Annotated in this window: 50 protein-coding genes (1 of these 50 running past the window's edge); 21 read left to right on the top strand and 29 right to left on the bottom strand. The window is 55.3% G+C overall.

The window, feature by feature from the left end:
- Positions 1-795: 795 nt before the first annotated feature.
- The 3 genes from IBT46_RS09805 to zipA form a co-directional block, all read right to left on the bottom strand.
- Entirely contained in the window at positions 796-1,011 is a 216-nt protein-coding gene (locus tag IBT46_RS09805; protein WP_105593313.1) for a DUF3820 family protein, read from the bottom strand.
- A 1-nt stretch (position 1,012) separates the two neighbouring features.
- Positions 1,013-3,025, bottom strand: coding sequence for an NAD-dependent DNA ligase LigA (gene ligA / locus IBT46_RS09810; protein ID WP_200545531.1), 2,013 nt, complete (start codon positions 3,023-3,025; stop codon positions 1,013-1,015).
- Positions 3,026-3,092: 67 nt separating this feature from the next.
- On the bottom strand, positions 3,093-4,064 hold the full coding sequence (gene zipA, locus IBT46_RS09815) for a cell division protein ZipA (protein ID WP_200545532.1): 972 nt from the start codon (positions 4,062-4,064) through the stop codon (positions 3,093-3,095).
- 221 nt (positions 4,065-4,285) lie between these two features.
- On the opposite strand from zipA, the gene cysZ reads away from it, so the two are divergent.
- The 5 genes from cysZ (at position 4,286) to crr (ending at position 9,409) form a co-directional block, all read left to right on the top strand.
- The gene (cysZ, locus tag IBT46_RS09820) at positions 4,286-5,047 is read left to right on the top strand and encodes a sulfate transporter CysZ (protein ID WP_200545533.1); all 762 of its coding nucleotides are present in this window, start codon (positions 4,286-4,288) and stop codon (positions 5,045-5,047) included.
- Between the two features lie 194 nt (positions 5,048-5,241).
- Positions 5,242-6,213, top strand: a complete 972-nt coding sequence (cysK, locus tag IBT46_RS09825; RefSeq protein ID WP_105593309.1) for a cysteine synthase A — start codon at positions 5,242-5,244, stop codon at positions 6,211-6,213.
- A 393-nt stretch (positions 6,214-6,606) separates the two neighbouring features.
- Entirely contained in the window at positions 6,607-6,864 is a 258-nt protein-coding gene (gene ptsH, locus IBT46_RS09830) for a phosphocarrier protein Hpr (RefSeq protein WP_048915267.1), read from the top strand.
- Positions 6,865-7,133: 269 nt separating this feature from the next.
- A complete protein-coding gene (gene ptsI, locus IBT46_RS09835) occupies positions 7,134-8,861 on the top strand; it encodes a phosphoenolpyruvate-protein phosphotransferase PtsI (RefSeq protein ID WP_200545534.1) in 1,728 nt (575 codons plus the stop codon).
- Positions 8,862-8,905: 44 nt separating this feature from the next.
- The gene (gene crr, locus IBT46_RS09840; protein ID WP_105593306.1) at positions 8,906-9,409 is read left to right on the top strand and encodes a PTS glucose transporter subunit IIA; all 504 of its coding nucleotides are present in this window, start codon (positions 8,906-8,908) and stop codon (positions 9,407-9,409) included.
- Between the two features lie 45 nt (positions 9,410-9,454).
- Here crr and IBT46_RS09845 read toward each other — a convergent pair whose 3' ends face one another.
- From IBT46_RS09845 to IBT46_RS09900, 12 genes are all read right to left on the bottom strand, one after another.
- Positions 9,455-10,153: a GntR family transcriptional regulator gene (locus IBT46_RS09845; protein ID WP_200545535.1), complete on the bottom strand. Its 699-nt coding sequence runs from the start codon at positions 10,151-10,153 to the stop codon at positions 9,455-9,457.
- Positions 10,154-10,209: 56 nt separating this feature from the next.
- Positions 10,210-11,559, bottom strand: coding sequence for an ATP-binding protein (locus IBT46_RS09850; protein ID WP_200545536.1), 1,350 nt, complete (start codon positions 11,557-11,559; stop codon positions 10,210-10,212).
- Positions 11,556-12,236: a response regulator transcription factor gene (locus IBT46_RS09855; protein ID WP_200545537.1), complete on the bottom strand. Its 681-nt coding sequence runs from the start codon at positions 12,234-12,236 to the stop codon at positions 11,556-11,558. The genes IBT46_RS09850 and IBT46_RS09855 overlap by 4 nt, the downstream gene beginning before the upstream one ends.
- A 166-nt stretch (positions 12,237-12,402) precedes the next feature.
- A complete protein-coding gene (cysM, locus tag IBT46_RS09860; RefSeq protein WP_200545538.1) occupies positions 12,403-13,281 on the bottom strand; it encodes a cysteine synthase CysM in 879 nt (292 codons plus the stop codon).
- A gap of 79 nt (positions 13,282-13,360) precedes the next feature.
- Positions 13,361-14,449: a sulfate/thiosulfate ABC transporter ATP-binding protein CysA gene (gene cysA / locus IBT46_RS09865; RefSeq protein WP_105593301.1), complete on the bottom strand. Its 1,089-nt coding sequence runs from the start codon at positions 14,447-14,449 to the stop codon at positions 13,361-13,363.
- Positions 14,439-15,314: a sulfate/thiosulfate ABC transporter permease CysW gene (gene cysW, locus IBT46_RS09870; protein WP_105593300.1), complete on the bottom strand. Its 876-nt coding sequence runs from the start codon at positions 15,312-15,314 to the stop codon at positions 14,439-14,441. Before cysW ends, cysA begins: the two co-directional genes overlap by 11 nt.
- On the bottom strand, positions 15,314-16,144 hold the full coding sequence (cysT, locus tag IBT46_RS09875) for a sulfate/thiosulfate ABC transporter permease CysT (RefSeq protein WP_200545539.1): 831 nt from the start codon (positions 16,142-16,144) through the stop codon (positions 15,314-15,316). The genes cysW and cysT overlap by 1 nt, the downstream gene beginning before the upstream one ends.
- Before the next feature lie 4 nt (positions 16,145-16,148).
- Entirely contained in the window at positions 16,149-17,162 is a 1,014-nt protein-coding gene (locus tag IBT46_RS09880) for a sulfate ABC transporter substrate-binding protein (protein WP_105593298.1), read from the bottom strand.
- A 347-nt stretch (positions 17,163-17,509) separates the two neighbouring features.
- Complete coding sequence (locus tag IBT46_RS09885; protein ID WP_200545540.1) at positions 17,510-18,406, bottom strand: Dyp-type peroxidase; 897 nt, start codon at positions 18,404-18,406, stop codon at positions 17,510-17,512.
- 104 nt (positions 18,407-18,510) lie between these two features.
- The gene (locus IBT46_RS09890; protein WP_200545541.1) at positions 18,511-19,143 is read right to left on the bottom strand and encodes an RpoE-regulated lipoprotein; all 633 of its coding nucleotides are present in this window, start codon (positions 19,141-19,143) and stop codon (positions 18,511-18,513) included.
- Between the two features lie 85 nt (positions 19,144-19,228).
- Positions 19,229-19,678, bottom strand: coding sequence for a DUF2919 domain-containing protein (locus tag IBT46_RS09895; protein WP_200545542.1), 450 nt, complete (start codon positions 19,676-19,678; stop codon positions 19,229-19,231).
- A gap of 70 nt (positions 19,679-19,748) precedes the next feature.
- The gene (locus IBT46_RS09900; RefSeq protein ID WP_105593360.1) at positions 19,749-20,174 is read right to left on the bottom strand and encodes a GNAT family acetyltransferase; all 426 of its coding nucleotides are present in this window, start codon (positions 20,172-20,174) and stop codon (positions 19,749-19,751) included.
- A 207-nt stretch (positions 20,175-20,381) separates the two neighbouring features.
- Between IBT46_RS09900 and amiA the strand changes: the two genes are divergently transcribed.
- A complete protein-coding gene (gene amiA / locus IBT46_RS09905) occupies positions 20,382-21,263 on the top strand; it encodes an N-acetylmuramoyl-L-alanine amidase AmiA (RefSeq protein WP_200545543.1) in 882 nt (293 codons plus the stop codon).
- Between the two features lie 39 nt (positions 21,264-21,302).
- Entirely contained in the window at positions 21,303-22,211 is a 909-nt protein-coding gene (hemF, locus tag IBT46_RS09910; RefSeq protein ID WP_200545544.1) for an oxygen-dependent coproporphyrinogen oxidase, read from the top strand.
- A 105-nt stretch (positions 22,212-22,316) separates the two neighbouring features.
- Here the strand turns inward: hemF and maeB are convergent, their stop codons facing one another.
- From maeB to IBT46_RS09945, 7 genes are all read right to left on the bottom strand, one after another.
- Positions 22,317-24,596 carry an NADP-dependent oxaloacetate-decarboxylating malate dehydrogenase gene (gene maeB, locus IBT46_RS09915; protein ID WP_200545545.1) on the bottom strand — a complete coding sequence of 760 codons (2,280 nt, stop codon included), beginning with the start codon at positions 24,594-24,596 and terminating at the stop codon, positions 22,317-22,319.
- 174 nt (positions 24,597-24,770) lie between these two features.
- On the bottom strand, positions 24,771-25,733 hold the full coding sequence (locus tag IBT46_RS09920; protein ID WP_200545546.1) for a sugar-binding transcriptional regulator: 963 nt from the start codon (positions 25,731-25,733) through the stop codon (positions 24,771-24,773).
- A gap of 174 nt (positions 25,734-25,907) precedes the next feature.
- Positions 25,908-26,555: a dihydroxyacetone kinase subunit DhaL gene (gene dhaL, locus IBT46_RS09925; RefSeq protein WP_200545547.1), complete on the bottom strand. Its 648-nt coding sequence runs from the start codon at positions 26,553-26,555 to the stop codon at positions 25,908-25,910.
- 1 nt (position 26,556) lies between these two features.
- Positions 26,557-27,558 (bottom strand): dihydroxyacetone kinase subunit DhaK, encoded by a 1,002-nt coding sequence (locus tag IBT46_RS09930; RefSeq protein ID WP_200545548.1) that lies wholly within the window; start codon positions 27,556-27,558, stop codon positions 26,557-26,559.
- 29 nt (positions 27,559-27,587) lie between these two features.
- Positions 27,588-28,331, bottom strand: a complete 744-nt coding sequence (locus IBT46_RS09935; RefSeq protein ID WP_200545549.1) for an SDR family oxidoreductase — start codon at positions 28,329-28,331, stop codon at positions 27,588-27,590.
- Complete coding sequence (locus IBT46_RS09940; protein ID WP_105593285.1) at positions 28,331-29,602, bottom strand: MFS transporter; 1,272 nt, start codon at positions 29,600-29,602, stop codon at positions 28,331-28,333. Before IBT46_RS09940 ends, IBT46_RS09935 begins: the two co-directional genes overlap by 1 nt.
- A gap of 73 nt (positions 29,603-29,675) precedes the next feature.
- Positions 29,676-30,788, bottom strand: a complete 1,113-nt coding sequence (locus IBT46_RS09945) for an alcohol dehydrogenase catalytic domain-containing protein (protein WP_200545550.1) — start codon at positions 30,786-30,788, stop codon at positions 29,676-29,678.
- Between the two features lie 314 nt (positions 30,789-31,102).
- Here IBT46_RS09945 and rpiB point away from each other — a divergent pair, with 314 nt between their 5' ends.
- From rpiB to tkt, 3 genes are all read left to right on the top strand, one after another.
- Positions 31,103-31,561 (top strand): ribose 5-phosphate isomerase B, encoded by a 459-nt coding sequence (gene rpiB / locus IBT46_RS09950; protein WP_200545551.1) that lies wholly within the window; start codon positions 31,103-31,105, stop codon positions 31,559-31,561.
- A gap of 231 nt (positions 31,562-31,792) precedes the next feature.
- A complete protein-coding gene (tal, locus tag IBT46_RS09955) occupies positions 31,793-32,743 on the top strand; it encodes a transaldolase (protein ID WP_200545552.1) in 951 nt (316 codons plus the stop codon).
- A 68-nt stretch (positions 32,744-32,811) separates the two neighbouring features.
- A complete protein-coding gene (tkt, locus tag IBT46_RS09960) occupies positions 32,812-34,812 on the top strand; it encodes a transketolase (RefSeq protein ID WP_200545553.1) in 2,001 nt (666 codons plus the stop codon).
- A 479-nt stretch (positions 34,813-35,291) separates the two neighbouring features.
- Here the strand turns inward: tkt and IBT46_RS09965 are convergent, their stop codons facing one another.
- The gene (locus IBT46_RS09965) at positions 35,292-36,380 is read right to left on the bottom strand and encodes a DUF1176 domain-containing protein (protein WP_200545554.1); all 1,089 of its coding nucleotides are present in this window, start codon (positions 36,378-36,380) and stop codon (positions 35,292-35,294) included.
- A 1,019-nt stretch (positions 36,381-37,399) separates the two neighbouring features.
- Here IBT46_RS09965 and IBT46_RS09970 point away from each other — a divergent pair.
- The 6 genes from IBT46_RS09970 to IBT46_RS09995 are packed head-to-tail and all read left to right on the top strand — an operon-like array spanning position 37,400 to position 43,095.
- Positions 37,400-37,846, top strand: coding sequence for a LuxR C-terminal-related transcriptional regulator (locus IBT46_RS09970; RefSeq protein ID WP_200545555.1), 447 nt, complete (start codon positions 37,400-37,402; stop codon positions 37,844-37,846).
- A 50-nt stretch (positions 37,847-37,896) separates the two neighbouring features.
- The gene (locus IBT46_RS09975; RefSeq protein WP_234480063.1) at positions 37,897-38,454 is read left to right on the top strand and encodes a spore coat U domain-containing protein; all 558 of its coding nucleotides are present in this window, start codon (positions 37,897-37,899) and stop codon (positions 38,452-38,454) included.
- A gap of 5 nt (positions 38,455-38,459) precedes the next feature.
- Complete coding sequence (locus IBT46_RS09980; protein ID WP_244913742.1) at positions 38,460-38,969, top strand: spore coat U domain-containing protein; 510 nt, start codon at positions 38,460-38,462, stop codon at positions 38,967-38,969.
- Between the two features lie 6 nt (positions 38,970-38,975).
- Positions 38,976-39,761: a molecular chaperone gene (locus tag IBT46_RS09985; RefSeq protein WP_105593276.1), complete on the top strand. Its 786-nt coding sequence runs from the start codon at positions 38,976-38,978 to the stop codon at positions 39,759-39,761.
- Positions 39,762-39,763: 2 nt separating this feature from the next.
- Complete coding sequence (locus IBT46_RS09990; RefSeq protein WP_200545557.1) at positions 39,764-42,148, top strand: fimbria/pilus outer membrane usher protein; 2,385 nt, start codon at positions 39,764-39,766, stop codon at positions 42,146-42,148.
- Entirely contained in the window at positions 42,145-43,095 is a 951-nt protein-coding gene (locus IBT46_RS09995; protein ID WP_234480064.1) for a spore coat protein U domain-containing protein, read from the top strand. The genes IBT46_RS09990 and IBT46_RS09995 overlap by 4 nt, the downstream gene beginning before the upstream one ends.
- Before the next feature lie 60 nt (positions 43,096-43,155).
- Here the strand turns inward: IBT46_RS09995 and nudK are convergent, their stop codons facing one another.
- From nudK to IBT46_RS10010, 3 genes are all read right to left on the bottom strand, one after another.
- Positions 43,156-43,734, bottom strand: coding sequence for a GDP-mannose pyrophosphatase NudK (gene nudK / locus IBT46_RS10000; RefSeq protein ID WP_105593274.1), 579 nt, complete (start codon positions 43,732-43,734; stop codon positions 43,156-43,158).
- A gap of 109 nt (positions 43,735-43,843) precedes the next feature.
- On the bottom strand, positions 43,844-45,310 hold the full coding sequence (gene ansP / locus IBT46_RS10005; RefSeq protein ID WP_200545558.1) for an L-asparagine permease: 1,467 nt from the start codon (positions 45,308-45,310) through the stop codon (positions 43,844-43,846).
- Positions 45,311-45,646: 336 nt separating this feature from the next.
- Entirely contained in the window at positions 45,647-45,922 is a 276-nt protein-coding gene (locus IBT46_RS10010) for a DUF1471 domain-containing protein (RefSeq protein ID WP_200545559.1), read from the bottom strand.
- Between the two features lie 245 nt (positions 45,923-46,167).
- Here IBT46_RS10010 and narQ point away from each other — a divergent pair, with 245 nt between their 5' ends.
- From narQ to acrD, 3 genes are all read left to right on the top strand, one after another.
- The gene (narQ, locus tag IBT46_RS10015; protein ID WP_200545560.1) at positions 46,168-47,919 is read left to right on the top strand and encodes a nitrate/nitrite two-component system sensor histidine kinase NarQ; all 1,752 of its coding nucleotides are present in this window, start codon (positions 46,168-46,170) and stop codon (positions 47,917-47,919) included.
- Positions 47,916-48,545: a response regulator gene (locus tag IBT46_RS10020; RefSeq protein WP_105593270.1), complete on the top strand. Its 630-nt coding sequence runs from the start codon at positions 47,916-47,918 to the stop codon at positions 48,543-48,545. Before narQ ends, IBT46_RS10020 begins: the two co-directional genes overlap by 4 nt.
- A 232-nt stretch (positions 48,546-48,777) precedes the next feature.
- The gene (gene acrD, locus IBT46_RS10025; protein ID WP_105593269.1) at positions 48,778-51,891 is read left to right on the top strand and encodes a multidrug efflux RND transporter permease AcrD; all 3,114 of its coding nucleotides are present in this window, start codon (positions 48,778-48,780) and stop codon (positions 51,889-51,891) included.
- Positions 51,892-51,984: 93 nt separating this feature from the next.
- Here acrD and ypfM read toward each other — a convergent pair whose 3' ends face one another.
- The 3 genes from ypfM to IBT46_RS10040 all read right to left on the bottom strand — a co-directional run bounded on the left by ypfM (position 51,985) and on the right by IBT46_RS10040 (position 54,291).
- A complete protein-coding gene (gene ypfM / locus IBT46_RS10030) occupies positions 51,985-52,044 on the bottom strand; it encodes a protein YpfM (RefSeq protein WP_101505280.1) in 60 nt (19 codons plus the stop codon).
- A gap of 178 nt (positions 52,045-52,222) precedes the next feature.
- On the bottom strand, positions 52,223-52,417 hold the full coding sequence (locus IBT46_RS10035) for a hypothetical protein (protein ID WP_105593268.1): 195 nt from the start codon (positions 52,415-52,417) through the stop codon (positions 52,223-52,225).
- A 254-nt stretch (positions 52,418-52,671) separates the two neighbouring features.
- Positions 52,672-54,291, bottom strand: coding sequence for a carbohydrate porin (locus tag IBT46_RS10040; protein WP_200545561.1), 1,620 nt, complete (start codon positions 54,289-54,291; stop codon positions 52,672-52,674).
- Between the two features lie 588 nt (positions 54,292-54,879).
- Between IBT46_RS10040 and licT the strand changes: the two genes are divergently transcribed.
- Both licT and IBT46_RS10050 read left to right on the top strand, forming a co-directional pair.
- Positions 54,880-55,725 carry a BglG family transcription antiterminator LicT gene (gene licT, locus IBT46_RS10045; protein WP_200545562.1) on the top strand — a complete coding sequence of 282 codons (846 nt, stop codon included), beginning with the start codon at positions 54,880-54,882 and terminating at the stop codon, positions 55,723-55,725.
- 105 nt (positions 55,726-55,830) lie between these two features.
- Positions 55,831-57,671, top strand: the 5' portion of a protein-coding gene (locus IBT46_RS10050) for a beta-glucoside-specific PTS transporter subunit IIABC (protein WP_200545563.1). Its footprint extends 67 nt past the window's final position; the window shows 1,841 of its 1,908 coding nt (coding positions 1-1,841); its start codon is at positions 55,831-55,833; the stop codon falls past the right edge of the window.

Here is a 57,671-nt window from a genome sequence, read left to right on the forward strand (position 1 = left end):
TGCCGGGCGGTCCTCGCGCCGCTTTGCGGTGCCTTCGGTTTCGGCATCGGGTCTTTCGGACCGGCGTGGAGCGGGCGTCCTGCCCACGCCACGCCTGATGTCAGCATCCCTGCTGCCATCTCCGGCCCCGCTGCCTGCACCTCAGCGCTGCGGATTGCCCGTCATCCGCAGAGGCTGTTCCCCTTGATACATTTTGCTCGCTGTTTCTTAAAGGCAGGTAAGCTGAAAGTTGCTCAACAGGCAAAAGGTTTCTTGTTCGGATAATCGGCAAAGGTGGTCGCAAAGAGGAATTCAGTCAAAACACAGGCTCACGCTCTAATCATCAATCATCGCGCTCACCTTCAACAATTCAGAACTGATGAATTATCCGTGCGGAATCATACATCTCAAAACAGGACGTTGAGCAGACGACACCGATATTTGTCAGCAGGCTGGCTGTTTCCCCGATCGAGTCATCCGCAGCGCTGAACGCAGAAAGGAAGCCAGGATTCACCCGCATGGACGCGGGGGAAAGCCAAAGCCGGGCCAGGATGGCCCGTCTGTGGCGCTCCGTCCGGCTAACGCACGAAGTGAAGGCACCGCAAAGCGGCGCGAGGACCAGACCGAACGGGGGAACGGTCAGTCAGCGCATTCTCCGAGCTCGCAGGCAACAGGCATCGCCCGTCTGTGGCGCTCCGCCCGGCTGACGCACGAAGTGAGGGCACCGCAAAGCGGCGCGAGGACCAGACCGAACGGGGAAACAGCCAGCCAGCGAACTCTCCGGACACGCAGGCAACGGGCATTCCCCACCAACCATTATCCTCGCTTCAGCGGCTTAACCAGCCCTTCCAGCCCCTCAATCTTGATCGCCAGCGTAATCTGCATCAGATCGCCGAGCTTGCCCTGCGGAAACTCATCCTTGCGGGCAAACCACAGCAAATACTCCTCGGGCAGATCGATCAACACCCGCCCTTTGTACTTGCCAAACGGCATCACCATGTTGGCAATCTCAACCAGCTGTTCCTTTTCCATATTACTCACCGAGTAAACGAATCATTTCCGCTTCATCGATCACCGCAATGCCCAGCTCCGTTGCCTTCGCCAGCTTGGAACCTGCGGCCTCACCGGCAATCACCAGATCGGTTTTCTTCGATACGCTGCCGCTCACCTTCGCGCCCAGCGCCGTTAAGCGATCTTTAGCCTCATCGCGCGACAGCACGCTTAATGAACCGGTCAGCACCACGGTTTTACCGGCAAACGGACTGTCGATCTCTTCCGCCTTCACCACCACCACTTCCGGCCAGTGAATGCCGGCTTTCTCAACAAGCAGGCGGATAACCTCGCGGTTGCTTTCTTCATCCATAAAATTACGCACGTGGCTGGCCACCACTTTACCGACGTCCGGTACGGCAATCAGCGCCTCGATATCGGCCGCCATCAGCGCCTCCAGCGTACCGAAATGCGCGGCGAGGTTAGCAGCGGTCGCCTCTCCCACTTCGCTGATCCCCAGCGAGTAGAGGAAGCGGGCAAAGGTGGTTTGCTTCGCTTTCGCCAGTGCATCGACCACGTTCTGCGCCGATTTCGGCCCCATGCGATCCAGACCGGTCAGTTTCCCGGCGGTCAGATCGAACAGATCGGCCGCGTTGAGTACGTACTCTTTATCCACCAGCTGATCGATAATCTTCTCGCCCATGCCGTCGATGTCCATCGCCCGACGGGAGACGAAATGCTTCAGCGCGCCTTTACGCTGTGCACCGCAGATCAGGCCACCGGTACAGCGGGCTACCACTTCGCCCTCTACGCGCTCAACGTCCGATCCGCAGACCGGACAGTGGGTCGGGAATGCTATTTCTCGCGCGTCTTCGGCGGATTCGACCACGCTAACGACCTGCGGGATAACGTCTCCGGCACGGCGGATCACCACGCGATCGCCAATCTTTAACCCCAGACGATCGATTTCATCAGCGTTGTGCAGCGTGGCATTACTCACCATCACGCCGGCAACCAGCACCGGCTCCAGACGTGCAACCGGGGTGATCGCACCGGTGCGTCCTACCTGGAACTCCACGTCACGTACGGTGGTGATCTGCTCCTGCGCGGGGAACTTAAACGCTACCGCCCAGCGCGGGGCGCGGGCGACAAAACCGAGCTGCTCTTGCAGATCCAGTGAATCAACCTTGATCACCACGCCGTCGATATCAAAACCCAGCTGCGGGCGATCGGCCTCAACCTGACGATAAAAGGCCAGCACCTCGTCGGCGCTGTGGCACAGGCGGACGCGATCGCTGACCGGCAGTCCCCAGGCTTTAAACTGTTTGAGGCGCTCAATGTGACTACGCGGCATCTCACCGCCTTCCAGCAGCCCCAGGCCGTAGCAGAAAAAGGTCAGCGGGCGTTTGGCGGTGATGCGCGGGTCCAGCTGGCGCAGCGAGCCTGCCGCCGCATTTCGCGGGTTAGCAAACACTTTGCCGCCGGTACGACGCGCTTCGTCATTCATTTTTTCGAAACCGGCCTGCGGCATAAAGACTTCACCACGCACTTCTACTCTGGCCGGAATATTGTCGCCCTTCAGACGCAGGGGAATGGCATGGATAGTGCGCACGTTGGACGTGATGTTCTCACCGGTGGTGCCATCACCTCGGGTTGCCGCGCGAACCAGCAGACCGTCTTCATACAGCAGGCTGACCGCCAGACCGTCCAGCTTCAGTTCGCAACAAAAGAGGATGTCATCGCTGCTTTTCAGGCGATCCTGCACGCGCTTGTTGAAGGCCAAATAGCTCTCTTCATCGAAGGCATTATCCAGGGACAGCATCGGGACTTCATGGCGGACCTGCTCAAACGCCGCCAGCGGTGCGGCGCCCACACGTTGGGTTGGCGAATCGGGAGTAATCAGCTCCGGGTGAGCCGTTTCCAGCTCGCGCAGTTCACGCATCAGACGATCGTATTCCGCATCCGGAATTTCCGGCGCATCCAGCACGTGATACTGGTATTCATGGTGGTGAAGCAGAGCTTTCAGATGGGTAAGTTTGTCTTGTACGGATTGCATATGCGGCACCATCAGAGATAAAAAACCCCCGAAGTCGGGGGTTAGTTAAGCGGGATTAGAAAAACGTTTAGTGACTGTTGGCTTCGACGACTTCGCGGATGCGCCCTTTGTACGATTCCAGCTTCTGCGGCGTCATCATACGACGTTCATCGTCCAGTACAACGCCACCCACATCATCAGCGATGCGCTGCGCGGATTGCAGCATCAGCTTGAAGTTCTGATTCGCATCACCGTAGGACGGCACCATCATAAAGATAGAGACGCCAGGGGTGGAAAAGTCCGACATGTTATCCGGATTAAATGAACCCGGCTTCACCATGTTCGCCAGGCTGAACAACACCGGGCCGCTGCCCGCCGGGTTCAGGTGGCGATGGAAAATATTCATTTCGCCAAACTGGAAGCCAGCCTGAAGCACACCCTGCAGCAGCGCTTCACCGCTGATACTGCCACCGGCGTGAGCCGAAACGTGCAGGACCAGAACAGTTTCCTTCGGTGCTGGTGCACGCGCAGCCTCGGTATGAGCAGGTGCCTGCTGTACAGCTGGCTGTGCGGGTTCATCCCGCTGCGGCTCGGCAACAGGGGTAGAGACCGGTTTTACCACCGGCTCTTCAGCACGGGCAACGGGTTCCGCGTTCAGCACGGGCTCGGCGCGACGCGGCGGAACCTCATCGTGATAAGGCTCAGGCTGTGCATTACCGCCGAACAACGGGTCCTGTTCAGGCTGTTCCTCAATAACCGGGGGCTGGTGGCGAACCGGCTCCGGGCGAGGTTTAGGCTGACGCGGCGGTTCATCCCCGGCATTGAATCCACCCAGGGAAGGGTCCGACGGTTCAGGAGGGCTGCGCGTGGCACGCACGTCATCCATACCTTCTTCGTCATCCTCGAAAGCTTCTTCTCTGTCCTGCTTTAAACGCTTGTGCGGACGGTCGCGAAAAACTGATGAACGCTCTTTACGGCTGGTCCACAGGCCGTGCAGTAAAAGCGCTATAATTGCGACCGCGCCAACAACGATTAATATCAGACGCAAATCCTGCATCATTGTATTCTCTGTTGTTCCAATACCTTGCCACCGCGGCAAACTTTATCCTCTAACTGTATTTGCCCAAGTACACAAGTGCAAGTCTGTGCAGTATTTTCTGACAAATATCCCGAGTCGAGGACGCTTTTTTGCTGTAATTTCGCGCAATCTTGCCCTGGAAAGCGCAAACAGCTGGGTTATGATAGCCGAAACCAGCATGTGAATAGGAGATAAAGCATTACATGGTACTAAATAATTCCAACAATGGTCATAACGGGGTCCATTATTTTGCCCAGGGCTGGCAGCTGATCCGCCTGCCCGGCATTCGCCGCTTTGTTATCCTGCCGCTACTGGTCAATATCCTTCTGATGGGCGGCGCCTTTATCTGGCTGTTTGGCCGTCTTGGCCAGTGGATACCCGAACTGATGGCCATGGTACCCGGCTGGCTACAGTGGCTCAGCTACCTGCTCTGGCCGCTGGTCGTTCTCTCCATTATTCTAGTCTTTAGCTATTTTTTCTCCACTATCGCGAACTGGATTGCGGCACCGTTTTGTGGCCTGCTGGCCGAGCAGCTGGAAGCCAGGCTCACCGGTCAACCGCTGCCCGATAGCGGCTGGGCAGCTCTGGTGAAAGATTTTCCACGCATCATGAAACGCGAGTGGCAGAAGCTGGCCTACTATTTACCGCGCGCCATCGTACTGCTGCTGCTCTACTTTATCCCCGGATTTGGTCAGACGGTGGCCCCGGTGCTGTGGTTCCTGTTTAGTGCATGGATGCTCTCTATTCAGTACTGCGACTATCCTTTTGATAACCACAAAGTCAGTTTTACTCGGATGCGTGCGGCACTGCGTCAGAATAAGACCGATAATTTACAATTCGGCGCGCTGGTCAGTTTGTTCACCCTGATCCCCATCCTCAATCTGGCGATCATGCCGGTGGCCGTATGCGGTGCCACCGCCATGTGGGTAGACCGCTACCGCGCTACGCTTGGGCTGAGCCGCTAAGCAAGAGCCGGCCGAATCTTTCGCTGCGACAGGGTAGCCATGCGCCCTGCGCAGCCTTAGATTTATCTATATGCCGTTTCGACAGGGCTTATTTCGACAGAACATATATATATACGATTTCTTCACTTCCTTGATAAATTGAACACGGTATGCTCTAAACCGTTCCCAATATTTCATACAGTTAAGGACAGGCTATGAGTAAGATCTATGAAGACAACTCGTTAACAATCGGTCATACGCCGCTGGTTCGACTGAACCGCATCGGTAATGGACGCATTCTGGCGAAAGTTGAGTCACGCAACCCAAGCTTCAGCGTCAAATGCCGTATCGGTGCCAATATGATTTGGGACGCAGAAAAACGCGGGATTCTTAAACCCGGCATTGAACTGGTTGAACCAACCAGCGGCAATACCGGTATTGCTCTGGCCTATGTGGCCGCAGCTCGCGGTTACAAACTGACGCTGACCATGCCGGAAACCATGAGCGTGGAACGCCGCAAACTGCTGAAAGCGCTGGGTGCAAACCTGGTGCTGACCGAAGGCGCCAAAGGTATGAAAGGCGCGATTGCTAAAGCCGAAGAGATTGTGGCCAGCAACCCGGATAAGTTTGTGCTGCTGCAGCAGTTCAGCAACCCGGCCAACCCGGAAATCCACGAGAAAACCACCGGCCCGGAAATCTGGGAAGACACCGATGGTGAAGTCGATGTGTTTATCGCAGGCGTGGGTACCGGCGGTACGCTGACCGGCGTCAGCCGCTACATCAAAAACACCAAAGGCAAAAAAGAGCTGATTACCGTCGCGGTTGAGCCAACCGACTCCCCGGTAATCGCCCAGGCGCTGGCCGGTGACGAAATCAAGCCCGGCCCGCACAAGATTCAGGGCATCGGTGCCGGTTTCATTCCGGGCAACCTTGACCTGAACCTGGTTGACCGCGTTGTCGCAATCTCCAATGAAGAAGCGATTTCTACCGCCCGTCGCCTGATGGAAGACGAAGGCATTCTGGCCGGTATCTCTTCCGGCGCAGCGGTCGCCGCAGCACTGAAATTGCAGGAAGATGAAGCCTTCGCGAACAAGAACATTGTGGTGATTCTGCCGTCCTCCGGCGAGCGCTATCTCTCTACCGCACTGTTCGCCGATCTGTTCACTGAAAAAGAGCTGCAGCAGTAATCGCCGATCCGCAGATTTGCTCAAAAAAGCACCCATTTGGGTGCTTTTTTGTGGAGTCCGTCAAACTTTTACCATCCTGCAGATTGCTTTTACCCTCCAGTGTCTGGTATTTAAGCTGCCAATTATTTTGATCCGTAAAATTAATAGCCGCGTGACCTGGATCGTGCTGAATCGTTTTACTGGTTTGGCGCACTGCGGCAAATAGCGGCATAATGAAGTGTGGAAAAGCGAGAGTTTAATCGCGGATTTTCTCTCCGTCTGGCTTCCACCTTATCAGCGCATTTTTTGGCGAGTCTTTGTACCAAGCCAGCGCGACTCATACCGGCTAAGGTTCCGGCTTTCGCCTGAACTTTAGGCCTACAACACCAAACCAAATTAAGTTGGGGAAATATAATGTTCCAGCAAGAAGTTACCATCACTGCACCAAACGGCCTTCACACCCGCCCTGCTGCTCAGTTCGTTAAAGAAGCGAAAGCATTCTCTTCTGAAATCACCGTAACCTCTAACGGCAAATCAGCCAGCGCTAAGAGCCTGTTCAAGCTGCAGACTCTGGGCCTGACTCAGGGTACCGTTGTTACTCTGTCTGCTGAAGGCGAAGACGAGCAGAAAGCGGTTGAGCATCTGGTTAAACTGATGGCCGAGCTCGAGTAATCACGGTCGTTTTTCCATCATCCAGCGTAAAGCTTTGGCTGAAAGTAACCGTAGTGCTTACCTGTCACACAGCGGCAGGATAAAAGTAAACGGATAAACTGTAGGTATCTTGATCGCGGACAGCATGTCCGCGTTATTGCTTTCATAAAATATCCAAAAGCTGACAAGACAGGCCGCAGAAAACGCCAGGCTCGCTGAGTGAATTAACCGATGCAGTCATCAGCGGTTCATCGCCTTCGATGATTATCAGAGACAGGAAAGGTAGGGTTATGATTTCAGGCATTTTAGCATCACCGGGTATCGCTTTCGGCAAAGCTCTTCTGTTGAAAGAAGATGAAATTGTCATCAACCGGAAAAAGATTTCTGCCGATCAGTGCGATCAGGAAGTTCAGCGTTTTCTTGATGGTCGTAAAAAAGCTGCCGTGCAGCTGGAAGCGATCAAAATCAAAGCCGGGGAAACCTTCGGTGAAGAGAAAGAAGCGATCTTCGAAGGCCACATTATGTTGCTGGAAGATGAAGAACTTGAGCAGGAAATCATCGCCCTGATTAAAGACGAGCACGCGACTGCGGATGCTGCTGCCTTTTCCGTCATTGAAGGCCAGGCTAAAGCCCTGGAAGAGCTTGACGATGAATATCTGAAAGAACGTGCTGCTGACGTTCGCGACATCGGTAAACGCCTGCTGCAGAATATCCTGGGTCTGCATATTGTCGATTTAAGCGCGATCAACGAAGAAGTGCTGCTGATTGCCAAGGATCTGACCCCGTCTGAAACGGCACAGCTGAACCTGAACAAGGTGCTGGGCTTTATTACCGACATCGGTGGCCGTACCTCGCACACCTCTATCATGGCGCGTTCTCTGGAGCTGCCTGCCATCGTCGGCACCGGTGATGTGACCAGCCAGATTCAGAACGATGACTACGTGATTCTGGACGGCGTAAACAACAAAGTTTACGTTAACCCAACGGCCGACGTGATCGATGAACTGAAGGCGGTTGCCCATCAGTACACGTCTGAAAAGAACGAACTGGCTAAGCTGAAAGACCTGCCGGCAATCACCCTTGATGGTCATCAGGTTGAAGTCTGCGCCAACATCGGAACCGTGCGTGACGTGGCCGGTGCAGAGCGCAACGGTGCTGAAGGCGTGGGCCTGTACCGTACCGAATTCCTGTTTATGGACCGTGAGTCGCTGCCGTCTGAAGACGAGCAGTTCCAGGCGTACAAAGCCGTAGCCGAAGCCGTAGGCGCGCAGGCGGTGATTGTGCGTACTATGGATATCGGCGGTGACAAAGATCTGCCGTATATGAACCTGCCGAAAGAGGACAACCCGTTCCTCGGCTGGCGCGCGATCCGTATTGCCATGGACCGTACCGAAATTCTGCATGCGCAGCTGCGTGCCATCCTGCGTGCTTCCGCGTTTGGCAAACTGCGCATCATGTTCCCGATGGTGATTTCCGTTGAGGAAGTGCGCTTCCTGAAGGCCGAACTAGAAACCCTGAAAGCCCAGCTGCGTGAAGAAGGCAAAGCCTTCGATGAAAGCATTGAAGTGGGTATCATGGTGGAAACCCCGGCGTCTGCGGTGATTGCGCACCATCTGGCAAAAGAAGTTGATTTCTTTAGTATTGGGACAAACGACCTGACGCAGTATACTCTGGCTGTTGATCGTGGTAACGATCTGATCTCCCATCTCTACAATCCGATGTCTCCGTCCGTTCTGACGCTGATCAAGCAGGTTATTGATGCTTCTCACGCCGAAGGGAAGTGGACCGGTATGTGCGGTGAGCTGGCAGGCGATGAACGTGCTACACTACTGCTATTGGGAATGGGGCTGGATGAATTCAGCATGAGCTCTATTTCTATTCCACGCATCAAGAAAATTATTCGTAATACGAATTTTGAAGACGCGAAGGCGCTAGCAGAGCAGGCTCTGGCACAACCAACAGCGGACGAGTTGATGAACCTGGTCAACAAGTTCATTGAAGAAAAGACACTCTGCTAAGGCCCGGAGACGGCTGGCCCAATATTACTGCTTAGGAGAAGAACATGGGTTTGTTTTCAAAACTTTTTGGCGATAAGTCAGATTCTGCATCTGGTGCGATTGAAATCGTGGCCCCCCTGTCTGGTGAAATCGTCAATATCGAAGACGTACCGGACGTAGTGTTTGCAGAGAAAATTGTTGGCGACGGTATCGCTATCAAACCTTCTGGCAATAAAATGGTTGCTCCCGTTGATGGCACCATCGGTAAAATTTTCGAAACCAATCATGCGTTTTCCATCGAGTCCGACAGCGGTATTGAGCTGTTTGTTCACTTTGGTATTGATACGGTAGAACTGAAAGGCGAAGGCTTTAAGCGCATCGCTGAAGAAGGTCAGAAAGTGAAGAAAGGTGACGTGGTCATCGAATTCGATCTGCCTTTACTGGAAGAGAAAGCGAAATCAACGCTGACGCCTGTGGTCATCTCAAACATGGATGAGATCAAAGAGCTGACTAAACTGACCGGCAGCGTGACCGTCGGTGAGACTCCGGTTATCCGCATCAAGAAGTAAGAGCAGATAAACCAGAAAGCCCCCTGAGCAATCAGGGGGCTTTTTTTATGGCTGGCTGCCGGTCAGCGCATCGCGCAGCGTCAGGGACTCGGCAGGCGAATCCATTAAATCCAGCTGCTGTTCCAGATGATCCAGATGGTCGCGCATTATCGAACGGGCAACATCGTTCTGCCCCACCCTCAGCGCGTCCAGCACGGCGCAGTGTTCATCACATTGAGAAGCCGGCGTGTCATTGCGCTGATAAAGCGCGACGATCAGTGAACTGCGCACCATCAGGTTCGCCAGAATCTCACTGAGCACCTGGTTTTCGTTAATTTTTGCCAGCAGCAGGTGAAATGCGCTCAGCTCGCGAATAATGTTGCGACGATCCCCACTGGCCAGCGCCAGCTGCTCCGCCTGCTGATGAGCTTCAACTTCTGCACTCGATTGCGCCAATTTTTCCGCACTAATCCCGGCGACAATTGCATCTTCCACCGCTCGCCTGGCAATAAATACCTCACGCGCTTCTCTGGCGCAGGGCTGTGACACCTTTGCGCCGCGATTCGGTGAGATAGTCACGATATGCTGCAGGGCCAGCCGCTGTAGCGCCGCCTGAACGTGGTTACGGTTGGCAGAGAGCACCTCCACGATCTGTGCCTCAATCAGCCGCGTGCCGGGCCTGAGCCGGTGCTGCGCAATCGCAATCGATAATGCGTCAACGATGCGCTGAACTTCCTGCTGCCTGCCGCTAGCCAAACTGCTCATGCCTTAACCTCAAATCTGAAATATCATTCGTTACCGTCGTGAAACAGGCGCAGGGTTTACACCACCCAGTGCGGCAGGCGAAGCGTCAGCTCCAGGCCACCTTCACGAGCATTGATGGCTTTCACTTCGCCCTGATGCGCCAGCACGACCTTACGTACTATCGACAGACCGAGGCCATACCCTTTACCGGAAAGCGGCGAACTGACGCGCACAAACGGGTCGAAAATACTGGAAAGCTTATCGGCCTCAACGCCCGGCCCCTGATCGCGAACGATAATCGTCAGCCAGGCCCCTTCCTGCCGCAGGGTAATGGTCACCTGCTGGCCCTGAATGGAAAAGCGCAGCGCATTACGCACCACGTTTTCAATGGCGGAGCGGATCAGGTTCGCATCCCCTTTGACCGTGTAATCCTGCTGCGTGTCCGCATTCAGCAAGATTTCCACACCTGGGACCTGCGCTTCATAACGCGCATCATTGGTTACCGCTTCCAGCAGGCCAAGCAGATCGAAATACTGCTCATCGGGAATTTTTTGCTGCTCGGCGCGGGAGAGAGACAGCAGCTCGCCGATCATTTTATCCAGTCGACGGGCCTCTTCATCAATCCGATCCAGCGAGCTTTCAACCGAGGCGGGGGTCTGTCGCGCCAGTCCGGTCGCCAGCTGTAGCCTTGCCAGCGGCGATCGCAGCTCGTGGGAAACATCATGCAACAGCTCCTCGCGGGCGCTAACCAGCACCGACAGCCGTTCCACCATCGCATCAAAGTCGCTGGCCACCGCCGACAGCTCATCGTGGCGGCGGCGCATTTTAGGGAACAGCCGCACCGACAAGTCGCCGGTCGATACCCTGGCAAACCCTTCACGCAGCTGGCGCATCGGGCGCGTCAGGTTCCAGGCCAGGAACAGGCTGAACAGCAGGCCGCAGAAGCAGCCGACGATAAACAGCGGTTCAGGCATATTGAGAATGCTGCGCGGATGGCGGTTCATCTGGCTGTCACGGCGCAGACCGGCCACGTCGTAGCGTAGCTGATAGTAATTACCGTCGGCACCGGTCACCCATTCCACCACCTGCTGCGGAAACTCGCGGGAGGCCATTTCACGGCTGAGTTCATCCTCAGGCGCACCCGGCGGCAGAGAATCAACCTGCTGGACCGAGAAAAAGCGCCGGTCGCTATCGGGCCAGTCGATCATCATATCCCGCAGCGCTTCCGGCCCGCCGTTTTGCAGCACCGATACCGCCGAGGTCATTTGCAGATTAACGATGCGCCGGGCGGCCAGATTTTCCGGCGGCTCGCGGTGATTGCCGTACAGGCTGAAGCCCAGCCACATCAGCTGGGTAATCGCAATGTAGGTCAGCCAGAAGCCCAGCAGAATCTTCCAGAACAGGAAGCCGCGAAACCGGGAGGTCATCGGATGCGGTAGCCGATGCTGCGAACCGTTTCGATATTAATCGTATCGTTAGTCAGTGCAGCCAGCTTCTGGCGGATATTGCTGATATGAACGTCCACGCTGCGATCGTAAGCTTCGCGCGGGCGGCCGAGACCTTTTTCAGACAGTTCATCTTTTGACACCACGCGATCGGGCGCGCGCAGCAGTAAATCAAGCAGGTTGAATTCTGAGGCGGTGAGATCGAACGGTTTGTTCTGCCATTCGCTGATGCGCGTTGCCGGGTTCAGCGTCAGCTCACCCCAGCTAATCACGTCTTTGTTTTCCACTGCCGCAGGCTGTTCCTCAACGCGGCGCAGCACGGCACGCAGGCGTGCAACCAGCTCGCGCGGGTAGCAGGGTTTTGGCATATAGTCATCGGCACCCATTTCCAGGCCGATCACGCGATCGATGTTGTCCCCTTTCGCCGTCAGCATAATCACCGGCAGGCGGCTGTTCTGCCGCACCTGGCGCAGCACGTCAATCCCGCTCATATCCGGCAGCATAATATCGAGGATCATCGCACTGTATTCGCCGGACAGCGCGCCGGTTACGCCCGCTTTACCGGTCAGCACCAGCGAGGCATCAAAACCTTCGGCAATAAGATACTGGCTGAGCATGGTGCCCAGCTCAAGGTCGTCATCAACGAGTAAAATTTTCATTGGGGATCTCTTAGTGATACAGCCGCTATTTTCGCCTGTCAGAAAATAATCCGCAGCCGGTTTTACCTAATCCTTACAGTATGGCAAATCCGACAGCGAACGTACGGCGGGTTTTGAACCCCAGGATGGCAAAAGATTCCACGCGATGACAAAAAAAGCAGCGGAATCAGTACACGCCGGTGGAGAGATAACGGTCGCCGCGATCGCAGATGATTGCCACCACCACGCTGCCGGGGTTCGCCTGAGCAATACGCAGCGCACCGGCGACCGCACCGCCGGAGCTGACGCCGCAGAACACGCCTTCACGCTTTGCCAGCTGGCGCATTGTCTCTTCCGCTTCCTGCTGCGACATATCCATCACTTCATCCACCAGCTCCGGGCGGAAAATACCGGGGAGATAGGCTTCCGGCCAGCGGCGGATACCGGGAATACTGCTGCCTTCGGAAGGCTGCAGGCCAATAATTTGCACCGTTTCGCTCTGCTCTTTCAGGAAACGACTGACGCCGGTAATGGTACCGGTAGTGCCCATGCTGGAGACAAAATGCGTGACCCGGCCAGCGGTCTGCTGCCAGATTTCCGGGCCTGTGGTGCGATAGTGGCCCAGCGGGTTGTCGGCGTTATTAAACTGATCGAGCACCTTGCCCTCGCCGCGTGCCGCCATCTCGCTGGCCAGATCGCGCGCGCCCTCCATGCCCTGTTCGCGGCTGACCAGAATCAGCTCTGCGCCATAGGCGCGCATCGCCGCCTGCCGCTCGATGCTCATGTTATCGGGCATCAGCAGCTTGAGAACGTAGCCTTTCATCGCTGCAATCATCGCTAGCGCAATGCCGGTATTGCCGCTGGTCGCTTCGATCAATACGTCGCCGGGCTGGATTTCACCGCGCAGTTCGGCCTGCTGGATCATCGACAGCGCGGCCCGATCCTTCACCGATCCGGCGGGGTTATTCCCTTCCAGTTTTAGCCAGATTTCGCTGCCGTTATCCGGGCCAAGGCGCTGAAGTTTGATCAGCGGAGTATTACCAATGGTATGTTCGAGAGTGGTCAAAGTCCGGTTCCAGGCATGAAATGACAGGGGCCGGAAAAATCCAGCCCCTGTTGCTAAAAAGAGTCAGCTTAGAAAAATATCAGGCGCTTTGCGCAAAGGCAACGGGTCGCAGCGGCGTATCGCCATTATACAGACGCGCCTGCTGCAGCCCGACGAACAGACGCTCGCCACGGATCGGCGTTGACTGCTCGCCTTCCAGCACCACGGTTACCGGCTCGCTGCTCCAGCCTGCAGGCTGAACCACCAGCTGCCAGTAGTGGCCGCGCGGGCTGACTTCCAGAATCTGCACCGGCAGCGGGGTTTGCAGGCTGCTCTGGCGGCTGACATCGATTTCCCACGGGCGCAGGAACAGTTCGACTTTCCCCTGGTGCGCCGACGCATAGCCCAGCGGCCACTGATGCGCGCCAACGTGGAACTGCGAACCGTGAACTTCGCCGTCAAAGCGATTCACTTCACCAAGGAACTCCAGCACAAAGCGGGTGGCCGGATCGCGCCACACTTCGTCCGGGGTGCCGACCTGTTCGATATTGCCCTGGCTCATCACCACCACGCGATCGGCAACTTCCATCGCTTCTTCCTGGTCGTGTGTCACAAAGACGCTGGTAAACTTCAGCTCTTCATGCAGCTGACGCAGCCAGCGGCGCAGTTCTTTACGCACCTGGGCATCCAGCGCACCGAACGGCTCATCCAGCAGCAGAATTTGCGGCTCTACCGCCAGCGCGCGTGCCAGCGCCACGCGCTGTTTCTGACCGCCGGAAAGCTGGGCCGGGAAACGCCCTGCCAGATGGGAAAGCTGCACCATCTCCAGCAGACGTGTCACTTTTTGCTTAATTTCTGCCGCTGATGGACGTTCGCGGCGCGGCAGCACGGTCAGGCCGAAGGCGATGTTGTCAAACACCGTCATATGACGGAACAGGGCATAGTGCTGGAATACAAAGCCCACCTGACGGTCGCGCGCGTGAACGCGGCTAACGTCTTTACCGTGGAAGCTCAGGCGACCACTGTTCTGATTCTCCAGCCCGGCGATAATCCGCAGCAGGGTGGTTTTTCCCGAGCCTGAAGGCCCTAACAGCGCAACCATCTGCCCGGAAGGGATATCCAGGGAAATATCGTTCAGGACTTTCGTCTTACCGAAGGATTTATTGATGTTACCAATTTCAATGCTCATTATTCCCCTCCTGTTGCAGGCGGTGCTGCTGGCTTTCTAAGCGCCACTGCAGCGCACCTTTCAGAAACAGTGTGACTATCGCCATCAGGGTCAGCAATCCGGCGGCGGTAAACGCCCCCACGGTGTTGTAATCCTGATGCAGTAATTCAACTTGTAGCGGCAGCGTGTAGGTTTCGCCGCGCACAGAGCCCGAGACGACCGACACGGCACCAAATTCACCGATCGCGCGGGCGTTGGTCAGCACCACGCCGTACAGCAGCGCCCAGCGGATATTTGGCAGCGTCACGCGCCAGAACATTTTCCAGCCGGACGCACCCAGCAGCACTGCTGCTTCATCTTCATGGCTGCCCTGGCTCAGCATCACCGGCACCAGCTCGCGAACCACGAACGGACAGGTAACAAAGATGGTCACCATCGCCATCCCCTGCCAGGAGAACATCAGCTGGATGCTGTGCGCATCCAGCCAGCCGCCCACCGGGCCATTTACGCCCCAGAACAGCAGATACATCAGACCGGCAACCACTGGCGAAACGGCAAACGGAATATCAAACAGCGTCAGCAGCAGCTGGCGGCCCGGGAAGTTAAAACGCGTGACCAGCCAGGCCAGCAGCGTACCGAACACCAGGTTCACCGGCACGACGATCAGCGCAATCAGCACCGTCAGCCAGATGGAGTGCAGCATGTCGCCATCCTGCAGGTTGCTGAACGTGGCCATCAGCCCGCTGGACAGCGCTTCGGTAAAGATGGCAATCAGCGGCACCACCAGCAACAGCAGGGAGATCAGCATACCCAGCCCAATCAGAATCCACTTACCCCACTGAAAACGTGCGCGGCCCACGCCTTTAAATTCGCTTACATCCGCCATTAGTGGCCTCCCAGACGACGGCCAAAGCGGCTTTGTAAGGTGTTAATTGCAAACAGCAGCAGCAGCGACGCGGCAAGGATCACCGAGGCGATGGCGCTGGCCGCCGGATAATCAAATTCCTGCAGGCGCACGAAAATCATCAGCGAGGTGACTTCGGTTTTCCACGCGATGTTACCGGCGATAAAAATCACCGCGCCAAACTCGCCGAGGCTGCGGGTAAACGACAGCGCGGTGCCTGCCAGCAGGGCCGGAGCCACTTCCGGCAGCACCACGCGGCGGAAGCTCTGCCACGGAGTGGCGCCCAGCGTTTCGGCCGCTTCCTCGTATTCCGGGCCTAACTCCTCCAGCACCGGCTGCACCGTACGCACCACAAACGGGATGCTGGTAAAGGCCATCGCCACCGCGATGCCCAGCCAGGTGTAGGAGACTTTAATACCAAACTGCCCCAGCCACTCGCCGTACCAGCCGTTTACCGAGAACAGACCGGCCAGCGTCAGGCCCGCTACCGCCGTTGGCAGCGCAAAGGGTAAATCCATCAGGCCGTCGAGAATGGCGCGCCCTGGAAAGCGATAGCGCGTCAGGATCCACGCCATCAGCATGCCGAAAACGGCATTGAAAAGGGATGCCACGCCCGCAGCAAGCAGCGTTACTTCATAGGCCGCCACCACCTGAGGATTGGTGACCACTTCCCAATACTGCGCCAGCGTCATCTGCGACAGCTGCATCAGCAGCGCGCTGATCGGCAGCAGCAGAATTAAACAGGTGAAAAACAGGCTGCTGCCGAGGCTGATGCCAAATCCGGGCAGCACGCGCTTACTGGTTGCAAACATCCGGTTACCGCCCTGCCGCTAACAGCTTGTCCAGCTCGCCACCGTTGGCGAAGTGAACTTTCATCACCTCTTCCCAGCTGCCGAACGCATCGGAGACGCGGAACAGATCGGTCTGCGGGAAGCGGTCTTTATGCTCGGCCATCAGCTGCGGATTGTTCACCCGGTAGTAGAACTGGGTAATAATCTGCTGCGCCGCTGGCGTGTAGAGATAGTTCAGATAGGCTTTCGCCGCATCGGTGGTTTTGTTGCTTTCGGTATTTTTATCGATCCACGCCACCGGGAATTCAGCCAGAATATTGGTCTTCGGCACAATCACTTCATAACCGTCTTTTTCGTACTGATTGCGGATAGTATTCACTTCCGATTCAAAGCTGATCAGTACGTCGCCCAGACCGCGATCGACGAAGCTGGTCGTCGCGCCGCGTCCGCCGGTATCAAACACCTGAACGTTTTTCAGGAACTGCGTCATAAACTTTTCGGTTTTGGCTTTGTCTTTGCCATCGGCGCGGTCAGCCGCACCCCATGCCGCCAGATAGGTGTAGCGCGCATTCCCCGAGGTTTTCGGGTTAGGGAAAATCAGCTTAACGTCGTCACGGACCAGATCGTTCCAGTCGTGGATATTTTTAGGGTTTCCCTTACGCACCAGGAACGCCATGGTGGAGTAGAACGGTGAGCTGCTGTTCGGCAGGCGCTGCTGCCAGTCGGCCGGAATCAGCTTGCCTTTATCGTGCAGCACCTGCACGTCGGTCACCTGGTTGTAGGTCACCACATCGGCTTTCAGGCCTTGCAGAATAGCCAGCGCCTGGCGGGAAGAACCGGCATGGGACTGCTTGATGGTCAGCTTGTCGCCCGGATGCTGTTCATCCCACTGTTTTTCAAACGGTGTATTCAGGGCGGTAAATAACTCGCGAGAGACATCATAAGAACTGTTTAACAGCTCCGTGGCCTGTGCGGCACCGGCAAGCAGTAACGAGAAAGCGGTCGCGCTGACTAATTTTTTCACCGTCGGTAACGTCATGTAGCACCCTGAAGAGAGATGGAAAGGCTTACGCCTGAAGTGCCTTCAGTTTATTTATAACCCGGGTAAAAGCTGTAACGGTTTTATATACCGTTTGGTGATTTGCAAGCAGAAAACGCTATAAGGGTGTGGAATTGATTATGCAGTGGGTGGGAATACTATGCTGAAAAATGAGACTGGCGAGCACTGCGGTGAGTGGTATAAGCCCCTGCTCCAAAACACCGGGGCAGGAATCTCCCCGGCATCTGATAAAACGCTGTAGCCGATGCGTGCGGGCAGCGGCAAGCCACATGACAACAATCTTTATCCGGCGCAGCGTAAAGCAACGGTGCTGGAGTCAATACGGGTTACAGCGCGGCCAGCTGCGGCAGTGAAGGCGCGTAGAAGTAGCTGCCGGTCAAGGGTTTAGTGAAGCGCAGCATCGCATCATACTTGCCGTCCGCTTCGCCGAACATGCTCAGCAGCTGCTGTTCAATGTTATACAGCGTCGCGCAGTAGGCAAGGAAGAACAGGCCGTGAACGCCGCTGGCGGTGCCGTAGGGCAGGCTCTGGCGCAAAATTTTCAGCCCCTTGCCCTCTTCTTTCAGATCCACGCGCGCCACGTGTGAGGTCGCAGGCCGGGCATCGCCCTCCAGCTCTTCGTTACTCTCTTTGGTGCGGCCAATAATCTGCTCCTGTTTTTCCACCGCCAGGCGGTTAAACATTTTCAGATTGTGCTGCCAGCGCTGGCTGAGGACGTAGCTGCCGCCGGCGTTTTCGCCGCTGGCAATAATCGCCACCGCTTCACGCTGCTCACCCTGCGGGTTTTCTGTGCCGTCAACGAAGCCGCTGAGGTCCCGCTCTTCCACCCAGCGGAAGCCGTGAGTTTCCTCTTCAATACGGATCGCGTCGCCAAAGGCGGCCAGCGCGGCCTGCGCCAGGCTGAAATTCACATCGTGGCGCAGCGACTGAATATGAATCAGCATGTCGCGCTGGGTGGCGGGCGCAATGCCTTTACCCAACGGCTGAAAATCCTTCAGCTCAGCGGTGCTGTTGGTCGGATTGAGGTCGTTCCACAGGCCGCTGCCGAAGGCAATGACCGCGCCAAGACCGGCGTCGGGGTAACGCTGTTGCAGCAGTGACAGCTGCTGGAGGAAAAGATGGCTGCCGCTGCGGATCGCGGCAATATCACCCTGGCACATCGCTTCAATGTAGATAGCAAAACGGCGGTGTTCTAACAAAATCCCGCTCTGAAAATCGGACATACTGTAAACTCCTGGCTCTCAGGTTATATCTGGTCGGTTTTTACGCCAGTATGATACCTGAAGCCTGCGCCAGGAGCCTGCTTAAGCGCAAGATAATTGTGGTTTTAGTCGGCGTTCTGGCTGTGCCAGATAATTTTGCTGACCGTCCAGTTTTTCAGCGTGTCATCCGACGGCATCAGCCCTTCCGGCCCGCGCCAGTCGCCGCTGAACACATAGCTGATATGCTGGCTGTTTGGCGCACGGCATTCCACGCCATCGCGGTCCGCACCGGTACCCTTTTTACAGGACTCAAAGGCTTTGCTGTACAGGTCGCTGAAGCGGGTGCCAATCTTCACGCCGCTGTCGGTTGCCACGTCTTTATCCATGACCTCAACGCGATTAACGGTGGTACGACCACTCAGCTCCATCTGTACCTGCTTGCTGTCATCCAGCGCCTGCCAGAAAGACACCACGCTGCCATCGACCATGCGCATACCGTTTCTCAGCGTATATTGCCCCTTCAGGCCGTCTTCAATGGCTTTCTGCTGCAGCAGCGTGCTGCCGTTAACACCACCCACACCCTGCTCGGCGATCTGAAGAGAGGAACCAAACCAGTTCACGGGATTTAGCCCGGACCATGACCAGGAAACGGGGTTCCACCAGGTGGACTGACTGGCGCTGCCCGTTTGACTGCCGGAGCCGGCACAGCCAGCCAGTAACACAGTGGCGATCAGTAGCGCCGGGCGAAAATTATTCATTACAACTCCTGGTATCAGTAGCAAAACGTCCGAACTGCTTTGAGTCGCGGATCGCCAAAAAGTTTAACCCGCAGGATGGATGACGCTACTGATTGTGCTCTGGATCAAAACAGTCGGCCAGCCGACGCTCGCGCCACAGGGCAAGCAAGCCCAGCAGATCGAGCAGGGAGACAAACAGCACCAGCGGTGAGGTTTGCTCATCCTGCTGCCACAGCGACACGCCCTGTATTACAAGCATCACTGCCAGCGTCGCCATCAGCACCCAGCGCCATGCCTGCCAGAGGCGCGGCAGCCGCTGGCGGTAGCCGGTCAGCAGCAGGCCCACCGCCGCCGGGCCACCCAGCGCAAGGCCAAGCCAAAAGGTGTGGGTATCAGGGTAGAACAGCTCCAGCAGCGCGGCTCCCTGCTGGCGCGACGCTCCGGCCATCACGAACAGCACCCATGTGCGCGCCTGTAATAATAGAATCGTCCAGAAACTCAGCGGCAGACGCAGCTGGCCACGAGCATCGTAGTCATCGGGAGTGTATTTGAGCATAGTCTTCAAGATGGTGACGTAACGGTAGCCGCCGGGCACATACTGCCCGGCGACAATAAGACGGGGTTAATCAGTACTCACGATCTTCAATAAGTCGTTTCCCCAGCAGCACGCTGTCGACGGTTTCGTAGTCCAGTTTTTCGTAAAAGCCCTGCACCGCGTCATTTTCTTCCCGCACCATTACGTGGATCTTCGGGCAGCCGCGCGCAATCAGCTTCTTCTCAAGTCGGTTAATCAGCGCGTTGGCAAAGCCGCGCCCCTGGTAATCAGGATGAACGCCAAGATAGTAGGCTGAACCGCGATGTCCATCGTAGCCGCCCATAATTGAGCCAACGATTTCACCGCCGACCACCGCTACCAGGAATAAATCCGGGTCGTGGTTCTGTTTACGTTCGATATCCATTTCCGGATCGTTCCAGGGACGTAACAAATCGCAACGCTCCCAGAGGGTAATCACTTCTTCAAAATCTTCCTGCCGAAATACGCGGATTTCCATGGGAATAGACCTAAGGTTAAGCATAATCTGCTGATTATCACGCATTCTTCTGCTGGTGCAAGTCTGACGATTGCGTACGGAGAAAAAAAGAATAAAAACGTCATTAGCATACTGAAATAAAAAGTAAAAAGATGAAATAGCTCCTTTCTCGCCGCCCGGTCACTGTTACGATATAACAATAAGCACTTTTTGCTTCAGGATTATCTTATGAAAAAGATTCTTCAGCTCCGGCCGCTCAGCTCACGTCGGCAGTTCATCCTTTCCAGCCTGGCACTGATGCTGATGGCACGCAAATCAGCGCTGGCAAAAGAGGAAGATGTCACTCTTAGAGTCACTCCCCGCGTGCAGGGCACGGCGGCTTCGCCTCATCCTCCACGACCTGCCACCGGCAAAAAAATTGTAATGATCGATCCGGGCCACGGCGGAATTGATTCCGGTGCGGTGGGACAGGAAGGATCGGAAGAGAAACATATCGTGCTGGAAATCGCTAACCACATTCGCCATCTGCTGAGCGAACATCCGCATATTGATGTACGCCTGACGCGTGAAACCGACCACTTTATCCCCCTCGGCGAGCGGGTGGAGATCGCCCACCAGCACGGCGCGGATCTGTTTATGTCGGTCCACGCCGACGGCTTTACCAGCCCGGTAGCTAACGGTGCCTCGGTGTTTGCCCTCTCCAATCGCGGAGCCAGCAGCACCATGGCGAAGTATCTGTCGGAAAAAGAGAACGCCGCTGATAACGTCGGCGGCGTGGAGGTGGCGACCAAAGACCGTTATTTGCAGCAGGTGCTGTTCGATCTGGTACAGACCGACACCATTAAAAACAGCCTGACGCTGGGTAAGCACGTGTTGAATCAGATCCGCCCGATGCACCACCTGCACAGTCAGCACACCGAGCAGGCGGCGTTTGCCGTGCTGAAATCCCCTTCTATTCCTTCCGTGCTGGTTGAAACCTCGTTTATCACCAACCCGCAGGAGGAAAAGCTGCTGGGGACCACCGCGTTCCGTCAGAAGATCGCCGGTGCGATCGCCAATGGTATTGTCAGCTTTTTTAATGAGTATGATGCGGGCAGACGGATGGGCTGAGGTATACTCCGTCGGTCTTTTCGTTAAGAAGGTTAACTCATGAACGTACCTGATATCGCCGTGGTCAAACGGTTCCTGCTGGAACTGCAGGATAACATCTGCCAGCAGCTGTCCCTGGCGGACGGAAGCGCCAGCTTCACCGAAGACAGCTGGGAGCGCCCCGGCGGCGGCGGCGGGCGCAGCCGCGTTCTGCGTAACGGCAGCGTTTTTGAGCAGGCCGGGGTTAACTTCTCACACGTTCACGGCGATGCGATGCCCGCTTCGGCTACCGCTCATCGCCCTGAGCTGGCGGGGCGCAGTTTCGAAGCGCTGGGCGTATCGCTGGTGATCCACCCGGAAAATCCGTACGTGCCAACCAGCCACGCCAACGTGCGCTTTTTTATTGCGGAAAAACCGGGCGCGGACCCGGTCTGGTGGTTTGGCGGTGGCTTCGATCTGACCCCGTTCTACGGTTTCAAAGAGGATGCGCTGCACTGGCATCAGACCGCCTTCGATCTGTGCCAGCCGTTTGGTGAAGACGTCTATCCCCGCTACAAGAAGTGGTGCGACGATTACTTCTATCTGAAGCACCGCGACGAGCAGCGCGGCATCGGCGGCCTGTTCTTTGACGATCTGAACACACCGGACTTCGACCACAGCTTCCGCTTTATGCAGGCCGTGGGCACCGGCTTCCTGGACGCCTACCTGCCGATTGTTGCGCGCCGTAAAACGCTGCCGTGGGGCGAGCGCGAACGCCAGTTCCAGCTCTATCGCCGTGGCCGCTACGTGGAATTTAATCTGGTGTGGGATCGCGGAACGCTGTTCGGCCTGCAAACCGGCGGGCGTACGGAATCCATTCTGATGTCGATGCCGCCGCTGGTGCGCTGGGAATATGACTATCAGCCCACCGATGACAGCCCGGAGGCCGCACTGTATCGCGACTTCCTGCCGGTGAAAGACTGGCTTTAACGTTACGAAATGATTGAATAGCGGCAATAGCGGGGGCCGACAAAAATACCGCCGATTCTGTCGGCCCCCGTCCGTACCGTACGTCCGGAAGTGTTGATTAACCGCTTACAGCGGTGCCGTCTGGGCTTCCACCACCGCCAGTGCCACCATGTTCACAATGCGCCGCACCGACGAGATCGGCGTCAGCACGTGTACCGGTTTAGCGATGCCCATCAGTACCGGCCCCACCGTCACGCCGTCCGAACAGGAAACGCGCAGCAGGTTGTAGCTGATTCGCGCCGCTTCGACGTTAGGCATAATCAGGATGTTTGCCGCGCCTTTCAGCGGGCTATCCGGCATCAGATCGTTGCGGATACTCTCCACCAGTGCGGCATCACCATGCATTTCACCATCAATCTCCAGATCCGGCGCGCGCGCCTTCACCAGTTCTAGCGTTTCACGCATTTTGCAGGCCGCCGGCGCGTTGGAGGTGCCAAAGCTGGAGTGGGACAGCAGCGCCACCTTCGGCTCAATCCCGAAGCGGCGCACGGTTTCAGCCGCCATGAGCGTCAGCTCGGCAAGCTGCTCCGGCGTCGGGTCTTCATTGACGTAAGTGTCGGCAATAAAAGTATTTCCGCTCGGCAGCTCCAGCGCGTTCATCGCCCCGGCAACCTTGACGTCACCACGGAAGCCAAACAGTTTTTCCACCACCGCATAGTGCTCTTTATAGTCGCCGATGGTGCCGCAGATCAGCGCATCCGCTTCACCGCGATGTACCATAATGGCACCGATTAACGTCGGATTACCGATAACGGCACGCTGTGCCTGCTGCGGAGAAACGCCACGACGCTTCATAATCTGGTAATACTCGTTCCAGTATTCTTTAAAGCGCGGATCGGACTCATTGTTGACCACTTCAAAATCTTTACCCAGCTCGATTTTCAGCCCCAGCTTTTGCAGACGCATTTCAATCACGCTCGGGCGACCAATCAGAATCGGTTTCGCCAGACCCAGGGTGACCAGCTCCTGAGTGGCGTGCAGTACCCGCGCCTCTTCGCCTTCGGCCAGCACCACGCGTTTCGGATCTTTCCGCGCCTGCGAGAACACCGGCTTCATAAACAGATTGGTTTTATAAACAAACTCGGTGAGTTTTTCGCGGTAGGCGTCGAAGTCGGCGATCGGCCTGCGCGCCACGCCGGAGTCCATCGCCGCTTTAGCCACAGCCGGTGCGATCTGCACAATCAGACGTGGATCGAACGGTTTCGGGATCAGATATTCAGGACCAAAAGTCAGTTCCTGATCGCCATAGGCCGAGGCCACGACGTCGCTTTGCTCCGCCAGCGCCAGATCGGCAATGGCGTGAACCGCCGCCAGCTTCATCTCTTCATTAATTGCCGTGGCACCGACATCCAGCGCGCCGCGGAAGATAAACGGGAAGCATAGAACGTTGTTCACCTGGTTAGGATAATCCGAACGGCCGGTGCAGATAATCGCGTCCGGGCGTACTTCCTTCGCCAGCGGCGGCAGAATTTCCGGCTCCGGGTTAGCCAGCGCGAGGATCAGCGGATCGCGCGCCATTTTTTTCACCATTTCCGGCGTCATCACTTTCGGGCCGGAGCAGCCGAGGAAAATATCGGCATCGGCGATCACATCGTCCAGCGTACGCTTGCCGCTATCCACTACCGCATAGGCCGCTTTGGTTTCGGCCATATTGGCCTCACGCCCCTGATAGATAACGCCTTTTGAGTCGCAGACCACGATATTGTGTTTCTGCATACCCAGCGCCACCAGCAGGTTCATACAGGCGATTGCCGATGCACCAGCGCCGGAAACCACCAGCCGCACGTCTGAAATGGTCTTTTTCACCACCCGCAGGCCGTTCAGCACCGCAGCGGTACAGATGATAGCAGTACCGTGCTGATCGTCATGGAACACCGGAATTTTCATCCGCTCGCGCAGCTTCTGCTCGATGTAGAAACACTCCGGCGCTTTAATATCTTCCAGATTGATCCCGCCAAAGGTCGGCTCCAGCGCCGCCACCACGTCAATGAGTTTATCCGGGTCCAGCTCATCGACTTCGATATCAAAAACATCAATACCGGCGAACTTTTTAAACAACACGCCCTTCCCTTCCATCACCGGCTTACTGGCCAGCGCGCCAATATTGCCCAGCCCCAGCACCGCTGTACCGTTGGAAATGACCGCGACAAGGTTCGCGCGGGCGGTGTACTTATCCGCCGCCTGCGGGTCCTCGGCGATTTCCAGGCACGGAGCCGCCACGCCGGGCGAATAGGCCAGAGCCAAGTCGCGCTGCGTTGCCAGCGGTTTAGTCGGGGAAACCTGAATTTTGCCCGGAACGGGGAACTGATGAAAATCGAGCGCACTCTGTTTTAACTGGTCGTCCATTAACGCGTTCCTTTTTCTGTAGGTACAAACGTCCCAGTATAGAAGTGGCAACGCAGGGAAAAACTTGAGGCAGCCCACATCGTTGACACGGAGCAATCGGAAAAACAGGCAGTTCGTGCGTTAAAGGAGAGGTATGACAGCGGACCGTCTGGTTCAGTCCGCCGGGGCAGCAGGTTATTTGGTCATATTTAGTAAGGTACGGATATTCTGCGCCGTGGTGGCGATAATATCGATGGCACCGGTTCGCAGCGCGCCGAGGATCGCCATGGCTTTGGTATTTTCCGAGGCAATCGCAATCACGCAGGGGATCTTGCGCAGCTCCTCAATGCTCAGGCCAATCACCCGATCGTTCATCACCGTATCGACATGCTGACCCTGCGCGTTGAAAAAGTCGTATCCGGCCACATCACCGATCACCCCCTGATTCAGGCTGGCGTCGATAATCTCATGAGGCGTAAACCAGCCAAGTTTCACCATATAGCTGTTTTCGTTCATATCGCCGATACCCACCAGCGCCACATCCGCCTTGCGGGCGCGGTCCAGCGTCTCTTTGATGGTCCCGTTTTGCATAAAGGCGTCTTTAAGCGCGCGGTTTTCCACATAGGCCGGGGCGTACAGCGTTTCGCTAATGCCGCCGAATTTTTTCGCCAGACGGCGGCTGATATGGTCGGCGTTAATCGCATCACCGGGGCGATGAGTCCCACCAATACCGCTGATGAAGTGGCAGTTGCGGGTCGGTACGCTGCCGGGATGATCGGCAACGGCGGCGACGTTGCGCCCCTGCCCTACCGCCACCACCGCGTTGTCTTTTAAGGTTTGCGAAAGGTGCATGGCGACCAGCGCGGCAACCTGCCGCCGCTGCTCTTCGTCATCGTGATGGTCGAGTGCGATCAGCGCGCGCTGGAGCGAAAAACGCTCCAGCAGCTGCTGCTCCAGCCGGGTACTGAACACCGGATGGTAGCGCACGTTGATCTCCACAATGCCTTCTTCTTTTGCACGCTTTAACAGACGCCCGACCTTGATGCGGGAGATACCAAACTTTCGCGCAATCTCTTCCTGGGTAATCTCGTCCTGATAATAAGCGACGGCAATTTCCGTCAGCAGTTCGGTATCCTGAGATAGCGTGTTTTTTTCCATCCGGGCAGTCGTCTCTCTGTCTGAGTCGTGCTGTTTGGGCAGGAGTCTTCCTGCCGCGATCGATGTCAATTATCACATAAGGAGCGGCATACGGCCGCTCCTTATGCGCCTGACGGGCTGCTAATTTATACCATTTTACCGCACGAGCAGGTCGGATTTTTCTTGCCGCAGCACTCAGGCCGTCTCCGCCAACAGCTGCTGCTGTGCGCTGGCCGCCATCTGTTCCAGCAGCAGGCAGCAGGATACCGCGCCGGCATCCAGCACCCCGCGCGAACGCTCACCCAGACGGCTAGCGCGGCCAATCTTCGCCACCAGATCTTTTGTCGAATCGCGCCCCTGACGGGCAGCGTTGCGAATCGCCTGCAGCATCACAGTATAGCCCTCATCCGCCCGCTGCTCGGCGATCTCAACCGCCGGGATCAGCGTGTCCATCAGGCACTTATCGCCCACGCCCGCCTCGCTGATATCCTGCAGCTCGGTCAGCCCCGCCCGCAGCATAGCGGCAAAATCGTTGGCCGTCAGGGCGGATTTGCTGCGAATGTTATCGGCCATTCCCATAAAGAAGCTGCCGTACAGCGGCCCCATCGATCCGCCAATCCCCTCCATCAACGCGTCGGAGAGCGTATCAAAGGCCTCCGCCAGCGACTGCCGTTCATTCAGCTGTTCGCCACAAAGGGTAAAACCTTTCGCCATATTGATGCCGTGATCGCCATCGCCGATGGCACCGTCAATTTCGCTCAGATAGTCGCGATTGCTTTTAATCACCGTCACCAGTTCGCTGACCAGCTGGCTGCCGTGCTGCGTTGAAAGTTGCGTCATCATCTTATTCTCCCTGCATCAGGCCAGGTGCCTGAGTCGGCAGGTCCACCAGCTTTTTCAGTTCATCATCAAGCGTCATCACCGTTAGCGTGACGCCCATCATTTCCAGCGAGGTAAAGTAGTTGCCGACCAGCGCGCGATGAACGCGAATGCCTTTTTCAGTCAGCAACTTTTCCACTTCCGCATAGTAGATATACAGCTCCATCACCGGGGTTGCGCCCAGGCCAGAGACCAGTACCACCACTTCCGACGGTGGTGAAGCGACCTGCTCGGCAAGCACGAAGTTCAGCATAGTGGCAGCCATCTCTTTCGCGCTCTGGGTCGGGATCACTTCAATACCCGGCTCGCCGTGGTGGCCGATACCGATCTCCATCGTGCCGGGCTCGATATGAAAGTTGGGTTTACCCACTGCCGGGATCGTGCAGGAGCTGAGGCCCGCGCCAATCGAGCGACAGCGGTCAATGGCCTTCTGCGCCACGGCGATCACACCGTCCAGATCGTATCCCTGCGCCGCCGCCGCCGCGCCCACTTTCCACATCAGTATTTCGCCCGCCACGCCGCGACGCCTTTCGATTTCGCTAACCGGGGCGGATGCCACATCGTCGTTCGCCACCACGGTTTTGACAGTAATACCGGCGGCGGTGGCTTTTTTAATCGCCATCTTAACGTTCATGTTATCGCCCGCGTAGTTGCCGTACAGACAGGCCACGCCCGCGCCGCCGTCCGCCGCTTTAAACGCGTCGAGGAAAGCGCCCGCCGTCGGCGAAGAAAACACCTCGCCAATCGCCACCGCGTCCAGCATGTTTTTCCCCATGTAGCCAAGGAATGCCGGCTCATGGCCGGAGCCGCCGCCGGTCACCACGCCGACTTTGCCCGCAATCGGAGCCTGTGGGCGCTTAAGCACCCGAGGATTGTCGGTCGCCTGATAAATGGCCGGATGGGCTTTCAGGTATCCCTGGATAGCGTCCTCTACAACATAATCAGGATCGTTAATAATGCGATTCATCTGTCACTCCTGTTAGCAAAATTCTGACTTCAGCAAATGGTAAAGCCGCCATCGACCACCACGTTGGCCCCGTTCATCATTGCCGCACCCGGACTGGCAAGGAACAGCGCCGTAGCAGCAATGTGCGCTGGCTCCGCAAACCGACGCAGCGGGATCTGTTTTTTATGCGCTTCTCCGGCTTCACCGGCCCAGGCCTTTGCCCCCAGTTCGGTCAACACCACCGTTGGCGAAATGGCATTGACGTTAATGTTGTGCGGCCCCCACTCGAGCGCCAGCACCTGAGTCAGCCCAACCACCGCCGCTTTACTGGCGCAGTAGGCCAGATGCTGGGGCAGCGCCACCACGCTGGCCTGCGAGGCCATATTGATAATGTTGCCGCTTTTCTGCCGCAGGAAATGCTGGCCTGCCGCCTGTGAAACCAGGAAGGTCCCCTTCAGATTGATATCCAGCGTGCGGTCCCACGCTTCCTCGCTCAACGTCTCAGCGGGGGCCAGCAGTGCCACGCCCGCACAGTTCACCGCAATATCCAGCCTGCCAAAATGCGCCACGGTCCGTTCAACGGCCTGATAAACCGCTGTGCGGCTGGTGACATCAACCGCCAGGCCGATTGCCCGCTGTGGGTCCAGCGCGTTGGCCACGTCGGCGACCGTTGGATCGCGATCGAAAAGTGCGACGCGGGCACCATGCTGTAAAAAACACTCGGCGATAGCGTGGCCGATTCCCGCTGCGCCGCCGGTGATAAGGGCTACTTTGCCCGTCAGTTCTGTGCTCATCAGAGTGCTCCTTTCTGTTTGATTAAGCGGGTGTTGCCGCTGTCCGCAGACGCATCCCCCGCTGGCAGAGTGACAAATTTCATCAGCACCGCCGCCAGCAGATAGAGGCCGGTATAAATCCAGATCACCCCGGCGGCACCAAACGGACCAATAAACAAGCCGACGACCGCCGGGCCAACAAAGGTGCTTAACCCGGCACCCAGATTAAGAATCGACATCGCTGCACCTTTATTTTCCGGTGCCAGCGACGGCATCAGAGCGGAGAGAGGGACGAACGCGGCCAGGCAGGCCCCGAACAGTCCGGCGATGACGATGGTGGCCAGATAGTTCGCTCCCAGCCACTGCGGCATATAGAAGAACAGTACGGTGGTAATCGCGCAGCCGATGCAGCCGAACCACATCACCACGTTGCGCCAGCCGAGGCCGTCGCTGATGATGCCAAACAGCAGGTTGAAGATGATATTGACGCCCCACAGCGCGGCGTACATATGCAGCCAGTCGGTGCGGGTAAAGCCAAAATCCATCATGTAGGTTGGCATAAACACCACGAAGCCGTAGGCCGCCGAGGTATTAATGGTGCGGACAATACCACCCAGCCCGATTTTTGGATTTTCAAAGGCAATGGTGATGCCCTTCAGCACATAGGCCAGCGTCGGCTTTTCTCGCTGCGCTTCCGACTCATCTTTCCCACGATTGAGGAACAGTGCGATCGTTGCGCCCAGCATCACAAAGATCAGCGCACTCCACAGGGTATGGATTTCACCCAAAATCGGCAGCGCGATACTGGAGTACAGCACGCCGAGCACGCTCAGCCCGCCGCTGTAGACGAACCAGAAGATGCCTACGGCTGAACCCAGCCTTTCGCGCGGAGCCTCGTAGGCCACCCAGACCAGGAAGCCGTAGGCAAACAGCGGGTAACCCAGACCGCGAAGCGCGTAGGTAGGGATCATGGTCATCAGGTGATTGCTCGGCAGACCAATGGTCAGAAACAGTACCGAACCGATCATAAACAGCACCAGCCCCACCAGCATCACACGCTTTGCGGTATAGATTTCAGCCAGCACGCCGGAGAACCAGGCGGCAATCGCGGCGGCAAAACCATAAACGCTGAACAGCAGCGCAGACTGCTGCACGCTCAGCCCTTTTTCAATCAGGTAAGGCGAAAGCCATCCCTGCTCCAGCCCTTCGCCCATCATAAAAATCAGTACGCCCGCGTAGCCCAGCATCAGCTTGGGCGACAGCCCCGTACGCGCAATCATTCGTTGTAACATTGTATCCTCCCGGTGTTGTCTTCAGGAGGTGCGCCCGGCGTAGACCAGGACTGCCGCACCCGCCAGGCCTGGATCAGAGATTTGGATTGAGTACCACTTTGATTGAATCAACGCCGCGCTTCATCAGGTCGAACCCTTCAGCGAAACGTTCCAGCGGTAGCGTATGGGTGACCACACCTTCGGTCGGCAGCGATCCATCTGCGATGCCGCTGATGACCAGCGGGTAACAGTAAGGTCCAAGATGTGAACCGAGGAGATCCAGTTCTTTACGGTCGCTGATAATGCTCCAGTCGACGCTGACCGGATCTTTAAACACCGAGAACTCCACGAAAGTGCCGAGCTTGCGGATCATCGTCAGCCCCTGTTCTACCGACTTCGCGGCACCGGTTGCCTCGATGTAAATATCGCAGCCGTAGCCCTCGGTCATCTCTTTGACGATTTTTATCGCGTCCTCCCGCGCGGGGTTAATCACCAGATCGGCGCCGAAGGTTTTCGCAAGCTCAAGGCGACGATCGGAGAGGTCCAGCACCACCAGTTTCTCCGCACCGGATTTTTTAATCGCGCCGATCATCCCCAGCCCCAGCGTGCCCGCCCCGGCCAGCACCACCACATCACCCAACTTGATATTGGCGCGCTGCACGGCATGAAGTGAACAAGCGTATGGCTCGATCAGGATGGCTTTTTCAATCGGCAGATCCGCAGGCACCGCGTAGTTAATAGCCTCTTTGGTAAACTTCATGTACTGCGCCATGCCGCCGTTGACGTTGTTCTGAAAGCCGTAAAGATCGTGTTTTTCACACATCCAGTACTGGCCGCGATTGCAGAAGCGGCATTCCCAGCACGGTACGATCTGCTCGGAGATCACCCGATCGCCGAGGTTAAATTCCGTGACTTCATCACCCAGCGCCACAACGTGAGCAATAAACTCATGGCCCGGGATCATCGGCGCTTTGATATAGGCTGGCTGCTTTTCATCCCCCCAGAAGCTCGGTGCACCTTCATAGGCTTTAACGTCGCCCGCGCAGATACCGCAGGCTTCAACTTTTACCAGGATTTCCTTCGGCCCGATGGTGGGCACATCCACTTCCTCAAGCCGATAATCCCCCGGTGCGTAGGCTACAACCGCTTTCATTCGCTGCGGGATATCCGCGACGCTTCGGCTCTGTTCTGTACATGTCTGGCACATAATCCGTCTCCGCTTATTGATCATTTGAACATGCATTGATTAAATGAACAGTACGCATAGCGTGCAAGGAAGCCAACAACCGAAGATGAAAACTGTGACGAGCGTCGTGCAACGGAATTTTTAGCCGTTAAACACCCTCACAAATCTAAATTAGTGTGATCAATCCCTCTTTTAATTTTTAATATCGCTTAAAACACATCAATCATATGAACACGTATTGAACATTTGTAATTTTGCGCATAGGGTAAGCAAAGCGGTGGGCACGATCCGCCGGATCGCCGGCCACTTTCGTCACCTTCTTTTGGAGATCTGCTATGCTTTCTATTGCAATTGGCGCTGATGATGCCGCCATTGAGTTGAAAAATGCCTTAATTGATTATCTTCACCAGTCCGGCTTTACTACCGCTGATTACAGCGCTGATGCGCAGCACGAAGGCGGATGTGCCTATCCGGATATTGCCTGGACGGTGGCACAAGCCATCAAAAATGGCCGTCACCAGCGTGGCATTCTCGTGTGTGGTACAGGCATTGGAATGAGCATCACAGCAAATAAAGTACCTGGTATTCGTGCCGCGCAGTGCCACGATACGTACTCCGCAGAACGCGCTCGTAAAAGTAACGACGCGCAAATCATTACCTTAGGTGCCCGGGTTATCGGGGCCGAACTGGCAAAATCGATTCTTGCAGCATGGCTCAATGCGGAATTTGAAGGCGGACGCTCAGCGCCAAAAGTTGAAAAAATAGGCTATTACGAACAGCTCAAAAGTTCGTAAATGACAGGTGAATTGCCTGCAGGCCCCGGTATACGCGGCCTGCGGTGAACCATTGGGCAGGCCCATTGCAACAATCAGAAAAAGCGCATTCCAGTTCAATCCTGCCTGATGCACTGTGATCCGCCTGAGATTATTTCGCAACAACCGCAGTACCCCCGCGGTTCAGAAACGCACTGGGCGCATCTGTTACCGGCTGTCGGGTACAAGATTGCTTACAAGGAGCTTAGACAGATGAATCAGCTAGACGCACTAAAACAGTACACCACGGTAGTGGCAGACAGCGGCGACATTGAATCGATCCGCAACTATCACCCGGAAGATGCGACTACCAATCCGTCTCTTATTCTTAAAGCCTCCGGGCTCGATTCCTACAAACATCTGATCACCGACGCCATCGATTACGCCAAAAAACAGGGCGGCAGCAAAGAAACCCAGATTATCAACGCCAGCGATAAAGTCGCCGTGAATCTCGGTCTGGAAATTTTGAAAAGCGTGCCGGGCCGCGTCTCTACCGAGGTTGATGCCAGGCTGTCTTTCGATCGCGGTATGTGCGTGACCAAAGCGGAAAAGCTGGTAAGAATGTATGAGGAACACGGCATCGACCGCTCGCGGATTCTGATCAAGCTGGCCTCTACCTGGGAAGGGATTAAAGCGGCTGAAGAGCTGGAAAAAAACGGCATTCAGTGCAACCTGACACTGCTGTTTTCATTTGCCCAGGCGCGTGCCTGTGCCGAAGCCGGCGTATTCCTGATCTCCCCGTTCGTGGGCCGTATTTATGACTGGTACAACAGCCGTCAACCGCTTGATCCCTATGTGGTTGATGAAGATCCGGGCGTTAAATCCGTTCGCAGCATCTACGAGTATTATAAGCAGCACCGCTATGACACGGTGATAATGGGAGCCAGCTTCCGTAAGACCGAGCAAATTCTGGCGCTGGCGGGCTGCGATCGCCTGACCATTTCCCCTAATCTGCTGGAAGAACTCCAGGCCAGCACCGCGCCGGTTGAACGTAAGCTCACGCCGTCAACCGAAGCCTTCCACCAGCCTGCGCCGCTTTCCGAAGCGGAGTTCCGCTGGCAGCACAATCAGGACCCCATGGCGGTAGAGAAACTGGCTGAAGGTATCCGCCAGTTCGCCGTTGACCAGCAAAAGCTGGAAGACGTGCTGGCCGCCAAACTGTAATTCCTCAGCCAACCCTTTCCATCATCAGGGCGGATTTCCAATCCGCCCTCTGCACTTCGGGAGAAGATATGTCTTCACGTAGAGAACTGGCAAATGCCATCCGCGCCCTGAGCATGGACGCCGTACAAAAAGCAAAATCCGGCCACCCCGGCGCACCGATGGGCATGGCGGATATTGCAGAAGTGCTGTGGCGCGACTTCCTGCATCACAACCCGGCCAATCCCGCCTGGGCCGATCGCGATCGTTTTATTCTCTCCAACGGCCACGCCTCCATGCTGCTATACAGCCTGCTGCATCTCACCGGTTATGACCTGCCGATGGAAGAGTTAAAGAACTTCCGTCAGCTGCATTCAAAAACCCCGGGCCATCCCGAAATTGGCTATACTCCGGGCGTTGAAACCACCACCGGGCCGTTGGGCCAGGGGCTGGCCAATGCGGTGGGACTGGCGATTGCCGAACGCACGCTGGCGGCGCAGTTTAACCGCCCCGATCATCAGATTGTTGACCACTTTACCTATGTGTTTATGGGCGATGGCTGCCTGATGGAAGGCATCTCTCATGAAGTCAGTTCTCTGGCCGGTACGCTGGGGCTGGGCAAGCTGATTGGTTTTTACGACCACAACGGCATTTCCATTGATGGTGAAACGGACGGCTGGTTCACCGATGATACGGCGAAGCGCTTCGAAGCCTATCACTGGCACGTGATCCACGATATTGACGGACATAATCCTGAAGCGATCTCCGCCGCGATTAAAGAAGCCCAAAGCGTGACTGACAAACCGTCACTGATTATCTGTAAAACGATTATCGGTTTCGGCTCGCCAAATAAAGCCGGTAAGGAAGAATCCCACGGTGCAGCCCTGGGTGAAGAAGAAGTGGCTTTAACGCGGAAAGAGCTGGGCTGGAATTATCCACCTTTCGAGATCCCGAAAGATATTTATGCGCAGTGGGATGCGAAACAGGCCGGTGCCGAGCGTGAAAAAGCCTGGAATACCCGGTTCAATGCCTATAAAGCCGCGTATCCGGAACTGGCCACGGAATACAGTCGCCGAATGAGCGGCGGTATGCCGGAAAACTGGGAAGCCGAAACGCAGAAATATATTCAGCAGTTGCAGGATAATCCGCAGAAAATTGCCAGCCGTAAGGCCTCGCAGAATGCGCTGGAAGCCTATGGCCCGCTGCTGAAAGAATTCTTAGGCGGCTCTGCCGACCTTGCGCCGAGTAATCTGACTATCTGGTCGGGTTCAAAATCGATTAAGGATGACAGCGCAGGTAACTATATTCACTACGGCGTACGTGAGTTCGGCATGACGGCGATTGCCAACGGCATCGCCCACCACGGTGGTTTTATTCCCTACACCGCCACCTTCCTGATGTTTGTTGAATACGCCCGTAATGCGGTGCGTATGGCGGCCTTAATGAAGGCACGGCAGGTTCTGGTTTATACCCACGATTCCATCGGGCTGGGTGAAGATGGCCCAACCCACCAGCCGGTTGAACAGCTGGCCAGCCTGCGCGTAACGCCAAACATGAGCGTCTGGCGCCCCTGCGATCAGGTTGAAACTGCGGTGGCATGGAAACACGCCGTTGAGCGCCATAATGGCCCGACCGCGCTGATCCTGTCCAGGCAGAATCTGGCCCAGCCTGCGCGCAGCAAGGCTCAGCTGGAGAATATTTCACGCGGGGGTTACATCCTGAAAGACAGTGACGGTACGCCGGAAGTGATTCTGATTGCTACGGGTTCCGAAGTGGAGATCACCCTGGGCGCGGCTGAGAAGCTGACCGCCAGCGGGCATAAGGTGCGGGTGGTTTCTCTGCCCTCCACCGATTTGTTCGATGCGCAGGATGCGGCCTATCGCGAGTCGGTGCTGCCGTCCAATGTGACCGCTCGCGTGGCGGTTGAAGCCGGGATTGCCGATTACTGGTTTAAGTATGTTGGCCTGCACGGGGCGATTGTTGGGATGACCAGTTTTGGCGAGTCCGCCCCGGCTGAGAAGCTGTTTGCCGAGTTCGGTTTCACGGTGGAGAATATTGTCAGCCATGCTGAGGCGCTGTTGAAACCGCATTGATGTGAGGTTGCGAGGAGTGGCATTGCGTGCCTGGTCGTTTGCAAAGTCTGGGATTAGCGCAGGTGGGCTGTGCCCCCGTTCGAGCGGGTCCTCGCGCCACTTGCGCGGTACCCTCACTCCGATCGTCAGCCTTATCGGACCGGCTTAGAGTGGCATATATGCCTGGTCGTTTGCAAAGTCTGGGGTTAGCGCAGGCGGGTTGTGCCTCCGTTCGAGCGGGTCCTCGCGCCGCTTGCGCGGTACCTTCACTCCGATCGTCAGCCTTATCGGACCGGCCCAGACGCGCGTCCTGCGCGGCTGGGCCTTTCGCTCACGTCCCTGTGAGCGAATCCTGGCTTCCTCCCTGCGTTCAGCGCTGTGGATTGCTCGAACGGAGGCACAACCCGCCCGCTTTCTGGCTTCCGTGCTGCCTGAATGAAAACATAATCATGGCTTGCCCGCTCCACGCCGATCCGACAGACCCGCAGCCTGAACAAATTTTATGGCTCAAGCTCAACGCTACCGCTGGGCTGATTCTCCACCCGACTCACCCACAGCGTCGGCCAGCGATCGCTGCTGTTCCAGGCATCGCAGGTGCTTTCCTGCGCATACTCTGCAAGAACGAACTCCCGCCCGTTGAACTGCCAGCGCGTAGCTACGCCACAGTCCCCCAGGCCACGCGTTTTACTGAACGTGAGCAGCTCACCGCTTACCGCATCATATTCCGCATTAATTGGCTCCAGCTGCCGCTCGTTGCTATCGGGAGGAACAAACGGCAGCGTCAGCGCAATGTGTTGTGGAATATAAGGAGGCTGGCGCGTCACCTCAAAAGCCAGATCGATAATGTTATAAGCCCCCATCTCACAGCCTACCAATAGCAGCGCCTTGTCATCCGTCAGTGGGGACACCGACACTTCGCGTCGCTGCACGTCCAGAGAACAGCTATCACTGTTGATATGCAGGCTGCCAAAATCAATCAGCCCTCGGGTTTCATCCGGCGTTAACGGCTGCGGCGGGCGCTCAGGTTGATAAACCTGCGGTATTGCGGGGGCTGCGGGTACATCCCATGCTGGACGATCGCCGCGCCGAATCCAGGCACTGTTGCTGTTCACCCGCCCCTGGACCTCATCCATCAGCAGCAGCGCAGCTTTTAATCCCTTCAGACGAATAGACGCATCGGCGCGATAGACCAGCTGGATTGAATCAGCATCCATAATCTGGGCGATGAATTCATTAATTGAGATGCTGTGATCGGTGATGAGATGGTGGGGAGTAGTCTGCCAGTGTTTGAGATCTAACCTCATTCGCTGACCGTCCAGCAGCAGATTATCCTGCAATGCGCCGCCGGGAAGCTCACCGCTATAACGATTGCCGTAATCAATTTTCAGCAACGGGCTATCACCCTGTCCGGCATGCCGCGCGATGGTCATCGCCAGGCCGTTATTACCGGGCAGACTGCGTGCTTCGCAGCTGTTCAGGTTGTTACAGGTAATCTGCCAGCTATCGAACGTCTTTTGCAAAGGCTGTGCGTACAACAGGCTTGTGAAGAACAGAGGAGCCAGCGACAACCACTTCATACAGTAAAACATTGATGGAGTCCCTGCCTGAGTGGGATATCAACGATCGCGTAACCTCGCACAATCAGCGTGTAAGAATATGATGGTAGGACTTTACTCGTACCTCAATCAGATTTATCGGACTGTAGCAGCGTGGCGATTAACCCGTTAACGCCCTGCAACCATGCCAGAAAACTCCGCTATCGCGCAGGCGAGAGCAGAAAAATGGCAAACCGCCACCCGGGTTGCTGAATAATGAATTAATTTGTGAACAGCCTCACCCTTATTTCCTGCTAACGATATAAATCCGCCAATATCTGGAGCGGGATCGCGTTCCTGCCGCCCTCACTCGGCTATTTTTCATACCACCCGCACGACATCTGCGCTGGATATCATGCAATCTTCCTTAAGAATCACTCGCCAATACATCAATAATTGGAACCCATAAAAGTAGTTAGTAACGGAAACTAATTAGTTAGTTATATGAATAACTGGATCTAATTCAGAATATGCTTAATAATTACCACTGACCAAACGCTATCGATGACGGTATTGCGCCGTATTTTTGCTCTTCATAAGCCGACGACTCTATATCTAGGAACATTCCTATGTTCTTAAATGTAAAGTTTTCTTTAAATTAACGTTAACTATGTTGCTAGCAAACAGTTCCCAAGCCACGACCTGGTTTTTTAATCCGCACAATGATCTTTCCCCAGGATTTTCTCACATAAAATACCCAGCAAACCTTCATAAACATCCGTTTTGTAATTTTTACTGATGAAGACTGTTAAAGAAAAATTTTTATAACTAAATTGTTCTTATAAATAAATGCAAAGTCAGCACGCCAGTGCTTAACCAGTTGTCGGCGGTATGATGATAAAAAAGTAGCATTACTGGACCCCGACGCATTCGTCACCGCGGGGTTACGTGAAATTGTTAGTCAGTCTTCAAACTATTTATTGTTGGCAAATCTGAAATCATTTTCAGCTTTACAACTATTGTTGGAGATAGGTGACGTAGATATTGTTTTCACTGAGCTTTATGACAGCAGCATGGATATTATTACCGGAATAGAGTTTATCCGTGATAATCGCCACCACTGGAGAAAAGTGAAGCTTATTATTTTTACCAGCGTAGAAGAACCGGGTTTAGTTAAATACCTGACGGGTATGGGTGCTCAGTGCTATTTCTCGAAGAGAGATAATATAACAGCCATTATATCGGGATTAAATCAACAGGACCGTATTCAAAGTGTGATCAGCCCGCGACTGGACACGCAAACTAATAGCGAGAACGCTTATCGCGCGCCATTAACTATGGCTGAATTGAATGTCGCCTGGCTACTGGCGCGAAATAATACGGTTATAACTATCTCGAAGCAGATGAACGTCAGTTATAAAACGATTCATACGCATAAAACGAATTTAATGAAAAAGCTTAACATCGCTGATATGCCGCAGCTGATGAAGTATTTATCTGTTCAGCATCATTCCTTTTAATTGTTATACACAGCAAGCCAATGGGCATCACTACGATAATGAGGATAGTTATGAAAAAGAACAAACTGTTATTATCAGCGTTAACTGCGGCTTTATTAAGCAGCGCGGCTATGCAACCGGTATCCGCAGCGGCCACCGGTTCATTAACCGGTGAAATCGGCGTTCAGGTTATTATCGGTTCGGCGTGTACCGTCGGTAATGGTGATGGTTCTACCGGCACCAATAAATGGGGTACGCTGGATTTCGGTACCTATGCCGATTTGAAATATACCATTGACGGCAGCGTGACCGGCGCTGACGGCAGCGGTGCCGTCACGGTCACCTGCAGTACGGGCTTAAGCCCGACGCTGACACTGGACGGCGGCCTCCACGGTGACGGTACGGTGCGCAGCGTGTCATCCGGCACCGCGCAGATCCCTTATCGTCTCTACTCCGACAGCGCGCGCACGACTGAAATTGATGTTGGCGATACGATTAGCCTTGCAGCTACCGGCACCGCGCAGAACATACCAATCTACGGCCGTATTCTGCCTTCTGACCAGGGGAGCAATACTTCTCCGGCGGCCGGAACCTATGTTGATACCGTGATCGCCACTCTGGCCTGGTAATCAACGTGCGCCTCTGTAGCGTTCTACTACTGGTGACAACCTGTAGCACTGCCAGCACCGTTACCGATACCTTTACCGTTTCAGCCACCATTACCAACGGCTGTATTCTGGGGAGTACCACGGCCAGCACGACTCAGTTAGGGACTATCGATTTTGGCACCGTGGGCGACCTCAGCAGCAACGTGGATGTGGTAAGCAGCAGCGGGGCCGGTTCGGTGGTGGTGACCTGTACACCGGGCACCGCCATGTCAATTGCCCTCGACTACGGCCTGAACGGCGGCACCAGTAGCGCTCGCTATCTGAGTAACAGCACAAGCAGCAACAAGCTGGCATACCAGCTCTATCGGGATGCCAGCCGCAGCACCGTATGGGGAACCGGGGCACTGGCTTACAGCATTGCCTCGTTCCCGGCAACAACCCAGACCTTTCCGGTTTATGCGCGACTTTTGACCTCCGGCACCGTTCCGGCCGCCGGCACCTATAACGATACGGTTACCGTGACTCTAACGTGGTAAAAAAACATGAAACTCAAAACAGGGTTGTTATTTTGCGCGCTCTGGCTGACCGCGCTGTGTCCACAATTTGCTCTGGCCGCCAGCTCGGTTCTGGTATGGCCGGTTTACCAGGTAATTGAAGCCGATCAGCAGGGGTCTGCGCTGTGGCTGGAGAATCGCGGCAGCTACCCGGTCAGCCTACAGGTTCGCGTACTGGGCTGGCAGCAGCAGGATCAGCGCGATCGCTACGCCGATCAGCAGGATGTCATTGCCAGCCCGCCTTTTGCTACCGTCGAGCCGGGAAAACGCCAGCTTATTCGCCTGATGCGCACCGTGACCGTTCCGGCCGGTCGTGAACAATCCTACCGTATCGTGATTGATGAACTGCCCGGCTCGCTGCCGAAAGAGATGCAGGAACATGCCGGGCTTCAGCTGCAAATGCGCTATCTGCTGCCGCTGTTCCTGGACGGTGAAGGCCTGTGGACCCAGGAACGCACCGATCGCAAACGCGATGCCAGCACGGCCACCCGCCCACAGCTGAGCTGGACGTTCAGCCAGCGCGAGGGCAAAACCTGGCTCACCGTGCGTAATCAGGGCGTGGTTCATGCCCGACTGAGTAACGTATTCTGGGGCAGCAGCAATAAACCGGAGCAGGCCTCACTGCGGCTGTCCGAGGGCTTCCTGGGTTATGTGCTGCCGGGGCAAAAGATGTCGTTCCCGCTGCCTGCTAAGCGCCAGCCTTCCGGTGGGCAAACCCTCTACGCTCAGCTGGCGGATAATACGACTCCGGTGGCCATTCAGGCCGCGAACTAAGTATGAGAAAACGCACCCCTGCCGCCCTGAAATTGACCCGGCTGACGGTGGCGATAGCAATCATCCTGATGCCGGATGCCCGCGGCCTGTATGCCGCTGAATATGATGCCATCCCCGCCGCACCCAGGGCGATGAGCAATACCGACAGCTATACGCTCTATCTGACGCTGGTAGTAAACGGCCAGCCGGACGACCAGATCGTCCCGGTACAGGCGCGCGGCGAACACTATCTGGTTGAGGCAGGAGCGCTGACGCGGAACCACGTTCGCATTGGCGGCCAGACCGGGCTGATTGACGTCACTCAGCTGCCCGAGGTGAAAACCAGCTATAACAGCACGCAACAGCAGCTGGTGCTGACGGTGCCGGATAACTGGCTGCCGCTGCAGAACATATCGGGTAATAACCTGCTCGGTTTTACCCCTGCACAAAGCTCTACCGGCCTGCTGCTGAACTACGACAGCTACAGCCTGCACACTGAGAATGGCCAGAGCTACACGGCAACCTGGCTGGAACAACGCCTGTTTGGCACCGCCGGTGCATTGTCCAATACCGGTACCTGGCGCAGCTGGTGGTCGGGGAAAAGCGACGATGCCGCCGATGGCTATCTGCGCTACGACACGCTGTGGAAGTACAACGATGAAGCCAATATGATTGCCTGGCAGGCGGGTGATGTGATCAACAACTCGCTGACATGGAGCAACTCAACCCGGCTTGGCGGGCTTCGTGTGGCACGTAACTTCAGCGTGCGCCCCGATCTGGTGACCTACCCGCTGATCAACTGGTCGGGCAACGCCGCCCTGCCCGGCAGTGTCGATCTGTTTATTAACGGCTACAAGGCCAGCAGCAGCAGTATTAACGCCGGGCCGTTTACCCTCACCAACGTGCCCTATATTAACGGTGCCGGAGAAGCCACGGTGGTGACCACCGATGCGCTGGGCCGCCAGGTTTCCACCAGCGTGCCGTTTTATGTCTCCAACCAGCTGCTGCGCGAAGGGCTGAGCGATTTCGATTTAACCGCGGGCGCACTGCGGCAAAACTACGGCATCCGCAGCGCAGACTACGGCGATGCGGCAGCCAGCGGCATCTGGCGCTATGGCCTGAATAACAGTTTTACCCTGTCTCTGCACGCGGAAGGCCGTCCGGGGCTTCAGCTTGGCGGTATCGGCGGCGATGTCGCGGTGGGCCGCTGGGGTACGTTGAGTAGCGCGGTCAGCCAGAGCCGGGCGGATGACAGCGGCAACCAGTACGTGGTTGGCTACTCCTATTACACTTCTTATTTCGATCTGGCGATGCAGCACCTGCAGCGCAGTGAAAACTACACTGATATCAGTACATGGAAAACCGCCACCCAGCTCAGCCGCCAGGCGGATCAGGCTACGCTGAGTTTCGCGCCGCTGGGCGCGGGCGGCGGCACCGTCGGCCTGGGCTATTTCGATATTCGCGCCAGCGATAACAGTCGTACCCGGCTGGCAAACCTCTCATGGAGCCGCAGCCTGTGGGGCTCCAGCAGCCTCTACCTGGCACTGAACAAAACCCTCGGCGAGCAGGGTTATAATGCGCAGGTGCAGGTGATCGTACCGCTGGAATCGGGTGCCAGCCTGAGCACCGGCGTACAGCGCAGCACCAGCGGCGACTACAATGAGCGCATTAACTTTAACCGCAGCGCGCCGGTCAGCGGCGGACTGGGTTGGAACCTCGCCTACTCCAACGGCAACAGCGACTACTATCAGGCCGACGCCAGCTGGAAGTTTAGCCAGGCCACGCTAAGCGGCGGCGTTTATGGTGAATCGAACAATAACAGCCAGTGGGCCGATCTTAGCGGTTCCCTTATCTGGATGGATAACGCGCTGTTTGCCACCAACAAGGTCAATGATGCTTTTATTCTGGTCAGCACCGACGGCTATCCCGACGTGCCGGTCACCTTTGAAAATCAGCTGACCGGTAAAACCGACGATCGCGGCCACTTGCTTATCCCCTGGGTCAGCGCCTGGTATCCGTCGAAAGTGGCTATCGATCCGCTCGATCTGCCGCTGGATGCCTCGCTTCCGCAGATTGAATCACGCGTGGCGGTGAGGGAAGGCAGCGGCACGCTGGTGAAATTCCCGGTAACTACGGTACGTTCAGCCAGCCTGACGCTGCTCGACGCGCAGCAGCAGCCGCTGCCGGTGGGAACGCCGGTGATAGAAACCCACAGCGGGCAAACCACTCTGGTCGGCTACGGCGGAAAAGTCTGGCTTAGCGGACTGGCGGCCAGTAATGAAATCGTTGTGAAGCTGCCGCAGGGAAGCTGCCGTCACGACTTTAAGATAAATGCATCGGGTAAAACATCGCCCCTGTTCGCCACCTTTGTCTGCCCGGACAATTCTTCAGCGGAAAAACAGCCATGAAAATGCACGCGATCCTGCGCCTTCTGTTAGCAAGCCTGCTATTGCTGAGCAGCGGCCTGAGCTATGCGGCCTGCACCGCCTCATCGAGTACCTCAACCTTTGGCGGCATCAGCGCCTTTACTTTTGCCAGCAGCGCGCAAACTATTACGACCGGCAGCGGTTTCGCCTGTACCAGCGGCAGCCTGGTGTCCCTGCTGGCGGAGAACACGGTGACCGCCACCATCAGCAGTTCACAGCATCCCGTCGGGACGTCGCCGCAGCTGTACAGCGCGACCGGTGCCGCGATCCCCTATTCGCTGTGTAAAGATGCCGCCTGCGGCACCACCTACAACGTGGGCAGCACGATTACGTGGACCGAGCGCTCGCTGCTGGGGCTGCTCGGGCTGTTCAATGCCCCGGACAGCACGCTGCCGCTGTATCTGCGGTCGAGCGCCGGGATCAACATCCCTGCTGGCGTCTATACCGATACGCTGACGATTAACTGGCATTACAGCATCTGTTTTCTTGGCGTACTGGGGCTCTGCGCCTATACCACCGGTGATGCCACCTCAACTATTACCGTGACGGTGACGGTAATCAATGACTGCTATATCGACAGCGCGCCGGATGTGGCATTCGCTTCTGCCGCCCTGCCCTCCGAGTTCAAAACCGTTAACAGCGCGCTGAGCGTTCGCTGCACGCTGAATGCCAGCTACAGCGTCAATCTGGCCAGCGCCACCCCCACCAGCGGCGACTGGCGGCAGATGGTCAGCACCACCGGTAATAATTATTTGCAGTACCAGCTTTATCAAGCCGGGGGAGCGGCCTGGACCAGCACCAATAATCTCAGCCAGACCGGCAGCGGCACATCGCAAACCATTAACTATACGGCAACGATTAACCCGACCCAGGCCAGCCCGCCAGCGGGAACCTACAGCGATGTGGTCACCGTGACGGTGACCTATTGAAGGCAATGCGCGTTAACGTGAAAAGTGGAGCCAGCCTGTTAAAGGCGATGCGCGTGAGCCTTAAAGGTGGAGCCAGCCCGCGATCAGCGCGTGCTGGAGCAGCGTGACGGTTTTGCCGTCTTTGATGCGGCCATCTTTGATCATCGCCCAGGCATCGGGGAAAGGGATTTCCATCACGTCGATATCTTCATCCTCAACGCCGCCACCGGCGTTGTCGCGCTGAGATTCGCTGTACTCCGCGGCAAAGAAATGTACCACCTCGGTCACGCCGCCGGGCGACATAAATAGCTCGAACAGTTTTTCAACTTCGCCAACCGCGTACCCAGTCTCTTCAATGGCTTCTTTGCGAATGCAGTCCTCGGGGGAGTCGTTATCCAACAGCCCGGCGCAGGTTTCGATCAGCATGCCATCGGGATTGCCGTTCACCCAGGTGGCAATGCGAAACTGGCGAGTCAGCACCACGCTGTTTTTCTCACGATTGTAGAGCAGGATCGTCGCACCGTTGCCGCGATCGTAAACTTCGCGCTTGTGGCGGATCACCGCACCGTCTTTCGCGGTCAAATCGTAGGTGAAGTTACGCAGGACAAACCAGTTTTCTGACAGGATTTTATTTTTAATGATGTCGATCTTGGCGGACATACAGGCTCCGTGAAGGTATCAGGAGCCTGTCATCATAGAACGGGTATAGAGGGAAAACTATCTGAAACACCGGCCGGGCTGAAAACAGCGCCGACCGGAAACAGCGGGTTTACTTCATCAGTTTTTCCGCTGCGGCATGCTGCTCTTCAGACAGAGACTGAGCACGCTTACGCACGAAGAACCAACCGGCGGTCAGCCAGATAGCAATCAGCGGAATTGATGCGATGGTGTAGGTACCGTTCGGGTAGTCAAACGCCATCAGCACCAGCACGCTGAACAGGAACAGCAGCGTCAGCCAGGAGGTGAACGGCGCGCCCGGCAGTTTGAAGCTGACGTCATCCGCTTTCCCTTCTTTGATCGCTTTACGCAGACGCATCTGGCACACCACGATAAAGGCCCAGGAAGAGATAATGCCCAGTGCCGCTACGTTCAGCACGATCTCAAACACGCTGGCAGGAACGATGTAGTTCAGATACACGCCAACGATGTAAACGCAGACGGTCACCAGGATACCGGCATACGGCACCTGCGAACGGCTCATTTTAGACAGGAACTGCGGTGCAGAACCGCCCATCGACATGGAGCGCAGAATACGACCGGTTGCATAGAGGCCCGAGTTCAGGCTCGACAGCGCGGCGGTCAGAACCACGATATTCATGATGCTGCCGACGTAAGGCACGCCCAGTTTGCTGAAGAAGGTCACGAACGGGCTCTGGCCTGCCTGATAGGCATTCCACGGCAGCAGCAGTACCAGCAATACGACGGAGCCGACGTAGAACAGGCCGATACGCCAGATCACGCTGTTGATCGCTTTCGGCAGCATGGTTTTCGGATCTTTGCACTCTCCGGCGGCGGTACCCACCAGCTCAATAGAGGCAAAGGCGAAGACCACGCCCTGCACCAGTACCAGCGCAGGCATCAGGCCGTTAGGGAACATCCCGCCGTTGTCGGTGATCAGGTGGAAGCCGGTCGCGTTACCGTCCAGCGGCTTGCCGCTGCCGAGGAACACCACGCCCACCACCAGGAAGATGGCGATCGCCAGCACTTTAATCAGCGCGAACCAGAATTCCATCTCCGCGAACCAGCGTACGCCGATCATGTTCATGGTGCCGACAATGGCCAGCGCGCCGAGGGCAAAGACCCACTGCGGTACATCACCGAATGCGCCCCAGTAGTGCATATAGAGTGCAACGGCCGTGATATCGACGATACCGGTCATCGCCCAGTTGACGAAGTACATCCAGCCGGCAACGTAAGAGGCTTTTTCGCCGAGGAATTCACGAGAGTAAGAAACGAAGCTGCCGCTTGACGGGCGGTGTAATACCAGCTCACCCAGGGCGCGTAAAATGAAGAAGGAGAAGATACCACAGACTAAATAGACGATGGCCAGCGCCGGACCGGCAACCTGCAAACGCGCACCGGCACCGAGAAACAGGCCCGTACCGATTGCGCCACCGATAGCAATCATCTGCACGTGGCGATTGTCCATCGCTTTGTTATAGCCAGAATCCTGCGAATTTAACCAACGTCTTTTGGCAGCGCGTTTTTCTGCGCCAGATACTTTATCAGCTTTCATTTTCTATCCTATTGTCCTGTCCACAAGTGATGCGGTTACCCGTCCTGGTATCCTGTTATTTTTATGCTCCGACCAAACGATTGCGTCGGTTGCTGCAACTTTGAGTACTTACCCGATGCACTGTAGTTATATTTAAAGACACGCGGGAAATTGCGGCGATGCATCCTAACCGTTCTGTCAGGTCGACGCAAAAAATCCGCGGACGAAATCGTGAGGTTTTGTAATTTTTGTCGAGTGGCGCATAAAAAAACCGGTCACAATTTGCGACCGGCTAGTGATGGCACTAAGGGCTACACAGGGACTACACAGGGATAGGGGTATTACAGGGTAAAAATGTTAGCGATAAATCTCCGCGGTACCGCTCCACAGGCTGGAGTCGCCCGGGGTGTCAGCACTAACGATGCGATAGTGGCTGGCACCCTGCTCTTCCGCTTTTTTCGCCAGCTGATGGGTTGCATCATCCAGCGAACCTCGGACACCGGAAACGGAGACGCTACCGATACTTTGCATATTCATGGCCTGGCTACCGTCAACCGGCGTTGCAGCCAGTGTAGTGAAAGAGGTCGCAGCTAATAAGGTCGCCGCGATTAGTGCGGGTATGGTCTTGTTCATTGTGATGCTCCTCAAACGGTACGGGTTAGTTACGGAGCTAATTATTACCAATACAATGAAAAGCAGAGTGAGCCGTGGGTAAAAGCTTTAAAGCAATGTCAGCACAGCGTAGCGTTACGCCAGCTAATGTCAGGGAATGTGCATGAACCAGCCGGATGTAACAGAAAATGAATCATGTTGCAGGGTGGCTTCAGATACAACGGTTCTTTGGTTACAATATCCCTACGCAAATTAAGGATAAGTGCATGCCATCAGTCAAACGCTCCGTCACCCACAGCATCGCGCGTACGCTATTCGCTATTGTATTGCTGTCGATTTGTTCCAGTGGACTGGCGCTGCTGACGCTGTCGGGCAGTCTGCGCGATGCAGAAGCCATTAATCTGGCCGGTTCGCTGCGGATGCAAAGCTATCGGCTGGCGTGGGACATCACCTCCCATTCCGCCCTGCAGGCTGAACATATCAATCAGTATCAGCAAACGCTGCTGGCCCCGGCATTACAATCCCTTGACCGGTTTTATGTGCCGGATGCCGTTCGCCAGCGCTACCACGATCTGCTCTCCTCCTGGCAGCAACTGCAACCCTCGTTGAGTTCCAACCTCCCGCAGGTTAACGCTGAACATGTTGCGCGGATTATTCATTCCGTGGCGCAGATTGACCATTTTGTACTGGCGTTGCAGCACTGGGCAGAGCTGAAAATGCGCATCGTGGCGTTGACCTGCCTGCTGGGATTCACCGCTATTGCTCTGTTGGTGATTGTAACCTTGCGCCATATTCGGCTGAAAATCGTCGGGCCGCTCAGACAGTTACTCAGCGCCAGCGAAGCCGTTGAGCAGACCCATTTTACACTGCCGCCACTGAGTACCGAGCTCGACAATGAGCTTGGCGTACTGGCGCGCGCCTTCACGCGCATGTCCGGTGAACTGGAAAAGTCATGGACGGCGATGTCACAGACGGTGCGGGCAAAAACGGTAAGCCTGACCCAGGCCAATCGACGCCTCACTCTGCTGTATGCCTGCTCGCAGCGGCTCAGCCGCAGTGTGGAAGGCCGCGAAGCATTTCAACTCACGCTCGCGCTGGTGCTGCGCCATGAGCGACTCAACAGTATAGAGTTTTCCGTGCCTGACTTTGGCGTACTGCACGCCGGACACAGCGATTCGCAACTGCCGTGGCATTCCATTCCTCTCTACCTCAGCCACCAGCCGCAGCCGTGTGGCCTGCTGCGCTGGCAGGCACACAGCAGCGAACCGCGACTGATGCAGGGGGTCGCTTCTCTGCTGGTTCACGCACTGGAACTGTGGCAAGCGCAGCAGCAGGTGCAAACGCTGCTGCTGCTTGAGGAACGTGCGACAATTGCTCGCGAACTGCATGATTCACTGGCCCAGTCACTGACGTTTTTACGTATTCAGATTGCACGCCTGAAACGAACGCTTGAACCGCACGCCACGCAGGCACAAACGGTGGTGGCCGAGTTTGAACAGGCGCTGACCGCCGCCAACCGTCAGCTACGTGAATTGCTGACCACCTTCCGCCTGACGATTGAACCCGCCAGCCTTTCCCGGGCGCTTGAGCAGGTGATTCTGCCTTTGCGCCCGCAAAGCGACGCGCCGATTGTATTACAGTGCGATATTGACGGGCAGCTACAGGCCCAGCAACAAATCCACGTGCTGCAAATCGTCCGCGAAGCGCTGCTCAACGCCATTCGTCACGCTCATGCACAACATATAACCGTCGTTACCCGTCGCGATGATCAGGGCGAGCTGAACATTACCGTTATGGACGATGGAGTTGGTATTGCCAGCCAGCAGGAACCTCCGGACCACTACGGGCTGACCATCATGCATGAGCGGGCAGCAAGGCTGAACGGCACGCTCAGTATCACGCGCGGCGAAACCGGTGGCACCTGCGTTGCACTGCAATTTATGCCGGCCACAGAGAGTGTATTGCCTGCCGCAGCAGACCCGATCCCCTCATCCGCACATTCAGGGAGTGAAGTATGAACGACACTGTTATTCGCGTATTAATCGTTGACGATCATCCGCTGATGCGTCGCGGTCTGCATCAGCTCTTGCAGCTGGACAGCCGTTTTCAGGTGGTTGCGGAAGCCAGTAACGGCACGGAAGCGCTGACGCTGGCGCGGCAGATACAGCCGGATCTGGTGCTGCTGGACCTCAATATGAAGGGGCTTTCCGGTCTGGAGACATTGCAGATACTGCGGAGCGAATCGATCCCCTGCCGGGTGGTGATCCTGACCGTTTCCGACAGCCGCAGCGACTTCTTTACCCTGCTCGATGCGGGCGTTGACGGCTACCTGTTGAAAGACGGCGAACCCGAACAGATGCTGGCGCAGATTATTAATGTTGCCGAAGGCGGGCAGGCATTCAGCGACACCATGCAGCTTTGGCGGGAAAACCGTGCCTGGCAGGGCGATCCTTTCGCAATCCTCACCGCTCGTGAGCTGGACGTGCTGAAAGAGGTGGCGCGCGGCCTGTCGAATAAAGAAGTCTCTGAGAACCTGTCGATTTCCGAGCAAACGGTCAAAGTACATATCCGCAGCGTGCTGCGTAAACTTAACGTACGCTCGCGGGTTGCCGCCACCGTGCTCTGGCTGGAGTCTCATCAGTGACACAATGCGTCAGGAAGTAAATAATCCCCTGTAATTTTCCACGCTAATTTACACTTTCTCCTCAATTTCTCCACGATTTCGATCGGCCAGGCAGGTAAAGTGGTGAATCGATGGAGCCTGTTGAATCGGTTGATAAATCCGCTCCGCACCGGACGCCTCATTTCAGCGCCAAACGGATCTGGCTGGTGAATTCTTTTTCTTTCTATTCCGATAATCAGCTGCGGAGCTTGCAATGGCGAACTTTTTTATCGACCGCCCCATTTTTGCCTGGGTGTTGGCGATTATTCTCTGCCTTACCGGCGGCCTGGCGATTATGTCGCTACCGGTAGAACAGTACCCCGACCTGGCCCCGCCTAACGTTCGTATTACCGCAAACTACCCCGGCGCCTCTGCTGAAACGCTTGAAAATACCGTGACTCAGGTCATTGAGCAGAATATGACCGGCATCGACAACCTGATGTATATGTCGTCGCAGAGCAGCAATACCGGCCAGGCCACCATCACCCTCACCTTTGAAGCGGGCACCAATCCTGATGAAGCGCGCCAGCAGGTGCAAAACCAGCTGCAAACCGCGCTGCGAAAATTGCCTCAGGACGTGCAGTCCCAGGGCGTAACGGTGAATAAAACCGGGGATACTAATATTCTGATGGTGGCCTTTGTCTCCACCGACGGCAGCATGGACAAGCAGGATATCTCCGACTACGTTGCCAGTAATATTCAGGACCCTTTGAGCCGTATTGACGGCGTTGGCCAGGTGGATGCCTACGGTTCCCAGTACGCGATGCGCATCTGGCTGGACCCCAATAAACTGATTAACTATTCGCTGACCACCGGCGATGTGGTCAGCGCAATTGAATCACAAAACAGCCAGGTTGCCGTGGGTCAGCTCGGTGGGCTACCGTCCGTTGATCGGCAGGCGCTGAATGCCACCGTCAATTCCCAGTCGCTGCTGCAAACCCCGCAGCAGTTCCGCGATATCACCCTGCGCGTTAACACCGACGGTTCGGTGGTGACACTGGGCGATGTGGCCCAGGTGGAGCTGGGTGCCGAGAAGTATGACTACCTCAGCCGCTATAACGGCATGGCCGCATCCGGGCTGGGCGTGAAGCTGGCTTCCGGCGCTAACGAACTGCAAACGGATACCCTGGTCCGCGCCCGCCTTGACGAACTGTCGCACTACTTCCCGCACGGACTGGAAGCCAAAATCGCGTTTGAAACCACGCCGTTTGTTAAAGCCTCCATTGAAGACGTGGTGAAAACCCTGTTTGAAGCGGTGCTGCTGGTATTCCTGGTGATGTACCTGTTCCTGCAGAATTTCCGCGCCACGCTGATCCCAACCATTGCCGTGCCGGTGGTGCTGTTTGGCACCTTTGGCGTGCTCTACGCCTTCGGCTACAGCATCAACACCCTGACCATGTTTGCGATGGTGCTGGCGATCGGCCTGCTGGTGGACGATGCGATTGTGGTGGTGGAAAACGTTGAACGAATAATGAGTGAGGAAGGCCTGTCACCGCGTGAAGCCACGCGTAAGTCGATGGGACAGATTCAGGGCGCACTGGTGGGTATTGCGCTGGTGCTGTCGGCGGTGTTTATTCCGATGGCTTTCTTTGGCGGCACCACCGGGGCGATCTACCGCCAGTTTTCTGTCACCATCGTGTCGGCGATGGTGCTGTCGGTGCTGGTGGCGATGATCCTCACCCCTGCCCTGTGTGCAACACTGCTTAAACCGCTGGCGCAGGGGCATCATCACGGCCGTCGTGGCTTCTTCGGCTGGTTTAACCGCATGTTTAATCGCAATGCCGAACGCTACGAGCGCGGAGTTGGCCGCATTCTGGCTAAAGGCGGACGCTGGCTGGTGCTGTATCTGGCGCTGATGGCGATTATGGCCTTCCTGTTCCTGCGCCTGCCCACCTCATTCCTGCCGCTGGAGGATCGCGGTATTTTCACCACCCAGGTACAGCTGCCTTCCGGTTCCACATTGCAGCAAACCATGAAGGTGGTGCAGAAAGTTGAACATTACTATCTGACCTCTGAGAAAAATAACGTGGTTTCCGTGTTCGCCACCGTTGGTGCCGGCCCCGGCGGCAACGGACAAAACGTCGCGCGTCTTTTCGTCCGGCTGAAGGACTGGAAGGAGCGTGCAGGCAGTGAGAACTCCTCTTTTGCAATCATCGAGCGCGCAACCAAAGCCTTTGAAAACATCACCGAAGCCCGCGTGATCGCCAGCAGCCCGTCTGCGATTACCGGGCTGGGCAACTCGGCCGGTTTCGATATGGAGCTACAGGATCATGCCGGGCTCGGCCATCAGGCGCTGATGAACGCGCGCGACACGCTGCTGGAGAAAGCGAAAAATAACCCGTCGCTGACTCGCGTGCGTCACAACGGACTGGATGACAGCCCGCAGTTGCGCATTGATATCGACCAGCGCAAGGCGCAGGCACTGGGCGTATCGCTTGACGATATTAACAGCACGCTGCAAACCGGCTGGGGCTCCACCTACGTTAACGACTTTCTCGATCGCGGCAGGGTGAAAAAGGTTTATGTTCAGGCCGCAGCGAAGTACCGCATGCTGCCGGACGACATTAATAAATGGTACGTCAGAAACACCAGCGGGCAGATGGTGCCGTTCAGCGCCTTTGCCAGCTCGCGCTGGGAAACCGGATCGCCGCGTCTGGAACGCTATAACGGCTACTCGGCGGTCGAAATTGTCGGTGAATCCGCCGCAGGCGTGAGTAACGGTACGGCGATGGATATTATGGAAAACCTGGTCAGTCAGCTGCCAACCGGTATCGGCCTTCAGTGGACGGGTGCCTCGCTGCAGGAGCGGATGACCGGGGCACAGGCACCGGCACTGTACGCTCTCTCGCTGCTGGTGGTGTTCCTCTGCCTGGCCGCGCTGTATGAAAGCTGGTCTATCCCGTTCTCGGTCATGCTGGTCGTTCCGCTGGGAGTGATTGGCGCGCTGGTGGCGACCTGGCTGCGCGGGCTGGAAAATGACGTTTACTTCCAGGTCGGGCTGCTAACGGTGATCGGGCTGTCGGCGAAGAACGCCATTCTGATTGTTGAATTTGCCAACGAGCTGAACACGCGCGGCAGCGATCTGATCGAAGCCACGCTTGAGGCTTCCCGCCAGCGCCTGCGCCCGATCCTGATGACCTCGCTGGCGTTTATCTTCGGCGTGCTGCCGATGGCGACCAGCAGCGGTGCGGGCTCCAGTAGCCAGCACGCGGTAGGGACGGGGGTGATGGGCGGAATGATTTCAGCCACGGTGCTGGCCATCTTCTTTGTACCGCTGTTCTTCATGCTGGTGCGGCGACGCTTCCCGCTGAAAGAAAAGCTAAAATAAGCAAAAGGCAGCCGAATGGCTGCCTTTTTTAATATGGGTTACTGAAGATAAAGCGGATTGGTTTGCCACCATGCTTCTCTCTAGCAGAGCGAATTACTTGCGTAACATTGCTTCGATAAAGTCTTTCCAGTTCCCTAATTCCAAGTCGATCATCATAGCCTCTCTTTTTTTGTGGGGCTATTTTAGAAGCAATATTGTGATAAGAACAGACGGAGATCTCATTTACAGCTATCGGGGAAACCATTGATAGCAGAATTCTGCGGGAATTGTGTTGGAGTGCACAATTTGATCAACGGCTAACGTTGGCCCCTTCTGAGGGCCATGAGCCCGGTTATTTCAGAATGATGATCTTATCGTAACCGCCGCTTTCGCTGTCGATATGCGTTTTGGCATCAGGGTAGTCCCGCATCACCGCTTCAACGACGTGCGCAAACTCCTCACAGCGGGTCTTTTTCTTCCGCGTGAGAATAATTGTGGACTGGGTTTCTTCTACCGCATGTACCGCGGACTCTTTCAAATAGTTCATGGTTCCCCTCCTCCTGAAAATGGGTCTTCACCCTGAAGATGATTTGCTCGCAGCTATTATCCTGCTTTGCATTCTTCCGAATATAGATGAATCCCACAAAAAACAGAAGGGTACGAATGTCTGAGTTTACCTTCTGGGCACCAAAAGTTCTGCGTGCCCCCGATCTGCGATAAGGAATTGATTAACAGAGGAAGAAAACCACCGATAACCGTACCGGTGGTTTGCCCAGCATTCGCTATACCTTCGGCTAATCGTTACCAGCCAACCTCGGTTTGAACGCCGATGGTGAACTGATCTTTCTTCTGGTCCGGGAAGGTAAACTGGTCCAGTTCATTATCCAGCACGCGCAGCCAGGTTCCGTAGAAGCGGATCTCCGGCCGGGAGTTCAGCAGACTGGTATCAACTTTAAACATATGATACAGCGTTGTTTTTAAACCTGATTCGTCAAATGAGGTGCCGCTGGCATTCTTATTCGTCTGGGTGAAATAGCCCAGCTCCACGCCGGTTTGATTGTATTTATCCCAGATCCAGGAAGGCCGCACGACCGCACGCATGCTGTTGAAATCGGAATGGGCACCCGTCTCATAGCTGAAAATATCATTGCCGGAAGAGTAGACCAGCGCATTGGCCAGGATGATCTTTTCTCCAAGGTACATTTCACCCTGAGAGATCAATCGCCAGGCGAGCCCATCAGTATGATCGCCATAGTAGTAGTTGTTCAAACCACCAAACGGGTTGGATGAAGCGTACCGTGAAAAGTTACTGGCAATCGAGTTGCTGGCCAGCTGGGCAGTAAACTCATTGAAGCTGCCATTACCAAATTTTTGGTTATAAATAGCACTGGCAAGGAAGGCATCTTTGAGTTTGAAGTAGCTGCCGTCACTTTCTCCCAATTTCTGCGTCTCATCCTTATTGCCCATCATATACTTCGCGGTCAGGCTCAGATCGCCGCCTTCGCTCAGCGGAATGTTCTTGTATCTGACCTCAACCTGATTGGTATTCACCTGATGAGAGGCAGAATAGTCGCGCGTGTAGAGATTAAAGTCTTCGCGGGTTAATGCCAGGTCAAGTTTTCCCCATCCGGCATTGAGGTTTTCTACCCCCAGCCCCGCACCGGCACCCGAACGATGGCTTTTCCAGTCCAGCATTTTAATTTCATAAGGTGCCAGTGAATGCTTACCGACCCAAAAATCAGCGCTCTCATCAAAGGAGAGGAACCCTTTGGTGGTCAGATACATATCCAGGATTTGCATCCGGTTTTCATTGCTGGCGTAGTCGCCAAACCACTCGGTGGCATACTGCTGCCCGACGTTGCCGTCAAACTTCACGATAGCCGTGGCGCTTTTATTGCCCTCGCGATACACGCGCTGCTTCAGCAACAGATCGAACCATCCGGTGTACTCATTACCCAGTCGCCCCAGTGAACCAATTGCCCAGGATTTTGGTGAACCATTCGATGACGTCCCCCACCCGGTACGGAAATACCCTGCGTAGGTAAAACCAATATCATCTTTCACATAGTCGCTCAGATCTTTCAGCGTATATTGCTCACTGGCAAGCTTCAATTCGCCATTATCTTTCGCCGGTGTAGTAGCGAGCGTACTGTGACTCGCAGATTGATGATTAACGCCGGTGGTTGCGGATTTAGCCATCGGCATATCGACCAGAACAGCCTGTTTTCTCGCGTTATTTTCATTGGCTTTGTACTGATTAAATTCTTCCCGCGTTGCCTGTAGCTCTTTTTTATTATCAGACAGTTCTTTTTCCAGAATCTTTAATCGCTGCTCAATGGATAATTCAGATGAAGTTGCGTGAGCAGAAAACAGCGCAACACCGACCAGCATACAAATCGGTTTGATTTTGTATTTTTTCATTTTAAAACCCCAGAACTTATGGTGAAAACTCGTCTTAAACTTCCGCATCGGAATTTAACTCAAACGCCCCGAACGGAATTTTTAGCAAAAAAAAACCTGACGGAGCTGGTAACGAATCGTTACGCTCCGCCAGGTTTCGCCTTTTGAAAGTGACGCCCTGTGATACTAATTAATAAACTTTAAATCTGAGAAAGTAGCGCCTGATTAATATCAGTAACGCCCAACGAGTCGGAACCCTAAACATAGCATTTTACTTTTTCAATTAAATTATTCTTCAGGTGTGACCTTTATCACTTTTACAGGTAGATATTGGCTGTTAGTGGATAATTTATGCATTCCAGACGGAATCCTTGCTCATAAAAAGTACAGGCAGGGGTTTGTGCTGAGCACGAAACTTGCGCCAAATCACACTTTGAAGACAAAGATTGTACTAAGACTTTACTTATATTGACTGACGCAGCGTTGCGCTATAGTGTCTCGCTAAATGCATGAAGCTTGTTACCGTTCGGCGGGCAAAACAATATTGCGGAACCAGATTTATTCTGGATTCAAATATTTTTTTGCCCGTTTTTGTTTTTGGAGTTTCTGATGCGTATAAAGCAAATACTTAATAATAATGTCGTCAGCTCTCTGGACTCTAATGGTGTCGAAGTTATCCTAACGGGGAAAGCTCTGGGTTTTAACGCCAGCGTGGGTGATGAAGTGAATGTTGCCCATGTCGAAAAAACATTTCATCTACATGATGACAAGGTGAATGACCGCTTCAAAGTGCTGCTGAATGAAGTGCCCGTTGAAATCATTCAGCTGACGGATGATATCGTTAATCTGGCCCGTTCTTCACTGAACTACCCGCTTAGCGAAATAATTTATGTTTCGCTGGCCGATCATTTAAACTTTGCTATCCAGCGTAATAAAAACGGCATGGATTTGGTTTCTCCCTTACAGTGGGAAGTTAAACACTTCTACCGCAAGGAGTATCTTGTTGGCCATCAGGCATTAGCGATAATTGCTTCCTATACCGGGCTGCTACTGCCGGACTCCGAGGCATGCAGTATTGCATTGCATATTGTTAACTCAGGGATGCAGGCACCCGATGGACAGATTATTGAAATAACCAAACTTATCCATCAAATTCAGAGCATTGTAAAATACTGGTTCGGCATTACCTTCGACGAGCAGGGGATCGCCTGGCAGCGTTTTATTACACACGTGAAATTTTTTGCTCAACGTGTTATCGGCGGCATTATTATTGAAAATGACGACGATGACCTGTTTGAGTTTTCGAATAATAAACATGAGAAAGCCTATAGCTGCGTCAACGCGATCGGCGAATTCACCAAAAAGAATTACGGTCATGTCATGACCAATTCTGAAAAACTCTATTTAACGGTACATATTTATAATATTGTAAAACGTCATACAACTTCCATTTAGGCTTGTTACTGTTCAATCAGGCAAACCCCAGAAGGAGAAAGGTGTCCGGTTTAACCGGCAATTGTCTTACTGACCGCTACGGTCTTTATCTGGAGATAACCTTCCGTGGATTATCAAAAAAGCGCTAAACAGATTATTGAACATTTGGGTGGCGAGAATAATATCGTTTCACTGTTTCACTGCATTACCCGACTGCGATTTTATCTTAAGGATAACAGTAAGGTAGACCGCAATGCGTTGGAAAATTTAGACTGCGTCATGGGTGTCAATTTATCTGGCGATCAGTTTCAGATAATCATTGGTAACAAAGTCACGCAGATCTGCAGCGCCATCCAGGCGGAACTGCCGCATCTTAAAAAGAGCGACGACGCGAAGGAAGGCGAAGGTAAAGAGAAAAAGCGCCGTAATCCTGTCTCTTCAGCGCTGGAAATTATCTCCGGAATTTTTTCCCCGATCATTCCGGCAATTGCCGGGGCCGGGATAATGAAAGGCCTGCTGTCGCTGTTTATTTCGTTCGGCTGGGTGGCGAATACTAACCAAACCTACCTGATCCTCTCGGCCATCAGCGACGGCGTTTTTTACTTTATGCCGATCGTTATCGCCTACAGTTCCGGGTTAAAATTTGGCGCAAACCCTTACCTTTCGGTAGCGCTGGCGGCAACGCTGTTTCACCCCACGCTGGTCACGCTGCTGAAGTCGGGCGATCCCGTAACCTTCTTCGATATCCCGGTTTCTGCCGTCTCCTACGCGGGCTCGGTCATCCCGATTATTCTGTCAATATGGCTGCTCAGCTACGTGGAAGGGTTCTTTAATAAGATTATCCCTTCTGCGGTAAAAACCATGTTCGTGCCGCTCATCAGCTTGCTGATCGTCGCACCGGTGATGCTGATTTTCATTGGCCCGGCCGGTATTACCGTAGGTAACGCTTTATCCGGCGGCATTATCTGGCTGGTCGAAAATATGGGGCCACTGGCAGGTATCATCGTTGGCGGCACGCTCTCGCTGATGATTATTACCGGTATGCACTATGTTCTGGTACCGATCATTATCAATAACATCAGCAAGCTGGGTTACGATCCGTTCAAGATTATTATGTACGTGGCGAACTTTGGCCAGGCGGGTGCAGCCTTTGGCGTGTTCCTGCGCAGCCGCAATAAAAAAACCAAAAGCCTGGCCATTTCGACCTCATTCAGTGCGCTGATGGGAGTGACGGAACCGGCGATGTACGGCATTAATATTCGTTTCAAACGTCCTTTTGCAGCTGCGTTAATCGGCGGAGCCTGCGGCGGTGGCGTAGCGTTGTTCTTCGGCGTGAAAGCCTATGCCTATGCACTGAGCGGCTTACCCGGCCTGCCGGCGCTGGTCGGGCCAACGTTTGGCTGGGCGCTGCTGAGCCTTGCCGTTGCCTTCAGCGTTGCCACTACCGCCACGCTACTGCTTGGTTTTGAAGAAAAAGCTGACGGCGACACTGCTAAGACAACACCGGAAAAATCGCCACCTTCTGGCAACGCAGAAACGCTAAAGGCCGGAGTAAGCAATGTCATCATCAGCCAGGATGAGCGTCTTTTCGCCCCGATAGACGGCAGGCTGATGCCGTTAAATGAGGTCAGCGATCCGGTCTTTGCGGATGAGGTTTTCGGTAAAGGCATCGCTATTTATCCCTCAGAAGGCGTGTTGATTTCCCCGGTAAACGGCAAAGTCGGTTCGGTTTTTGCTACCAACCACGCGATTACGCTGGAAAGTGATTCCGGCGCAGAGATCCTGATTCATATCGGCATTGATACCGTCAAGCTCAAAGGCCTGCACTTTACCCGACTGATTGAAGACGGTCAGGACGTTAAAGTCGGCGATCCGCTTATTCGTTTCGATTTAGATGCATTAATTAAAAACGATATCGACCCAAGCGTAATTATTATTGTCACCAATACCGAACGCTATGGCGATAT

It is taken from the genome of Erwinia sp. S38 (assembly GCF_016624545.1).
Taxonomy (GTDB): Bacteria; Pseudomonadota; Gammaproteobacteria; order Enterobacterales; family Enterobacteriaceae; genus Erwinia; species Erwinia coffeiphila.

Bases quoted from the DNA above. Each gene is read 5' to 3' on its own strand.
- IBT46_RS09995 (WP_234480064.1), top strand. From the start codon at position 42,145: ATGAAAATGCACGCGATCCTGCGCCTTCTGTTAGCAAGCCTGCTATTG.
- rpiB (WP_200545551.1), top strand. From the start codon at position 31,103: ATGCTTTCTATTGCAATTGGCGCTGATGATGCCGCCATTGAGTTGAAA.
- IBT46_RS09975 (WP_234480063.1), top strand. From the start codon at position 37,897: ATGAAAAAGAACAAACTGTTATTATCAGCGTTAACTGCGGCTTTATTA.
- ptsH (WP_048915267.1), top strand. From the start codon at position 6,607: ATGTTCCAGCAAGAAGTTACCATCACTGCACCAAACGGCCTTCACACC.
- IBT46_RS10040 (WP_200545561.1), bottom strand. From the start codon at position 54,291: ATGAAAAAATACAAAATCAAACCGATTTGTATGCTGGTCGGTGTTGCG.
- IBT46_RS09945 (WP_200545550.1), bottom strand. From the start codon at position 30,788: ATGTGCCAGACATGTACAGAACAGAGCCGAAGCGTCGCGGATATCCCG.
- zipA (WP_200545532.1), bottom strand. From the start codon at position 4,064: ATGATGCAGGATTTGCGTCTGATATTAATCGTTGTTGGCGCGGTCGCA.
- IBT46_RS09930 (WP_200545548.1), bottom strand. From the start codon at position 27,558: ATGAATCGCATTATTAACGATCCTGATTATGTTGTAGAGGACGCTATC.
- IBT46_RS09885 (WP_200545540.1), bottom strand. From the start codon at position 18,406: ATGTCCGATTTTCAGAGCGGGATTTTGTTAGAACACCGCCGTTTTGCT.
- IBT46_RS09855 (WP_200545537.1), bottom strand. From the start codon at position 12,236: ATGAAAATTTTACTCGTTGATGACGACCTTGAGCTGGGCACCATGCTC.
- maeB (WP_200545545.1), bottom strand. From the start codon at position 24,596: ATGGACGACCAGTTAAAACAGAGTGCGCTCGATTTTCATCAGTTCCCC.
- IBT46_RS09850 (WP_200545536.1), bottom strand. From the start codon at position 11,559: ATGACCTCCCGGTTTCGCGGCTTCCTGTTCTGGAAGATTCTGCTGGGC.
- cysW (WP_105593300.1), bottom strand. From the start codon at position 15,314: ATGGCGGATGTAAGCGAATTTAAAGGCGTGGGCCGCGCACGTTTTCAG.
- cysA (WP_105593301.1), bottom strand. From the start codon at position 14,449: ATGAGCATTGAAATTGGTAACATCAATAAATCCTTCGGTAAGACGAAA.
- IBT46_RS10035 (WP_105593268.1), bottom strand. From the start codon at position 52,417: ATGAACTATTTGAAAGAGTCCGCGGTACATGCGGTAGAAGAAACCCAG.
- IBT46_RS09920 (WP_200545546.1), bottom strand. From the start codon at position 25,733: ATGGAAAAAAACACGCTATCTCAGGATACCGAACTGCTGACGGAAATT.
- licT (WP_200545562.1), top strand. From the start codon at position 54,880: ATGCGTATAAAGCAAATACTTAATAATAATGTCGTCAGCTCTCTGGAC.
- crr (WP_105593306.1), top strand. From the start codon at position 8,906: ATGGGTTTGTTTTCAAAACTTTTTGGCGATAAGTCAGATTCTGCATCT.
- ptsI (WP_200545534.1), top strand. From the start codon at position 7,134: ATGATTTCAGGCATTTTAGCATCACCGGGTATCGCTTTCGGCAAAGCT.
- IBT46_RS09900 (WP_105593360.1), bottom strand. From the start codon at position 20,174: ATGGAAATCCGCGTATTTCGGCAGGAAGATTTTGAAGAAGTGATTACC.
- IBT46_RS09990 (WP_200545557.1), top strand. From the start codon at position 39,764: ATGAGAAAACGCACCCCTGCCGCCCTGAAATTGACCCGGCTGACGGTG.
- nudK (WP_105593274.1), bottom strand. From the start codon at position 43,734: ATGTCCGCCAAGATCGACATCATTAAAAATAAAATCCTGTCAGAAAAC.
- hemF (WP_200545544.1), top strand. From the start codon at position 21,303: ATGAACGTACCTGATATCGCCGTGGTCAAACGGTTCCTGCTGGAACTG.
- IBT46_RS09880 (WP_105593298.1), bottom strand. From the start codon at position 17,162: ATGACGTTACCGACGGTGAAAAAATTAGTCAGCGCGACCGCTTTCTCG.
- tal (WP_200545552.1), top strand. From the start codon at position 31,793: ATGAATCAGCTAGACGCACTAAAACAGTACACCACGGTAGTGGCAGAC.
- IBT46_RS09935 (WP_200545549.1), bottom strand. From the start codon at position 28,331: ATGAGCACAGAACTGACGGGCAAAGTAGCCCTTATCACCGGCGGCGCA.
- tkt (WP_200545553.1), top strand. From the start codon at position 32,812: ATGTCTTCACGTAGAGAACTGGCAAATGCCATCCGCGCCCTGAGCATG.
- cysZ (WP_200545533.1), top strand. From the start codon at position 4,286: ATGGTACTAAATAATTCCAACAATGGTCATAACGGGGTCCATTATTTT.
- IBT46_RS09895 (WP_200545542.1), bottom strand. From the start codon at position 19,678: ATGCTCAAATACACTCCCGATGACTACGATGCTCGTGGCCAGCTGCGT.
- ansP (WP_200545558.1), bottom strand. From the start codon at position 45,310: ATGAAAGCTGATAAAGTATCTGGCGCAGAAAAACGCGCTGCCAAAAGA.
- dhaL (WP_200545547.1), bottom strand. From the start codon at position 26,555: ATGATGACGCAACTTTCAACGCAGCACGGCAGCCAGCTGGTCAGCGAA.
- IBT46_RS09940 (WP_105593285.1), bottom strand. From the start codon at position 29,602: ATGTTACAACGAATGATTGCGCGTACGGGGCTGTCGCCCAAGCTGATG.
- cysT (WP_200545539.1), bottom strand. From the start codon at position 16,144: ATGTTTGCAACCAGTAAGCGCGTGCTGCCCGGATTTGGCATCAGCCTC.
- IBT46_RS09985 (WP_105593276.1), top strand. From the start codon at position 38,976: ATGAAACTCAAAACAGGGTTGTTATTTTGCGCGCTCTGGCTGACCGCG.
- IBT46_RS09890 (WP_200545541.1), bottom strand. From the start codon at position 19,143: ATGAATAATTTTCGCCCGGCGCTACTGATCGCCACTGTGTTACTGGCT.
- IBT46_RS10010 (WP_200545559.1), bottom strand. From the start codon at position 45,922: ATGAACAAGACCATACCCGCACTAATCGCGGCGACCTTATTAGCTGCG.
- IBT46_RS09805 (WP_105593313.1), bottom strand. From the start codon at position 1,011: ATGGAAAAGGAACAGCTGGTTGAGATTGCCAACATGGTGATGCCGTTT.
- IBT46_RS10020 (WP_105593270.1), top strand. From the start codon at position 47,916: ATGAACGACACTGTTATTCGCGTATTAATCGTTGACGATCATCCGCTG.
- IBT46_RS09845 (WP_200545535.1), bottom strand. From the start codon at position 10,153: ATGAGCAGTTTGGCTAGCGGCAGGCAGCAGGAAGTTCAGCGCATCGTT.
- IBT46_RS09965 (WP_200545554.1), bottom strand. From the start codon at position 36,380: ATGTTTTACTGTATGAAGTGGTTGTCGCTGGCTCCTCTGTTCTTCACA.
- amiA (WP_200545543.1), top strand. From the start codon at position 20,382: ATGAAAAAGATTCTTCAGCTCCGGCCGCTCAGCTCACGTCGGCAGTTC.
- IBT46_RS09970 (WP_200545555.1), top strand. From the start codon at position 37,400: ATGGATATTATTACCGGAATAGAGTTTATCCGTGATAATCGCCACCAC.
- ligA (WP_200545531.1), bottom strand. From the start codon at position 3,025: ATGCAATCCGTACAAGACAAACTTACCCATCTGAAAGCTCTGCTTCAC.
- cysK (WP_105593309.1), top strand. From the start codon at position 5,242: ATGAGTAAGATCTATGAAGACAACTCGTTAACAATCGGTCATACGCCG.
- acrD (WP_105593269.1), top strand. From the start codon at position 48,778: ATGGCGAACTTTTTTATCGACCGCCCCATTTTTGCCTGGGTGTTGGCG.
- narQ (WP_200545560.1), top strand. From the start codon at position 46,168: ATGCCATCAGTCAAACGCTCCGTCACCCACAGCATCGCGCGTACGCTA.